This window comes from Streptomyces herbicida (assembly GCF_032656585.1).
Lineage (GTDB): Bacteria > Actinomycetota > Actinomycetes > Streptomycetales > Streptomycetaceae > Streptomyces > Streptomyces herbicida.
This window is the reverse complement of sequence record NZ_JAUYWJ010000022.1, coordinates 1-56,391: the sequence shown is the minus strand read 5'-3', so window position 1 is coordinate 56,391 and position 56,391 is coordinate 1. Positions and strand designations below refer to the sequence as shown.

The window sequence follows — 56,391 nt, the reverse complement described above, 5'->3', positions numbered from 1 at the left end:
GGAGCCGATGTTGGACGTCATGATGATCACGGTGTTGCGGAAGTCGACCGTGCGGCCCTGAGCGTCGGTGATGCGGCCGTCGTCGAGGACCTGCAGCAGGGTGTTGAAGACATCGGTGTGCGCCTTCTCGATCTCGTCGAACAGCACGACCGAGTACGGCTTGCGGCGTACGGCCTCGGTGAGCTGGCCGCCTTCCTCGTAGCCGACGTATCCGGGCGGTGCGCCCATGAGCCGGCTGACGGTGTGCCGCTCCTGGTACTCGCTCATGTCGAGGCGGACCATGTTCTCCTCGGAGTCGAACAGGGCCGCCGCGAGGGTCTTGGCCAGCTCGGTCTTCCCGACGCCGGTGGGGCCGAGGAAGATGAACGAGCCGATGGGGCGGCGTGGGTCGCGGATGCCGGAGCGGGCGCGGATGATGGCGTCGGCGACGAGTTTGACGGCCTCGTCCTGGCCGATGACGCGCTCGCGCAGAATCTCGTCGAGGCGCAGCAGTTTCTCGCGTTCGCCCTCCTGGAGACGGGCGACGGGGATGCCGGTCCAGGCGGCGACGATCTCGGCGATCTCCTCCTCGGTGACGACCTCGCGCAGCAGCCGGCTCTGTCCTTGTTTGGCGGCCAGTTGCTCCTCCTCTGCGGCGAGCCGGCGCTCCAGGTCCTGGAGGCGGCCGTAGCGCAGTTCGGCGGCTCGGTTGAGGTCGTAGGCGCGTTCGGCCTCCTCGGCTTCGTGGCGGACCTGCTCCAGTTCCTGGCGCAGTTCCTGCACGCGGCGGATGGCCTGCCGTTCGGCCTCCCACTGGGCGTGTTTGGCGTCGGCCTCGCCGCGCAGGTCGGCCAGTTCCCTGCGCAGTTCCTCCAGGCGGGCGTTGCTGGCGGGGTCGGTCTCCTTGGACAGGGCCGCCTCCTCGATCTCCAGGCGGGTGACGCGGCGGGTGATCTCGTCGAGTTCGGCGGGCATCGAGTCGATCTCGGTGCGCAGCCGGGCGCACGCCTCGTCGACGAGGTCGATGGCCTTGTCGGGCAGGAACCGGTCGGTGATGTAGCGGTGGCTGAGGGTGGCCGCGGAGACCAGCGCGGTGTCCTGGATCTTCACGCCGTGGAAGACCTCCAGGCGTTCGCGCAGTCCGCGCAGGATGGAGATGGTGTCCTCCACGCTCGGCTCGTCGACCAGGACCTGCTGGAAGCGGCGTTCGAGAGCGGCGTCCTTCTCGATGTGCTTGCGGTACTCGTCGAGGGTGGTGGCGCCGATCATGTGGAGTTCGCCGCGGGCGAGCATCGGCTTGAGCATGTTGCCCGCGTCCATGGCCCCTTCGGCGGCGCCCGCACCTACGACGGTGTGCAGTTCGTCGACGAAGAGCAGGATGCGTCCCTGGGCGGCCTTCACCTCGGACAGCACGGCCTTGAGGCGTTCCTCGAACTCACCGCGGTACTTGGCGCCGGCGACCAGGGAGCCCATGTCGAGGGCGAACACCGTCTTGTCGCGCAGGCCCTCGGGCACGTCGCCGCGAACGATGCGCTGGGCCAGGCCCTCGACGATGGCGGTCTTGCCGACGCCGGGATCGCCGATGAGGACGGGGTTGTTCTTGGTCTTGCGGCTGAGGATCTGGGTGACGCGGCGGATCTCCGCATCACGGCCGATGACCGGGTCCAGCCGCCCGGACCGAGCCTCGAGGACCAGGTCGCGACCATACTTCTCCAGAGCCTCGTAGGCCACTTCGGGGTTGGCAGAGGTGACCCGCTGGTTGCCGCGGACCTGGGTGAGCGCGCTCAGGAACGAATCCCGGGTCACGCCGTGCTCCTTGAGCAGGAGTCCGGCGGCGGTCGCCGAGCCCTCCTCGGCCAGGGCGAGCAGGAGGTGCTCCACGGACACGTACTCATCCTTGAGGCGTTTGGCCTCCCGTTCGGCGGCATCGAGCAGGCGGGCGAGGCGCTGAGTGACGAAGACCTGGCCGGGTGCCGCGCCGGGGCCGGTGACCTTCGGACGGCGGGAGAGTTCCTCGCGCACGGCAGCGCGCAGCTCCTTCGGCTCGGTGCCGGCCTGTTGCAGCAACCGTGGGATCAGACCGTCCTCCTGATCGAGAAGCGCGAGCAGCAGGTGTTCCCCGTCGACCTCGGTCTGCCCCATGCGGACGGCCGCGGTCTGGGCCTCCTGCAGGGCTTCCTGGGACTTCTGGGTGAGACGGTTCATGTCCATGGGGGTGTTTCACTCCTCGTGCCGGCGCGGCGCAGGGCGGCTTCGAGCATGCTGATGCGGTCGAGCAGGTCGAGCACCAGGCCGATGGATGCATAGTTGAGGCAGAGTCCGGTGCGCAGCCGCTGGATACGGGCGAGAACCGCCGGGGCCGTGGGGTCGAACACCAGTTGCCCCGCGGAGTCGCGTTCGGCGTCGACCAGGCCGAGGGCGACGAACCGGCGGATCAGATCGGGGTGGAGGCCCGAGCGACGGGCCGCGGCGGCCAGGGAGAGCCTGGGGACGGGCACGAGGGCGTACCGGACAGCCGTCGAGGCGGTGATGTCGGCGCCCGTTCGTACCGGACGGGCGCCCACGCCGGCCCGGCCGATGCCTCCCGCTCCCGCGGGTCGGTCGTTCATCGCGTCCTCCTGGGGTCGAACGAGGAAGTGGCGGCGAGCTCCTCGAATAGTTCGCGCTCCCGGTCGCCGAGGGCGGGAGGCACCATGACACGGAGTTCGGCGTACAGGTCGCCGTTCGCGCCTCGCGGGTTCGGCATGCCCTCGCCGCGCAGCCGCAGCCGCCGGCCGCTGGACGAGCCCGCGGGCACCGTGACCTTGGCCGTGCCGCCGCCGGGGGTGGGCACCGGCACGGTCGCACCCAGGGCCGCCTCCCACGGGGCGACCGGGACCTGTACGTGCACGTCACGGCCGTCCAGCCGGAACCGGGGGTGGGGCTGGATACGCACCCGCAGGTACAGGTCGCCCGCGGCGGCGTCACCACTGCCCCGGCCGCCCTCGCCCGGCAGCCGGATACGCTGCCCGTCGGTGACACCCGGCGGCACGTCGACCTCGTACCGCCGCGGCTGCCCCGTGGGACCGGCGAGTGTGACGCTGCGACGGCCGCCTCGGTACGCCTCCTCGACAGTGAGCGGCAGTTCCGCCTCCTGGTCCGCTCCGGGGACGCCGGCTCGGGCGGCGCCGGCTCCGAACATGGACCCGAGCAGGTCCTCGATGTCGATGCCCTCCGCTCCGAAGTCGTCGCCGAAGCCGGTGGCGTACCGGACACGGGGGCCGCCCGCGCCCGCGGTCCTCCGAGCGCGGAAGCCGCCGCCCGCTCCGGCCGCGACCTGTTCGTCGAAGTCCTCGGGGATCTTGCGGAAGTCCTCGCCGAAGCGGTCGTAACGGGCCCGGGTCTTCGGGTCCGACAGGACGCTGTATGCCTCGTTGAGGTCCTTGAAGCGTTCCTCCGCCTGCGGATCCTTGTTGACGTCGGGGTGGTACTTGCGGGCGAGCTTGCGATATGCCTGCTGGATCTCGTCCTGGCTCGCGGTCCGCGACACGCCCAGCACCTCGTAGAAGTTCCGTGCCATGACCAGTCACTCCCGCTTCGCGACCGTCACGGTGGCAGGCCTGAGCTGCCGTTCGCCGTCCCCGTAGCCGGGGCGCAGCACCTCGACGACGGTGCCCGGTGGGGCGTCGGGGTCCTGGACGACGCCGACCACCTCGTGCCGGGCCGGGTCGAAGGCGACGCCGGTCTCCGCGTGCCGCGGGTAGCCGAGCAGCTCGAGGACGTTCACCGCCTGGTCGCGGACCGCCCGGACGCCCTCCACGATCGCACCCGGATCGGCGCCGGCATGGGTCAGGGCGAGCTCGAGGTTGTCGAGGACGGGCAGGAAGGCGGCCGCCGTGCGGGAACGCTCGACCGTCCGCTCCCGCTCCAGTTCCCTGGCGTGGCGCTTGCGAAGGTTGTCGAGGTCGGCGAGCGCGCGCCGCCAGCGGTCCTCCAGTTCCTGGATCGCGGTCGTGTACTCGTCCTCGGCAGGCGTGGGGCCGGCGGCGTCGGGTCCCGGTTCGTCGTTCGCCGCTCCCGGCCGGGGCGGCGGGCCAGGTTTCGGCAAATCCCCACGAGGAGGGCGTACGGCGCCTTCCGGGACCGGTTCGACCGGCTCCGACGCGGCCCGGTCGGGTTCCTGGGGGCGGCTGGGCATGGCGCGCCTCAGTCCTTGTCGAACTCGGCATCGATGACGTCGTCGTCACCGCCACCGCCGCCCGGGCCACCGGTCGCGCCGCCCCCGGTGGTGTCCTGGCCGGGACCGCCTGTGGTAGCGGCGCCCTGATGGGCCGCCAGCCCGGCGAGCACCTGCTGGAGTTCGGAGGTCAGGGGCCGCACGCGCTCGACACCCGCCTCTTCCTTGACCGCCGCCCGGGCGTCGGACACGAGCATCTCGGCGCGTGCCTTCTCGTGCGCGGGCGCTGCGTCGCCCAGTTCGGCGAGGTGCTTCTCGACCTGGTAGGCGACGGCGTCGAGCTCGTTGCGGGCGTCGACGGCCTCGCGGAGTGCCTGGTCCTGGCCCCGGTTGTGCTCGGCCTCCTGGACCATGCGTTCGACCTCACTGCGGTCCAGGTTGGAGCTCTCGCTGATGGTGATGCCCTGTTCCTTGCCGGTGTCCCGGTCACGTGCCTTGACGTTGAGGATGCCGTTGGCGTCGATGTCGAAGGTGACCTCGATCTGCGGTTCGCCCCGCGGAGCCGGGCGGATGTCGGTGAGCTGGAACCGGCCGAGCACCCGGTTGTCGGCGGCCCGTTCGCGCTCGCCCTGGAGGACGACGATGTCGACGGCGGGCTGGTTGTCCTCGGCGGTGGAGAAGGTTTCGGTGCGACGGACGGGGATGGTGGTGTTCCGCTCGATGATCTTCGTCATCACGCCACCGCGTGTCTCGACACCCAGCGACAGGGGTGTGACGTCGAGCAGCAGAACGTCCTTGACCTCGCCCTTGAGCACCCCGGCCTGGATCGCGGCGCCCAGGGCGACGACCTCATCGGGGTTGACGCTCATGTTGGGTTCCTTGCCGCCGGTCAGCCGACGCACGAGGGTCTGGACCGCCGGGATACGTGTGGAACCGCCGACGAGGATGACCTCGTCGATGTCGCTCTCGCCGACCTTGGCGTCGGCCATGGCCTGCTGGACCGGTCCCAGGCACCGCTCCACCAGGTCGCTGGTGATCTGCTCGAACGTGGACCGCATGATCGAGTCGGTGAGATGCTTGGGGCCCGAGGCGTCGGCGGTGATGAACGGCAGGCTCACCTGCGTCTGCGTCACCGAACTGAGCTCGGTCTTGGCCTTCTCCGCCGCCTCGAACAGGCGTTGCAGCGCCTGCGGGTCCTTGCGCAGGTCGATGCCGTTCTCCTTCTGGAAGTCGTCCGCGAGGTAATCCACCAGACGCCGGTCGAAGTCGTCGCCGCCCAGGTGGCTGTCGCCGGCGGTGGAGCGCACCTCCACCACGCCGTCGCCGACGTCGAGGATGCTCACGTCGAAGGTGCCGCCGCCCAGGTCGAAGACGAGGACGGTCTCGTGCTGCTTCTTGTCCATGCCGTACGCGAGGGCCGCCGCGGTCGGCTCGTTGATGATCCGCAGCACCTCCAGTCCCGCGATCCGTCCGGCGTCCTTGGTGGCGGTGCGCTGAGCGTCATTGAAGTAGGCGGGCACCGTGATGACCGCCTCCGTGACCCGCTCCCCCAGCTGCTTGGAAGCGTCGTCGGCGAGTTTCCGCAGCACCTGGGCGCTGATCTCCTCAGGCGCGTACAGCTTGTCGCGCACCTTGAAGCGGGCCGCCCCGCCGTCGCCCTCGACGACGTCGTACGCCACCGCCCTGGCCTCGTCGGAGATCTCGTCGAAGTGCCGGCCGATGAACCGCTTGGCCGAGTAGATGGTGCCCTTCGGGTTGAGGATCGCCTGGCGCCGGGCCAGCTGGCCCACCAGGCGCTCGCCAGTATCGGTGAAGGCCACAACGGACGGTGTCGTGCGGTTGCCCTCGCTGTTGGGCACGACGGACGGCTCGCCGCCCTCCCACACGGCGATCACCGAGTTGGTGGTGCCCAGGTCGATGCCCACTGCCTTCGCCATGAGGAACTCCTCCCGGTCCGGCGCCTGCGCCGACTTTCCGGATCATGTTCGTTCAGGTACGGATGGAACCTCCGCCGGTGGTCTGCAGCCCGCCGATCAGCCGTACAGCCTCGTCGGCGACCGCCCCGTCCACCACGACCTCGTACCGGCTCGGCTGCATCGAGCGGAGCGAGGCGAAATCCCGGCGACCGCCCTGCAGGGCCTGCAGGGCCTGCAGGGCCTGCAGGGCCTGCAGGGCCTGCAGGGCCTGCAGGGCCTGCAGGGCCTGCAGCAGCATGCCGAACAGCGCGCCGCCGATCACTCCGAAGATCAGCCCGTACAGGGTGAGGAGCCGGGCGGAGACGACGGGGTCGAGCCAGTTCACAAGGCCGAACCGCCAGCCGATCGGGACACCGGAGAGCGCACCGCTCGTCCGCGGCCCTGCCGTAGTCCACCCGGCCGATCACCTGCTCGGTCATCGCTCAGCCCTTTTCCTGCCGGCGCGCGCAGAGGGTTTCGAACACTCCCCAGGGTGGCGAGCCGAGTGGCTCCACGCCTGCGCCTGGCGAGTCAGAAATGCACGGGTCCGGTCCCCCCACGAGTACGAAAGGAACCATCCGAACATCTCGGAGAAGCCGACCCGTGAGCGGGTACCCGAAACACCGCTCGCCTCCCTTGTAGGGTTGGAGAGAACGGAGTGATCCCATGGTCAGCAGCCGGGCGCACAACCCGTACAGCCGACGCTCCGACCGGGAGGGCAGCCTTCCGCGGGGCAGCGCCGGGCCGCCCCCCAGGGCCGCACGGAAAGAGCCTCGCCCACCCGCTCCAACCCCAGCCGACCATGCCCCCCACGAACTGATGGCGCTCTCCCGCGCCCTGTTCGACACCCCGGATGAAGGCGAGATCCTGCGCTTGGCCATGGGCCACGTAGCCGCCGCAGGGCCATACAGCGCCGAGGCCGGATACCTCAAGGTGGACGGCAACCTGGTCCCCAGCCCGAGGAACGGGGAGATTCATGCCCCGGACGTGGACTGCAGGATACGGGAGCTGGCCGGGCAAGACGGCCCTGTGACCGTACCCGGCCGGCCCTGGGGCCGAGCCCTGGGGCTACGCGGACATGAGAGGCTCCACGGCTACCTCGTGGTGACGTCCCGCTCCCTGCCCACCGAGGCCGAGTACTCCCTGCTCGTCACGCTCGTCCGGCACACCGCCGCTGCCCTGTCAGTCGCCTTCGCACACCGCCGCCAACGCGAGGACGCGCTGGAACTGCACCGGCTGAGGCAGGAACGCACAGCCCTCCAGCGGCAGCTGATCTCGGTCGCGGCTGAGCTGGGGTACCAGCGGGCCGTTCACGCGCTCATGGCCGACGTCGCTGCCTCGGGCGGCGGCGAGGAAGCCGTCACCCGCGCACTGCACGGGCTCACTGGACTCTCCGCACTGGTCGAGGACCGCTTCGGTCGGCTGAGGTCCTGGACCGGGCCCAGCCGCCCCGACCCCTATCCGGAACCGGATCCCGTGCGCCAGGACGAAATGCTGCACGCCGTCGCCCGAGAGGTCGGGCCGGTGCGGATAAAGGACCGGCTGATCACCCTGGTCCGCCCGCACGGCGAGATCCTGGGCGTGCTGGCCCTGGTCGATGCCCGGAACGAGGCCGACGAGCACACCGTGCTAGCCCTGGAACACGCCGCCACGTCACTCGCCCTGGAACTGGCGCACCTGCGCGATCTGGCCGAAGTGGAGCTGAGGCTGCACCGCGAGCTGGCCGACGACCTCCTGGCAGGGGCGGACGAGGCGAGCGCCTATGCCCGGTCCGAGGCAGTCGGACACGACCTGCACCGCAGTCACTACGTCGTCGTGGTGCAGCGGTCGGACCGGACTGCGGACGATTCCTTCGCGCAGACCGTGGGCCGGGCGGCCTCTGGCGTGGGCATGCGCTCGCTGATGACCCGACGTTCCGACCACGTCGTCCTTATCGCCGACGACAGGCCGCACGCCCGCGCGCTGTACGAGGCGCTCGCCCGGGAGACCAGGACACGGTCCGCCACGATCGGGGTGAGCGCCCGTTGCGACTCCCTGAACGACATCCCCCACCGCTACCAGGAGGCGCAGCGCGCCCTGGAAGTGCGCCGCCACTCCCGCGAGCGCTACGGCACGACGTTCTTCGACGAGCTCGGCCTCTACCGCATCCTGGGACCTGGCAACGATTACCGGGAACTGGAGACGTTCGTCCACGAGTGGCTCGGGCAGCTCATCGACTACGACTCCCGGCACCACGCGACCATGGTGGAGACCCTGTCCCGGTACTTCGACTGCGGCGGCAACTACGACGAGACCGCCGAATCCCTCGCGATCCACCGCAGCACGCTGCGCTACCGGCTCCAGCGCATCCGCGACATCAGCGGCAACGACCTCGCGAACGTCGAGGACCGGCTCAACCTCCAGGTGGCGACCCGAGTGTGGAAGATCGTGATGGGCGGACACAGTTGAGGCGTCCACGCACCGCGGGGCGGGCTCCGCTGTCCCCATCACCGCCGGGAGCAGGATGCGCTCCGCGCCCTGGAACTCGAAGCCTCGCCTGGCAGCAACTACCGATCACCACCGACAGCGGCATGAACATTGTCCTCCGGCCCTACGGAACAGGGCACCGTTCGTTGATGCCCGTGATGGTGATCGCTTTACCAGGATGCGGCTACCCTCACTCGTTCTCGGACGGCTCCTCACCCTCGGCCGTGGCAACCTCGGTTTCCTCGGCACTCGCTTCACTCGCTTCGTCTGGGGGCGCTGCGCCCTCAGCCGCAGCCGCCTCGAACTCTGCGCTCTCGCCAGTCGCAGCCTCTGCCTCCTCGGCCTCGGCCGCAGGCTCTTCGCTCGCAGGTGGAGTCGGCTCGGGTTCCTGGGGTGCCTGTTCGGTGTCGCTCATGCGTTCACCTCCTCCCCGTACCGCACAGTTAGGGGGTCCTGCCCGAACCCGCCACCAACGACGAGAATCTGCGCCCGCGCCGTACCCAGGCCGACAGATCGGACAATCCCGGTCGGCGGTGACAGCAAGGGCCCAGAGCAGCGGCACATCAAACTCGGCGCCCAGCGGCTTCGTGGCGCTTCCTGCCCTAAGGCTCGGCATGACGCGTGGACGCATTCCCGTCACCGGCCGGGTGCCTGGCGCGTACGGCAGCTCCGTCGCAACGGATCAGGCTGTCATCGGGTTCTCTTGGCCTGGTCGGCGTGCTCAGTGTCGTGCTGGACCAGGAGGGAGAGCAGATCCGAAACGGTCAGGGCCGCTTCGGCCGGGTGGCGCAGGGGGTTTCCCGGCTGGATGCGGTAGGCGTTGGACCGTCCCTCACGCCGGTGGGTGAGGTAACCGGCCGTCTCCAGGTCAGAAATGATCTTCTGGACGGCGCGTTCGGTGAGGCGGCAGTGTGCGGCGATGTCGCGGACGCGGGTGCGCTGGTTGCTCGCGATGGCGGCGAGCACCCGGGCGTGGTTGGTGAGGAACGTCCACCCCGTGTGTGGCTCGGGTACTTCTCCCATACAGCCAGGGTAGTGCCGAACCGTTCAGGTATCCAAAAGACCGAAACAGATTTCCTGTATTCCTTGACAGGCCACGGCTGGCGGGCACAACCTGGATGCGGAAGGAAGTGGACGCCAACGGAAGAGGCGGCCATGCGGGAGCAGAGGCTTCCCGGCCAGCAGGCCGGGGAGGCGGAGATCATGAGCAGATCACCGATCAGTCACGACGCGGCGCAAGCAGCCCCGCGGGCTCTCCTGATCGGGGTCTCGTCCCGCGGCGGGCGCCTGCTCGTGACGATCCGCGGCGAACTCGACATCAGCACGGAGAAGACTGTGCAGACCGTGCTGCGGGCGGCCGTCGGGCAGAGCAGGTACGGGATCGATCTCGACCTGAGCGGCACAGCGTTCTGTGACGCGTGCGGACTGAACTGTTTTCTCACTGCCCGGCGCCGCGCGCTGGCGGCCGGCAAGACCGTGACCATCCGGGCCGCCAGCCCCCTGGTGCAGCGTCTGCTGAGCGTGACGGGCACGTGGCCCCTGTTCACGCTTCAGCGCTGTTCGGCAGGCCTGTCCAGCTGCGGCCCCGAAGCGAGCGCAGAACGTCAGGAGGATGCCCTGAGCGAGGACGAGAACCTGCGCACCGAGGTCGTCCAACTGCGCCGGGCGATGCAGACGCGCCCCGTCATCGATCAGGCCACAGGGATCCTGATGGCCACGTTCAGCCTCACCGCCGAAGATGCCTGGCAGGTGCTGGTCACCATCTCCCAGAACACCAACACCAAACTCGTCCACGTCGCGGAGAAACTGCTCACCACGGTTCAGGGCAAGCCGCTCCCCGAGGAAGACCAGCAGTACGTGGCCGCAGCCGTCGCCGCCCTCCGCGCCGCAGATACGCCCTCCGGTCCCCCGCAACCAGAACACCCCGTGCCCGAGGAAGAGGCCGGCGGCCGCGGGACGCCACCGTGAAACGGCCCCGCGGCGACCATCCGATCGCCGGGGCCATGCCGGGCCGGGGGTCCCGCCAGAGCCGCTCGGCCCTTGGCGGGCCGGAAGAGACCAGGTCAAGTGCCCAGCTGACCTTCGGTCAGAGTAACGTGGAGGGGTGGCAGACCCCCCGCAGCCACTCCCCTACCTGCGGTGCTGCGGGAGGCGTGAGCCGCAAGGAGCCAGGATGATCCATTCAGCCGATATCCGCGAGTGGCGCAACCGGGACGTGATCGATCCCAAGGGCCGCAAGATCGGAGCCCTGGAAGCGGTCTACGTGGACACGACCACCGACGCGCCGACCATGGCCACCGTCCGTACCGGACTTCCGACCCGGCACCGACTCGTCTTCGTGCCCCTCGACGAGGCAACCCTTGGCCCCGGATACGTGAAGGTCGCGCACTCGAGAGGACTGGTCAAGAAGGCGCCGTCCATGGGCATGGACGACGTCCTGCCGGTCGAGCGGGAAGAAGAGGTCTTCAAACACTACGAAAGCCCTTACGAGCCGGGAGCCGGACGCGGGCGTCGCCTCGCACGCCGCTGAGCAGCGTCCGTCGCCAGAGTGTCGAAGCGCGACCCATCGCTGGTCACCGCGCGGGCGCATCGCCCGCAGCACAGGCCCAAGGATGTGCTCACCACCCAAGGACGTGCTCACCATGGCGCTTTTCCTGTTCCTGATCCTCGTGGCCGTCGTCCTGGGACTCATCGGCACGGTGGCCGAGGGACTGACCTACCTCCTGATCATCGGCATCGTGGTCTTCGTGGCGGACCTGGCCCTGTTCGGCAGACGCTGGTCCCGGCGCTCCCACCGACACCTCCTCCGGTGATGCCACCGCACAGCATCCGGGCGGCACGGCCCGCCGCTGCGGTGCGCGCGAAAAGAGCCGAGGGCGCCGTGACACCGCCCCTTCGGCCTTTCCCGTCTCTCACCTCTTCCTGAGCGCGTTACGTGTTCGGCCCGGCCGCGCTGATGTCGTCAAGCTCCGATCCCCGGTCGCGCTCGACCGCCAGGTCGCCGAGCGAGATGACGCCGACCGGCTCGTCACCCTCGACAACCGGGAGACGGCGAACGGAGTGCTCCCGCAGCAACGCGACAGTTCGGTCGAGGTCCTCGTCCGGGGCGGCGGTGACCAGCTCCTCGCTGCACAGATTCGGCGCGGCCATCGGCGTCTTGCTGAACCACTACACCACAATGCTCGCCCGGCGCATCCGTGCCGACCTGCGCGCGCGTCAGGTCCCCTGGCCGGCGTCGCCCAGGCAGGAGCCGACACCCAGCAGGAGTCGACACCCACGGGTGCCCACTCCCGATCCCCAGCCATCCGGTGCACGGACTCGATCAGCGCTGTCACACGGAACAACCGATGCGCTCGCGCGAGCGCGAGTGTGCCCGGCCCCGCTGTGACTGACCTCGCGAGGAACGGGCCCGATCGGCAGTTGGGAGCCGCCCATGTTCTATTACGTGCTCAAGTACATCCTTCTGGGGCCGTTGCTTCGGCTGCTGTTCCGGCCGCGGGCCGAGGGGCTCGAGCGTGTTCCGGCCAGCGGCGCAGCGATCGTTGCCAGCAATCACCTGTCCTTCGCGGACCCCCTCCTCATGCCCGCGGTCCTGAAACGGCGCATCACGTTCCTGGCCAAGGCGGAGTACTTCACGGCGCCGGGTATCACGGGCCGACTGACCGCGCTCGTTCTCCGCGCTGCCGACCAGATTTCGATCGACAGATCAGGCAGGGCCGCAGGGCAGGCGGCCATCCGGGAGGGGCTGGGGGTACTGGCGCAGGGAGAGCTGCTCGCGATCTATCCGGAGGGCACCCGTTCCCCCGACGGCCGACTGTACAAGGGCAAGGTCGGGGTGGCAGTGATGGCGCTGGCCGCGCAGGTTCCGGTGATTCCGTGCGCGATGGTGGGGACCTTCGAGATCCGGCCCCCAGGGCGTGTCCTGCCCAGGATCCGGCCGGCCGCGATCCATTTCGGGGAACCGCTGGACTTCTCGCGCTTTACGGGGATGGCGGACCACAAGGCGGTGCTGCGGGCCGTCACCGACGAGATCATGTACGCGATCTTTCGGCTTTCCGGCCAGGAGTACGTGGACCGGTACGCGGCCGACGTGAAGGCCGAACAAGCCAAGGGCCGGCGGGGCTGAGGTTGCGCCGCCCTTTGGCTGCGATCCGGTGCTGGACGGCCGTCGGTTACGAACGAGCACCACGGTCACCCTGTCGGCCACCCTGCGGGCCGCCCTTCGCCGTGCTGTGACACTCGGATACGTGCCGTGGATCTGCTGTAACGATTCGTCCGGGCACCCGCAGGGTCTCGACGAGCGCAGCGGGACGCCGCCGTGACCCGGCCCGGCCAGTGCAGGCTGTGTGGGCCTCTGCAGTTCACGTGTACGCCGGCACCCGGCCCCAGCACGACGCGACCGGGACGCTCCGGCGCCGACGATGACCGCTGACGCGCCTCGAGGACGAGCCCGGCCGGGTCGCCGACGCCGCATCAGCCTTCACCGCATCCACACACACCACGGTTGACGCGCCCCGCGGGCTGGGCACCCGGTCAGCACTGGTGTCGAGGAAAGGACGCTACGTTGTGATCGTCGTAGCGGTCTTGGTACTGCCCGTGCTGAGCCTGCTGTTGCTGGTGATGTCCCGTGTCGAGGACTGGCTGAACACGGGCTCCCGCGTCCCGCGGCACGCGCACGCCCGCCGCCATCTGAAGCTGACCTTCCGCGGGGCCTCCGACTCGCGCGGTCGGTCGGCGGCCGGGCCGTCTCCGCAGCGAACACGGGCCGCCTGAGCGTCTGGTGCGGCCGCCGGCCCCAGCCCGACCGGCAGTCGGCAGCATCTCGCGGGCGGGGACGGAATCGTGCAGGAAGCCGGTCGGTGCGCCGGACCTCCCGGTGTGGTCGTCCGCGCCCATCGTGACAGCCTCGCCTGCGCCAGGTCACCGGCCTTGACCGGCGGGCGCGACCGCTGCGCGCGAAAGGACCGAAGGCCCGGTGGCACCCGCACCTTCGGCCTTCCCAGGTTCGCCTCTTTCCTGAGCGCGTTACGTGTTCGGCCCGGCCGCGCTGATGTCGCCGAGCGCCGATCCCCGGTCGCGCTCGACCGCCAGGTCGCCGAGCGAGATGACGCCGACCGGCTCGTCACCTTCGACGACCGGGAGACGGCGAACGGAGTGCTCCCGCATCAACGCGATGGCGCGGTCGAGGTCCTCGTCCGGGGCGATGGTGACCAGTTCCTCGCTGCACACGTCGGCCACGGTCATCTGCTCAGGATCCATTCCCTGCGCGAGGCCGCGCACCACCAGGTCCCGGTCGCTCACCAGCCCGCGCAGGTGGTCCTCTTCCGTGACCAGGACGATGCCGATGTTCTGGTCACGCATCAGCCGCGCCACATCGGTGACCAGTGCTCCGGTCTCCACGGACGCCGGCGTGCCGGTCATGATGTCGCGGACATGCTGCACCATGTCGTGCCCCCTTTCCACAGGTGTCGCGATGCAGTCCACCGCTGTCGGTCCGCCGAGTACCCCGCGGGCGGAACGCGCACGCCGCGACGCAGCCGCGTCGCTCACCGGGGCGGGCTCGTTGTGCTTGCGATACGACGTGCGTGTGCGTCGGCGGCCTCGAGTCCGTTTGTCTCCCCGGCGGCGTCCCATGCGGTGTCCCCGCCGGAAAGCAGCCGGTTGACACAGCCCTGGAGCCCTGGCTCAGACACCAGCCGCAAGATAGCGATCAGGGCTTCGTGACCTTGGTCTGCTTCGGCTGACGGGGGACGGTCTCGGCCTTGTTGGAATGCCCACTGGCTTGACGTGGACCCGACGCCCCACCATGCTTTCACTACTTGATTAGTGAAAGATGGTTATGATGATCGAATACCGGATCGACCGGGGACCGGCGCAGCCACCTACCTGCAGATCGTCCAGCAGGCGAGGCGGGGCATTGCGGCTGGGCTTGCTCGAACCGGGCGACCGGCTGCCCACCGCCCACGAGATTGTCGAGGCACCTGCCATCAACCCGAACACCGCGCTCAAGGCCTCTCGCGAGCTGGAGCGCGAGGGCCCGGTGGAGGCACGACGCGGCCTCGGCACATTTGTGCAGAAGTCGCTGGGGGCGGCAGCGACTCAGTCGCCGCTCGCCGATGAGCCGGCCGACTGGATGAAGCGAGCCCGCACGGCGGGGCTCGCTCGCGAGGACGTCGCCGCACTGTTCAGCTCCGCGCTGGAGCAGGAGTTCACCAAGGGAGAGCAATGAGCAACGAACCAGCTGCGCTTGAGGCGCGCGGGCTCGTGATGCGCTGCGGCCGCCGCCATCCGGTCCTGCGGGACTGCTCCTTCCGGCTGCCCGCCGGTCGGATATGCGCACTGGGCGGCCCGAGCGGCACCGGCAAGTCCACGCTGCCGGCACTGGTAGCTGGAATGCTCCGCCCGGCGCAGGGGAGGCTGCGGGTGCTCGGTGCCGGCCCGGCCGAGTCCCGGCCGCGGATCGGCTACGTGGCGCAGACTCGTCCCCTGGATCCGCAGCTCACCGTGGCGGCCCCGCTCCGGCTGGGCGCCGAGCTCAACCCGGGGCGCTGGGACCAAGAGGCCGCGGAACGCGCCGCGTACGGCGCCGGTCTGGATCCGAAGGCCAGAATCCGCACCCTCTCCGGGGGCCAGCGCACCCGAGTCGCCCTCGCGCCGGCCTTCGGCAAACGCACCGAACTGCTGCCGGACAAACCGGTGGCGGACCTGGATCACCGTCCCTCGCCACCAGCTGGTGGGCGCCCTGCTGGCCGTCGCCGTCGAGCACGGCACCAGCATCCTCATGTCCTCCCATGTCCTTGCCGAACTGCAGGGCGCCTGCGACTACCTCCTGCTGCTCGGTCGCGGGCAGATCAGGCTCGCCGGGGAGAGCGAGGACGTACCGACGGCGCACGCCCGCCTCACCAGCACCTCGCGCGACTTCGCGCCGGCCACCGCCGTGGAGTCCGGCGCGACCGGCCGCGGCCACACCGCGCTGGTGCGCCCGCAGGGTCCAGTCGACGCAGCCTCGTGGCTGGTCGAGCAGCCCTCCGTGCGGGAGCTGATCCTGGCCCATCTGCACAACCCCGGCGCTCCCGCCCTGTTCACCCGGAGCGCCTCGCCCGCACCGAGCCAGGAGGCTGTCGCATGACCACTCTCTCGCACTCCCCGCGCCGCGGCCTGACCTGGGCGGTGCTGCGGCTGCACCGGGTGCCGCTGTGGGTCTGGGCGGTGATGGTCATCGCCGGGGCCGGCGGGCTGATCCGGCTCTATGAGCTGGGGCAGGAGACTGCTCCGTACAGCGGGGCCTGTGACGGCACGGGGATGCTGCAGTGCGCCACAGAGATGCGCTATGGGAGTTCCGAACTCTACTCCGCCCAGCTCCTCGCCTGGCTGCCGTGCTTCCTCGCCGCTTGCGCAGGCGCTGCGCTGATCGGCCGGGAACTGGAACACGGTACCGTCACCTTGGCGTGGGCCCAGTCCGTGTCTCCAGTCCGCTGGCTCGCCGCGAAGCTGGCTGTCCCGGCGGTGGCACTCCTCGGTGGTACGGCGGCGCTGACCCTGATGTTCCGGTGGGTATGGGTGTCCGGTCCCGACGGCGGGATCAACCGGTGGAACAGCGAATACTTCCATGCCGCAGGATCAGTGGGCCCGGCGTACGTTCTGCTCGGACTGGCGCTCGGTGCGCCGGCGGCGTTCCTCACGCGACGCACCCTCCCTGCGATGGGCTTGGCCGTGGTCGGCATCGGGTCGGCATACCACCTGGGCGACGCGGTCCGGTCCTCTCTCTGGCCGGCGAGCGAGGTGCGAGGCCCGTGGGACGCCACCCTCAACCATGTCGATCAGCTCGAGCTCGGGATGATAATGAAGTCCGGGGAGCACGTCAGCGGTCTCGACTGCACCAACCAGGCCGTACCCGGCGACCTTGGTACGTGCCTGTCGGATCACGGGGCAGTCGACTTCTACGCGAAGATCCACCCGACCTCGCACTACTGGCCCATCCAACTGGTCGAGACGGGCATCGTCCTGGCCCTGGCTGCCGCCGCGCTGGCCGCCGCGTTCTGGGTGCTGCGCCGCAGGCTTCCTTGACCGCCTGCTCTGGGCGCAGACTTCCATGACCGTCTGTGCCCAGAGCCTGTCTCAACCCGGTGGACCCAGTCCGCGATGCGTGGGCACCATCCCGTCCGGCCATTTCGGCAGTGCTCGGTCGGCGTCGCTGAGGCAGGAAGCGGGCTGCACCTCCCAAGCGCTCTGCGCAGCCCGGCAGTTGGGGAGGTCGGTCCAGATCAGCCCAACCAGACACCCCGATGCTCGGAACGGGCCGTCTGACGACGTGAAAGCTACCCACCGGATACCTTGCGGCTGGTGTCCGAGCCAGGACTCCGGAGCCGGCACGGGCCGACCAACTGGGCAGCGCTGTCGCGTGACGGCCGACAGTGGGGACGGGGGCGGACACGGCACGTGCGCCTCATGTCTGAGTGGAAGATACTCAGCGACGACGTACGCCCCAAAGTGACCGAATGCGGCCTGCCTTGGATCATGAGAACCCCGGCAGCCGAAGCCGAGCAGGCCGCGAGGTTGCTCCTCCACGAGGACCGACGGAACCCCTGGAGAATGCCTGCGGACTCAAACGAAACCGCCTCAATCATCGCCATGAGGCGCTTCCTGCGCGACCTCCACATGCTCTGCACGACAGCCGAAAATCCGGGCTCCTGCTACCTGTCGCCACACGCACGCCCTTGTGGAGGTAGTGGTCGACAGGCAAGTTCGGCTTCACCACCGATCCTTCGTTCCAGGCCGGCCGCCTCACCGCCACCGTCTTGCCGGTGACCTCCCACCAAGTGCGGCAGGGCCTGGCGGCCACCACAGTCGCGGGACGCTGGGCCGGGTCGGCCTCCGCGGACGGCATGACACCTCGTAGAACCTCACCGGGGGGAGCGACCGCAGCACGCTGCCGGCGGAGCGGCGTCGACCTGTCGTGCCGCCGCATCGATCCTCAACTCCGTGTTCCTGCTTGTATGTTCGAAGCGATCATTGAGCGACATCGCGGAGCACGAGGAGACGCATGGACACGGCCACTGTCACGGCACGTCTGGGCGCAGCTGGTATCGCCGATGTCAGAACGCGAGACCGTGTCTGCGACGAGGTGGCCGCGGAATGCCTGGCGACCGGTACTCCACCTGCGTTCGAGGTACGCTCCGACGATCTGCGTTTCGACCCCTATTTCATGTGCGCCGACCGATACTGGCGCCAACGGTTTCTGGAACGACCCAGTGCTCAGACGGCGATTGAGTGCGCCGCATGGATATCGGACCACGTGACGGTTGAGAAGTGGGGGGAGGTTGCGGAGCAGTGGGCCCTCGGCAACGGGTTCATCAACCGCGGGAACCTGGAGTCCGCAGAAGAGTTGGCAAATGCGCTGGGAGAGGCAAGCACCAGAGCCGATGCGGAGCACATCGCCTACTTCCTCACCCTCTTCCACGCGGGCAAGCTGCGAGGAAACTTCTGCTTCGACGAACTGCACGCCTTCCTCGCATCTGTGCCCTCGCCCGTGACAGCCGGCTCCTTTCGACAGGAACCAGCCTTCATCGCGCTCCAGTCGTTCGCCGCGTTCGGCAGCCGGACACTGACCATTGCCTACGCGACCGCGCTGCTGAAACAGGCCTGGTCCGCCCCCAACCGGACTCGCAACACCGTGGACGTCTGCCTCAACGGGCTCATGTTCGCCCCACCCTTCGACGGTCAGGGAGAACTACTGCGCACGCACGCGGAGGAGGCAGTGCAAGCGCATCCCGACAACCACACCTTCCACTACCGGCTGGCCGCCGGACTGCACCTGTGCGGACGGCATGACGAGGCGCTGGACAGCATCGATACCGCCCTCGCCCTGCTCGCGGCAAGCCCCACCGCCAGCCTCAACGTCCTGCAGAACCAGTACCTGACCAAACGAGACGCGATCCAGGAAGGGCGCCTACGAGCCCGCCGGCATGAAGAGCAGCAGCGTCGCTGGGACCAACAGGCAGAAGCCAACGCACAGTTGGAGCGCTCGCTGCACACCTCTTCGGTCCGCGCCGTCGAAGTCGTCGCAGTATTCACGGCCGCGATCGCCTTTGCCGTCGGATCTCTCCAGATCACGTTGACCGGCAAACTTTCCCTGACCGACCGCTTGTGGCTCCTGGCCGCGCAGGGCGCGGGTCTGGCGATCTTCGCCCTGTTGATAGTTGGCGGAACGTGGCTGATCACCCGAAGCCACCACCAGGTGGACCGTGGGAGCGAGTGACAGCGGCCTTGCGCGCCGTGTCCGGGCCTTCCGAGGTCCCTCGACACCACCCGACACCGACCGACCATGACCACTCACCGTCGCGCGTGCACCGCGCACGCCCCCACCACGGCGCGCTACACGCGTTGACCACGTGGGACAACTCCCCCACCACTCCTCCACCCGACGGTCCGGCCCCCACAACGCCGGCCACCGGGCCGACAGCGACTCTCAATGAGGAAGCACGGCCGAAGCGAGCAACGACGTCGGCTGCGGCGATGGCGGCGGCCCCCCGACTCCCCATACGTGGTCCAGGGCGGAAGGCTGTGGACCACACCGGTCATCGGCCCCGGCCGTTCGGGGGACGCACGGGCCGCCTACAGCGCGGCTCCGCCCCGCCGACCGCCCACGGGGGCATCCCTTGTTCCACGCGTGGGCGCCTACGCCGCCCTCACCCAAGCGCGACAGCACGGCAGGGCCGCCGGCCCTGCCGTGCCACAGAGACAGAGGAGCTGAATGCGCATGCGAGCGGCCCGGGCAATGTGGCGTCGGCGGGTGCCGGCGGCGACGGTGATGATGATGATGGCGGGGGCAGGCTGCCTGGTCGGGGCGGGCCCGGCCGGGGCCGCCCAGGACACCGTGGTGCACTGCCGCACCCAGAACCTGCAGGACGCAATCGACGCGGCCCCCTCAGGGGCAACCCTGCGGGTGGCGGGAACCTGCGTAGGCAACTTCACCATCAGCAAGGACCTGACCATGACGGGACTGAAAGACGCGGTCCTGGACGGCAACCAGGCTGACTCCACCGTGACGGTCACAACAGCCGTCCAGGTACGGCTGGACAAGCTGACCATCACCAACGGCAACGGCTTCCTCGGCGGCGGCATCGACAACGGCGGCGGCGAGGTGGCGCTGACCGACTCCACGGTACGCAACAGCAGCGCCGGCTACTTCGGCGGTGGCATCTACAACGGTACCGGCGGCACGGTGACGCTGGACCACTCCACGGTGACCAACAATACCGCCGGCGTCGGCGGCGGCATCTACAACCTCACTGGTGGCACGGTGACGCTGAGGAGTTCCGCGGTGCGTGACAACGACGGCGACAACGACGGTGGCGGTGTTGAGAACGAGGGCACGGTGACACTGTACGACTCCACAGTGAGCAGCAACGCTGCCAATTTCGGCGGCGGCATCCGCAGCACCGGCGGCGGCAGATTGAAGCTGGTCCGTTCCACACTGGAGCGCAACATCGCCTCGGGCACCGGCGGCGGCATCGACAACAGCGGCACGCTCACGCTGGACCACTCCAAGGTGCGCAACAACACTGCCAACATCTGGGGCGGCGGCATCTACAACAACACCGGGACGACAACGCTGAAGAGCTCCACGGTGGAGCGCAACAGCGCGAACGGCGGTCCGGGCAGTGGCGGCGGTATCTACAACACCGGCGGCGGCACGGTGACGCTGGACCACTCCACAGTACGCAAGAACCACCCGGACAACTGCGCCGGACCAGACCCCGTCCCCGGCTGCACCGGCTGACCTCTCCACGCCCGCCGGCGGGCCCGGCCAGAACACCGCACTGCACCAGCAGCCCGCCAGGGCCCGAGAGCCGCAGGCGCATTGCTACCTGACTGTCCGTCAAACCTCAGTGTCTGTCGCCCCGAACCGGGGATCGCAGTAGTCGACCCCCCGCACGAGCTACCGCGAGTAGGCCGGAAAGGTGAGGGCGCTGCTGCATCCGACGCGTCCACTCGTGGCGGACAGAGCTGCCCGCCATCCGCGATGCGGATGATGTCGCCCACATCGGCCGGGCGGCCCGTGCGGGGAAACCGAACCGGGCGCCATGGCCGACGCCTGAACGCATCAACCCGCGTATTCAAAGCGATGAAGGAGCGTCATGCGGCCTGTGCACATTGTGCGGTTGCTCCTGGGAGCAGTGCTCCTGGTCCTGAGCCTGGCAGCCGTTCCCGAGGGTGCCCAGGCCCGCATCCCGGACCACCAAGGCCGACAGCCACAGGCCCCCGGACCGACAGGCGATCGCGGACGAAGGGAGCCGAACTACAAGCGCGTGTGCGCACCCTCACCCGGTCCCGATCAGGCCTCCTGTCTGGCCCTGCTACGCACCGACATGCCCCCGCTGCACTACGCGAAGGACGAAAGCCAGATCCCCGGCTACCACCCCAAAGACATCCAAAGCGCCTACGACCTGCCCCGCCACGGCGGCGACGGACGCACCGTCGCCATCGTCAACGCCTTCGACAACCCCAACGCCGAAAGCGACCTGGCGCTCTACCGCCGCACCTTCCACCTGCCACCATGCACCACCGCCAACGGCTGCTTCCGCAAAATCAACCAGAACGGCGGCACCACACCACCCCCACCATCCCCACCCACCTTCCCCAACTGGGCGCTGGAGACCTCCTTGGACCTCGACGCCGTGAGTGCAGCCTGCCCCGAATGCAAACTCCTGCTCGTCGAAGCCAACAACAACCTCATTGCCTCCAGCCTGCTCCCGGCGGTCGACCAAGCCGTGGCGCAGGGAGCGAAATTCGTCTCCATGAGCTGGGCCGCCCCAGAGCAACCCGCCGAGACGACCATCGGCGACGCCCACTTCCCCCCGGGCATCGCCTTCGTAGCCGCCAGCGGCGACAGCGGCTACCCCGACCAGTTCTGGCCCGCCGCCTCCCGCTACGTCACGGCCGCCGGAGGCACCACCCTGCACCGGATCCCGACACAGCACGGCCACCGCTGGTCCGAGACCGCGTGGTCCGAAGGCGGCTCGGCCTGTTCCCTCTACGAGCCCAAACCGTCGTTCCAGCACGACCCGGGCTGCCCACGCCGCACCACCGTCGACATCTCCGCGGACAGCGACCCCAACACCGGGCTGGCGATCTACGACTCATTCTTCACGGGCGGATGGGGGGTGGGAGGCGGCACCAGCGAGTCCAGCCCGCTGATCGCCGCCATGTACGCCATCGCCGGCACACCCGGCCCCACCGACCGGCCCAACTCCTACCCCTACGTCCGCCCCCGGGCGTTCTACGACGTGGTCTCGGGATTCAACGGAAGCTGCGCCCCCGCCTACCTCTGCGTCGCCCGCCCCGGCTACGACGGCCCCACCGGCCTCGGCGCCCCCCGCGGCGTCCAAGGCCTGCGCCCCTGACACCCCCAAGACTTCGTCGGTAGCCGGGGGCGTTCAGCGTCGCCTGGCCGTGTGCCAGATCCGCCGGGATGTGGCGATGGGGTCGTCGATGTCGAATGGCGTGGTGTTCCAGACCCTGGTCTGCCTGCGTGATGTCGTGGCGGGGCCGGGCCGGATCTCCCGTGGCGACGCATGTATCCCAGTGAGGCGGCCGCGGTGATACATACCGCAGGCAGGTGGTGCAGTACGACGACTGCGTTTGCCTGTTTCAGTCGAGTTTCGGTCGTCCCGAGGCCGGGTGCAATCTCTGCGAGGGTGCAGGGCTTGCTACGCAACACCCCCATTACGTCGCTGGCGGAGAAGATGCAGGCGGCAAGCAGGATCCCTGAAGCGGTGCAGGCAGAGCGCAGGCAAGCAGCTGTGAGACAGACGGCGGCAATGATTACGGACGTGACGATGGCCTGCGCGGCCCAGTGCGCAGGTTCGTGGGGAGGGAGCAGCACGGCCCGCATGTGAGCGACTGGTGGTTCCGTCCGTGGCTGTCGCGGTGAATACCTGCTTCTGCCAAGGGAGCCATGTGCCGACGATCCAGGCCACCGTGCGGAGCAGGGCTATGACTGCCCGTAGAGATCTCGTCTTGGTCGGGGCGAGTCGCATGTCTCCGCTGCGGCGTAGTGCGGTGGCAGCAAAGACGGCGGCCGCGGTGGGACTGGTCACGGTGTGCGATCGACTCTGTCAGTGTCCGGGCGGTCAAAGGGGGCCCTTGAACCGGCCCGAATCCGACCGATCGCGGCAAGCTCGGGTCGAAGATCCATGATCCGCTCCCGCGACGGGCCAAGGCGCCGCCGCCCGGCCAAACTGCACGCGGACAAGGGCTACGACTTCGACCACCTGCGCAACTGGCTGCGACGCCGGCAGATCGTGCCGCGTATCGCCCGCCGAGGCGTCGAAACGTCCAGTCGCCTCGGCAACCGCTGGGTCGTCAAGCGAACATTGCCCTGGCTGAACGGCTGCCGCCGGCTACATCGCCGCTACGCGCGCAAGGCCGAGCACTTCCTGGCCTTCGTCGGCTTGGGCAGTGCCCTGATCCGCTACCGACGCTTGCCCCGATCAGGACATTCTTGGAGTCCTCAAGGAATGGCCAGGGAGCGGGATGCACGTCGGCGGTGCAGGGATGAGCGTGACATGGGCGGCGACGGCACTGGAATCGGGACGGTTCTCTGCAGTCGAGAGATGTTCGGACGTCAGGGAACTAGCGGATCACTTCAAGGAACTGCGCTCCCGTGGCCAGGGGTACCTTGAAGTCCGGCTGCCAGGCAGTGAGTTTCCCCTGCTGGCGAACGCCGTCGTCGAGGTCCCCCTCATGGATGACCTGGCTGCGTTCAGTGGCGACTTCGTGTTGAATGTCGATCGCGCATGGGCCCTTGTGCACAACTTCATCCAGATGGGGGCGCCTGGCGAACTGGGTTGTAACCCCGGCACGATCGCCAATTGAGCCACGCGCTCAGCGGACGCCGCCACCCAACGCATTAGGCCCGTGTTCCCCGCCTTGAACGGCTGGGAACACAACGGACATGCTCTCGGCCGAACCCGACGAACCACCCGGTGGCCACGTCTCGCGCCGGACGGCCCGCGTTCACTGCGGGCATGCTTGGTGCAGTCGCGTCAGGTTGTCGAACTGACGAATAAGAAAGCAGCTCAGGAGAAGGGAAACACCCAGTGACCAGCCACCATCCGCCCGAGACGGCTCGACTGCTCGATATGACGGCACACCCGGAAGGCGGCTGGTACAAGGAGACCTGGCGCAGTGAGACCATCGTTCACCCGGAGAACTACCCCGGCAGTCGGCCCATCTGCACGGCCATCTACTTCCTGTTGCCTCCCGACGAGGAGTCCCGCTGGCACGTGGTGCGCTCGCCGGAGCTGTGGCTGTGGCACCGCGGAGGTCCGCTGCATCTCCGGTTGGGAGGCACAGGGGAGAAGCCGAACGAGCATCCTTCGACCGTGATCCTGGGCCCTGACATCGCGAATGGCCAGCACCCGCAGGTTCTGGTCCCGGCGGGGTGCTGGCAGGCCGCCAGCCCAGCGAGTGACGAAGAGGTGCTGGTGAGCTGTGTGGTCTCGCCAGGCTTCCAATTCGAAGACTTCCGCCTGCTGCCCAATGACTAGCATTCCGGTGCCCGACGCCGTCACCGCGGCTGGCCGTGCCCTCTGGTGTGACTGAGAAGCAGTCGCTGTCGGCACCCCGCCCGCGCTGTCGGCTATGGCGCCCGGCGGGCTGCATTGCCCGGGAGAGGCGAAGACCGTCGCTGTGGTGGAGCTGTTCATAGGACCCCGTTAGGGCTTGTCTTGATCATGGCGCCGTGGGAGTACTGCTGGGCAGTCAATGACGGTATTGGGCCGCGGTAGGCCAGAGTGCGTGGAACCATCTCGGCATGCGCCTGATAGCTGACGGAGCCACGCCGATCTCGCGGTCGGTGCTGGTGGAGGACCTCGAGGCCGACAACGGCTACGCCTTCGAGTTGGCGCGCCCGCTCTTGCTCACCGCTGGTGATCGAATCGGGTTCGAGGGCGGCAGGCTCGTCGTTGTGAAGCCCTGCGGAGAGCGGCTGACACCGGCTGGCAGCTGGTCCACTCGTTGCGGACTCAGAGCTGGACGTCGTCGGTAGAAGACGCTCAAGCTGTTCCGCATGGTTGGCCTCGAACGTCGGCCGACGTGATCACCCGGATGGGAATTCGCCGGACGAGAAGGTGGCCTGCGGCTGATCCTGTGCTCCGACCAAGGCGCACTCGACCAGCAGCCGTGGGGATGAGTCTGCTGCAAAGCGAGCCGATCAAGGGCATCCCTTGTGTGCGGGTAGTCCTTGGCCTGCGTGCACCAGAAGGCGTGATGGGCAGTCCCTCTGGGCCGCCTGCGTGGCACTCTGCTGAGCACTTGTCCTGGCTTCAACGCGGCCTCGAGGTCCGGCAGTCCGGTACCGGTCGTGACGCTGGGCCGAGTCCCGCTCAGCCGGGGTCCAGGGCCGCCCCCGTCTCCCCCTCCACGCGCAGGAGCCCCGTGCTGCCGGTGCGGAAACTCGGCGTAGACGCGCTCGCCCGCCGTGGTGAGGCTCGTGCGCACCGTCTGGCTCATGCCGGGGACCCGGTGGCCATCCACCCGCAGCCGGTGGGCCCGGCCCTCACCGGTGTGCGCCGTCTGCAGCCATCCCGCGTTGCCCTGCGCGTACAGCCAGTTGTCCGCCACGGCGAAGGCCCCGTCCCGATCGGCCGGGCGGCGCGGCAGCCCGTGCACCTCGGGCCGGTCGGGATCCCCGAAAGGCCGCATCCGGCGGACCAGGAAGCCGCTCCGGTGGCCGAGCCACACCGTCTCCCCGAACTCGGCGACCTCCAGGAAACACCCATGGAAGCCCCAGCGGTACCGGGCCGTGTCGAGCTTCTCACCGGTCACCGGAGACAGCCGGTGCAGCCGGCTGCTCCTGTCGGTGAGCGCGAAGACCAGCCCAGGTCCGCCGCCCTCGGTGGGCCGGGGGCTACCAGGGTCGCCACCCCGAGGCAGCGGCGCCACAGCCGGTTCCCGGTCAGCAGGTCGAAGGCAGTCATCCGGTGGCAGCCGGTCCTCTCCTGGTCGAAGTGGGCGACCACGAGAGTCCGGCTGTCGCTGATGAGACCGGTGAACTCGTCGTAGCAGTGGTGTGCAAGGCGGTGCCGGACTCCCCCTCCAGCACGGCCAGCCGCGCCGAGCGGCGGAAGGACCTGCTCACCGACAGCGCCAGAAGGAACCCACCCGCCGCAGTGAGCGTCGGCGGGGACCACCCCATCGTCCCGGGTCAGCGGCACTCCTCGCTTCTTTGATCACGACCTGGGCAGCCCAGCCCGTGAAAGCGCGAGGTTCAGCGTCCCGTGTCATGGCGGCAGTCACGAACGTCTTATTTGTGGCCGAACGCCCACTGCCTGGCCGATCGCAGCTGATGTACAAGTGAAGGCCGTGCAACATCCGGTCGGCCCGTGCCTGGGGAGGGCACAGCGGTCTGCCGAACCGTACTCGCTTCGATCGATCGTTTCAGGGGGCATCATGCGCATACGTTTACGTGCCTGGATTCTGGTGGGCGCGGGCCTGCTCGCCGTGGGGGCCGGTCCGGCGTACGGGGCTGACACGTCGTCGGCCGAGTCGGCGGCGAGGTCCGTGAAATACACCGTGCAGGACCTCGGCACCCTGGGCGGTACCCGCAGCAAGGCGACCGCCATCGACGGCAACACGGTCGTCGGGAGCTCACTGACGAGCGGCGACGCCACCGAACACGCCTTCGCATACGACCTTCGCAGCCACACCATGACCGATCTCGGCACGCTGGGGGACTCCAGCCGGGCGACCGGCGTGGAGGGGCATTACGTCGTCGGGGAGTCAGACCTCTCCACCGACGGCCCGACTCATGGATTCGCCTACAACCTCCGGACCCGCCGGCTCGTCGACATCGGCACTCTCGGCGGCAGCAGAACGCACATCACCGGCCTCAACGGCGACACCGTGGTGGGGACGTCGTCGCTGTCCGGCGACGTGGTCACCCACGCGTTCGCGTACAGCCTGCGCACCCGGACGATGACCGACCTCGGCAGCCTCGCCGGCCCGTCGGGCGACAGCACCGCGGCGGCCGTCAGCGGGGCGATCGTCGTGGGCAGCTCCTCCCTGCCGAAAACGCCTGCCACCACAAAGCACGGGTTCGCGTACAACCTGCGCACCCGGACGATGACCGATCTCGGCACCCTCGGCGGAAGCTCCAGCACAGCCAACGACATCAGCGGTTCAACCGTGGTCGGTCAGTCTCGAACGGCCGACAACCGCCTCACCGGATACGCCTACGACCTCCGCACCGGCATCCGCACGGACCTGGGGTCCCACCTCCTGACCGCGCAGCTGATCAGCGGGAGCACTGTGGTCGGCAGCGACGGCCTGCTCTCCAGCTCGTTCGACCTCACGACACACACGAGTGCCATGATCGGCACCGGGCGTGGTGTCACCGAGGTCAAGCAGATCGCCGGGAACGTCATCGTCGGTGACAACTTCGCCCCCAACTCGTTCGCCTTCGTCGCCCGCGTCGACAACGGCGACTTCACCTACCTGGCCTCCCTCGGCGGCCTCAACTCCTCCGCGACACAGGTCAACCGCCACGGCGTCCTCGCAGGCAGCGCAGCACTTCCGCCCGCTGACCCGTCCACTGCCAACGGCCCCTTCCACGCCGCCGTATGGGTGCCGCACACAGTGGCGTAAGGGAGCGAAACCGCGCGTGCAGGCGTGCGGCCGCGGCAGGCCTTCTGTGCGGACCTGACGGTCCGCCGAAAAGCCGGGGCCAGGACCCGAGGGGCGACAGGATGATGGGATGCCCGAGCTGATCGACCCGACTGCCGGGCTACGGACGCCGTTCCTGGCCGCGGTTTCCGAGTTCCGCCAAGTCGGCGATTACCCGGTTCCGCGGTTCGTCACCGCCGTCATCCACCGGGCCCTGACCGACGCCGTGGTAGCCGGGTCGCCCGGCAAAGAGCCCATTGCCCGAGCGGGTTGGCAAGGTCCAACCGCCCGGCTTCTCCCGCCCTTGGCAGTTCGAGTGCCAGGGGCGGGGCGTTGCCACGGGTGGTGTGCCGAGGCTCGTGGTCGGCGGTTTCGGGCGGGATGCCGAGGAAGTGCCGTCGCGGCTCCACGCTCGCCGAGGGCGACCTGCTGTCGGTCCTGGACCACCAGGGCGAGCACGACCGTCGAACCGATCCGCCGCAGCGAGACCCACAGCCTGCAGCCGGGCACCTCTGCCTGGTCAGGATTCGGCTCGGCCTGAGTCCTCCTGGTCCTCGACCAGGCCGCAGGCGAAGGGGAAAGTCTCCAAGAACACCCCCCGACCCGGGTCCGTCTCATCCGGGCAACCTATCCGACCCCCACGACAGCAACACCTGGCATCAACGGCCCGAAGGTGGCCCCCGCGTCCGGTCTTGGGTGGTCCCAGCGGGGGAAGGCGCGGGAGCGTGCTCCGGCTTGAGCCGGCCCAGGGTTCCGGCGTGAACCGGCCCGGATGCTCACGAACGGGTTCGGACGGCTACTTCTTCGTCCAGCGCTGGGACGCCTTCCCGGACGCGCAGTCGTACGCCGTCACGCTGCTGCCCGAGGCCAGATCGAGACACTGGCCGCTCTGCACGCTGCGCAGGGTCGCGCCGGAGCCCCTGGTCCAGAACATCGAGGACTGGCCGTATGCCTCACACGAGCCGACCGAGGCGTCGTTGCCGAAGGCGGGGGTGACCAGGCATTGGCTGCTGCCCTGGTTGACGACCTTGAACGAGCCGTCCGACGTGCTCAGGAAGGCCCAGGAGCTGTTCGCGTCGTCCGTGCAGCTCCCGTGGATCAGCCCGTTGCCGTAGGCCGTCAGGGTCAGGCAGCTGCCGTTGTCCCCGTTCACGAGGTGGAAGTAGCTGCCCGCCGTGGCGTCCTCGCCCGGTGCGCCCGTCGACGTACTACCGGAACCGCCCGAGCCGCCTGAGCCGCTGCGTCCGCCCGAGCCGTCCGAGGTGCCGGAGCCGCGAGAGCCGTGCTTCGCGTCCGTGCCCGTACCGGTGCCGGTGCCCAAGCTCCCGCTGTTCGTCTGCGCGCCGCTCGTGCCCTTGCCGTTGCCCTTGCCCGACGGGGACTTCCGCGGAGTCTCCGTGCCCGAGGCGGACTGGGTGGGGGGCAACGCCGAGACCGTGACCGACGGCGTGGCGCGGGTGTCGGCCTGTGGTGCGGAGGTGTTCGGCAGGAGCTGGATCGCAAGGGTCGTACCGGTGACCACGACCACGATGGGGACGGCGGCGAACAGGATCCGGGTACGGCGGCGGCGCTCGCGCGGCTCAGGGCGGGGCGTGGACTCCGGCTTCGGCTCGGGCTTCGCCTTTGACTCCGGCTCGGGGGACGGCAGGGTCGGGACAGGGACGGACGGCTCCTCGATCTCCGGGACTGGTGTCGCGGCGAAGGCGGCCCGTTCGGACAGTCGCTCGGTGATGGCCTCCGGCCACAGGGGGGCGGTGAACGGCCCGTGCTGTTCCGCGAGTTCGACGAGTTCGGCGGCGGTCGGGCGGGCGCCGGGGTCCTTGGCGAGGCAAGCCGCGACGACCTCGGCGAATTCCGGGGCCAGTTGGCGCACCGGGTCGAGGTCGGGCTCCTCGTGGACGATGCGGTACAGCACCCCGTGCCCGGACTCGTCGCCGAAGGGCGGGCGCCCGCAGGACGCGTACGCGAGCACCGAGCCGAGGGCGAACACGTCGACGGCCCCGGTCAACTTCCTTGCCCCCGCGGCCTGTTCGGGTGACATGTAGGCGGGCGTGCCCACCACCATGCCGGACAGGGTCAGCTGGCTCTGTTCCGCGGCCTTGGCGACGCCGAAGTCGATGACGGTGACGCCGTCGAGGGTCAGCATGACGTTGGACGGCTTGACGTCGCGGTGCACCATGTCCAGCGCGTGCACCTCCGCCAGTCCCGAGGCCGCCTCCCGCAGCAGCAGCCACAGCGCGTCGGCGGGCAGCGGAGCGCCGTTCAGCTCGACCGCTTCGCGCAGGGTGAGTCCGGGCACGTACGCGGTGGCGAACCACGGCGGCTGTGCGGTGCGGTCGCTGACAAGCAGTGGCGCGGTGGCTCGCGCGGGCAGCTTGGCGAGGTTGTCCAGTTCGTGCCCGAAGCGGCGCAGGAAGGCCTTGTCCTCGGCGACGACGGAGGACAGCACCTGCTTGACGGCGGCGTAACGGCCTTCGTGGACGCCGAGATACACGCGACCCATGCCGCCCGCCCCGAGCCGGCCGATCAGGGGGATGCCCCCGATCCACCGCGGATCCTCGTCCTCCAGCGGCTCGGCACCGCTTCCGCGCAGCTCTGACACGTCGTCCCCGTCTCCCCGTTCGCGGCCGTCGCGGGAGCGGACGAGTGTCCGCCCGCTCCCCCCACGGCCGGGCGGCCACTCGCGTCCCGCACAGGCAAGTCTGGGCCAGCGGGCAGTAGAATTGGAAGAACTTTCTAGAAAAACACTCTAGATCTCTCTAAACGGAACCAACGGAATCGGCGGCACCACATGACTCCCAAGCAGCAACGCGGCGAGGCGACCGTGGACCGCCTCCTCGACGCCGTGCTGCGCGTCTACGCGGAGTCGGGCGAACAGGGCCTCACCGTCAGCGCCGTAACCAAGGCCAGCGGAGTCAGCCTGGGCAGCCTCTATCACCACTTCGGCAGCATCGACGGCCTGGTCATCGCGGCGGAGCGGCGCTGGGTGGGCAGGCTGCTCGACGAGTTGCTCACCGCACTCGAGGCCGCGCCGACCTCGCGTGACGGCATCGAGGCCGTCGTACGCGCCTATTTCGCGTTCGTCCGGGAACACCCGGACGCCGCGCGGCTCGTGCACTCCCCATACGGCGACCGCCAGCCGACGCGGAGCGGCCAAGAGCAGCGCGACGCCCAGCGGGCGAGGTTGTCGGCCCTCGCCCGCTGGATCCAACCCCGCGTGGAATCAGGCGAGTTGGCCCCGCTCTCCCAGCCCCTCATCGAGTCCCTCGTGCTGGGCCCGGTCGTCGCCATGGCCCGCCGCTGGCTCTCCGGCATCCACGACGTCGACCTCGACGAGGCGGCGGGGATCCTGGCGGAGCGGATCTGGTTGTCGGTCAGCGCAGAGCCGAGGTAAAACGCAGCGCAATGCTGGGCTACGAGATCACACCCCGCGTTCCTTCTACGACCGCAATTCCCGGATCACGCGGAGGCACGAACATGCCCGAGATCACCCTTGCCGAACCGCTGCCGGCAGGACGACGTTGTCACGTTGTTGGGTGTGTGGTGTCTGACGGTGCGTCGGGGCATGGTGGAGCTGGGTACCGGTTGTGTTTGCAGTCCATGGTGGACCGGTCGACGAAGCCGGTGTTGTGGTCCGAGATGGCGAAGCGCATGGTCATCTCGGCTCGGTAGTGGGGTGCGGTCATGAGGTGGCGCTAGGCCGGAAGTGGAGTGAGATGCCGCTGCATGCGGACAGGAACCGCCCGGAGCCGTCCACGACAGACCTCCGGTGCCGGAAGGCCTGCCGCAGGACAACCACGTGGCTCAGCCCACGGCGCAACACTGTCTGGTCCAGTGCCCCTTACTCACTGGTAACGGGCTGAATCGCAGTGTAATCTCGCTGCCAGATGTCGTGGTTCGCAGTACCTGCCCGCGCTGTGGCGCGGGCGCTTTGCTGTGCAGTGCCCGAGGACCAGGACGACCACCTCCGGGTCCGCGCGGTGCGGACCCGCCATCGAATGGAAGGCACAGACATGGCCAGCGGCACCGTCAAGTGGTTCAACGCCGAAAAGGGCTTCGGCTTCATCGCGCAGGACGGAGGCGGCCCCGACGTCTTCGCGCACTACTCCAACATCAACGCCAGCGGCTTCCGTGAGCTCCAGGAAGGCCAGGCCGTCACCTTCGACATCACCCAGGGCCAGAAGGGCCCGCAGGCGGAGAACATCACCCCCGCCTGACCCGACGCCACAAAGCGACGCACGGTGCCCTCTAGCGCTCGCGCCAAGGCACCGTGCATCGCCGCACCGCAGCCGACCGGCTTCAGCCGAGTCCAAGGCTGCTTGTTGACCCCGCCGCCCATCCTGTGGCCCGGGTCCGGCGGCTCCACCCACGGGTTGCGGGGGTCATTGGGGTCTCCGCCGAGCCGCAGGCTGATCAGGTGGCCGTACTCGGCATCTGCCATCCGGCAGGTGTAGCCGTAGGAGATGGCGTTCAGCTCCTTCACCCTGTCGGTGACATAGGCGCGGCCGACGCCCGCCGACGCAGTACCGGCGAGGGCGGGCTGCCCCGTCCCGCATGGGGAGGAGCACCCCGGCCTCGTGTCGTTGCGGGCGAACGGCCGCCGCTGCCCGGAGTGGCGAGACGTGCCGGTCGCCCGCGGTTGGCCCAGTGACCGGGTCCGGTCAGCCGGTGAACGTGCCGGTGGTCTCGGCCTTCCAGGCACCGCCCTTGACCTTGTAGACGGTGAGTTGCTTGTTGGTGGCGTCGCCGTACTCGTCGAAGGAGACCTTGCCCATGACCCCGTCGAAGGAGACCTTCTGCAGGGCCTCGGTGACCTTGGCGCGGGCGTCGGAGGGCAGCTTCCCGTCCTTGGCCACGGCCTTCACTGCCTGGATGATCGCCCAGGCGGAGTCGTAGGAGAAGCCGCCGTAGGCTCCGTACGCCTCCTTGTACCCGGCCGCCTTGTAGTCCGCGATGAACTTCTTCGCGGAGGTCAGGCTCTCGACGGGCGCACCGACCGAGGTAGCCAGGTCGCCGTCGCCGCGCGGGCCGGTGAGCTTGAGGTACTCGTCGCTGTAGATCGCGTCGCCGCCGATGAGCGGGATCGCGGCGCCCGCCTTCTTGACCTGTGCGCTGAGCGGGCCGGCCGCCGGGTACTCACCGCCGTAGTAGACGACGTCCGCCCCCGAGTTCTTGATCTTGGTGGCGACGGCCGAGAAGTCCTTGGCGTCGGGGTTGACGTGGTCGTTGCCGACCACCGTGCCGCCGAGCTTCTTGAAGTGGGCGGAGAAGGTCGCGGCCAGGCCGGCGCCGTAGGTCTTCTTGTCGTCGACGACGAAGACCTTCTTCTTCTTGGCGGTGTTGTACAGGTACTCGGCGGCGTACGGGCCCTGGATGGCGTCCGTGGTCGCGGTGCGGAAGTACGTCTTGAACGGCCGGACCTTCACACCCGTGTTCCACTTGTCACCCTGGGTGAGGGCGGGGTTGGTGTTCACCGAGACCTCTGACACCTGGGCGGCGTCGAAGACCTGCTGCATGGACTGGGCCACGGAGGAGTTCAGCGGGCCGACGACACCGAGCACGCTCTTTTCGGCGACGAGCTTGGTGGCGTTCTGCTGGCCGGAGGACGGCTGGGCCTGGTCGTCGAGCGCCACGACCTTGAAGGTGACGCCCGGCACCTCCTTGTTCTTGTTGGCCTGGTTGACGGCGAGGTCGACCGAGTTCTTCATGCCGAGGCCGAGAGCCGACAGGTCCCCGGTCAGAGGGGCATCGAAACCGATGGTGACGACCGTGGAACCGCCGGAGGTGTCGTCGGCTGATCCTGCGTCACGGGAACCGCACGCTGTGAGCGAGAGAGCTCCAGCGGCGAACGCGGCGGTGACAGCTATGAGAGAACGCTTGCGCACGATCGGTCCTTTCCCTTCGAGGCGCATGCCGCGTTGCCGGGGTCCTCCGGCGCAGCGGCTGGCGTGACCTTAGATGCCGTCCGCTGAAACCAGCACAAGGGGCGAGCCGATGTGATTCTCTTGTTATGGGCTGGTCAGGTGGAGGGGCTCCGCTACGCGAGCGCGACGACCGTCGCAGCACGGTACTGCAGCGGAGCGACCCAGGTGTGGCGATGGCCGCCTGGCGATGCCTGTGGCGCCGCGGCGGTCGGCGCGGCCATCGGAGCGGCGTGGCCGCGATGGGCGCCACCCACATCGACGAGACGAACAAATGCCTCACCCTGCGCGCCAAGCGCTGAAGAAGATCTTCAGGACGTTAGACGTTCAAAGGCTGTGGCGGAAACGGCAGTCCGCGAGCTACTCGCGATGCAAGCCCGTGCCCGCCGACTGCTCACCAACCACGCCGAGCAGCCCTCACCCGAACTGGCGGCGCCGGCGGTGCTGCTCCGCGGTCCCATCCGTCAGCTCTGACGCGGCCGGCACAGGCAGGTCCGCAACGGTGGAAGGGCCGTCAGACGCCTTGTGGCGCGTGCGAGCAAGAACCGCTTGATGGCCGTCCCTGACTCATCCTTTCAGAATGAGGGCATGGACAGCGGAGACAGATGAGGCTGCATGCCAGTTCGAGCAGGCCGTGGACGCCCAGGTCCTAACGCAGGGCGGCCGCGGCCAAGCCTTCGAGGGCCTCGCGCGGTACTTCGCCGCCGCTCACCAGTCGGTCGAAGACCAGTCCGTCGATGCGGGTCAGCAGGGTGTGAGTGCGATTCTCGACGTCCGTCACGCCATGCGCGGTGAGGAACAGCCGGACGGCCTCGCGGCCGACGTTCTCGCGGGGCACGAGGATCTCGCGCAGGTCAGGGTCACGTGCGCTCTCGACGGCGCAGGCGTAGCGGGCGAGCGAGCGAGCGAGCGAGCGGCGGCCACGGCCCGATCCCCGCCCTGCTCGACGCGACCCGGCCCACCGCCGTGCTGCACCACGCCGTCAGCGAACTCCGTAAGCCGGTCCACTCGTACACGGTCGGCCCGATAGCACTGCTCGGCGACGCGGCACACGCGATGACCCCCAACCTCGGACAGTGCGCCTGCCAGGCGCTCGAGGACGCGGTCACACTGGCCGCCGCGCTAGCCACCGAGCCCACCGTCGAAGCCGCGCTCGCCCACTACGACGCCGAGCGCCGACCGCGCAGCCAGGCCGTCGCGCGGGCCGCCCGGCAAGCCGGGCGGATGGGCCAGCAGCTCTCCCACCCCCTGGCCGTCGCCCTGCGGAACACGGCGATGCGGCTGGCACCTCCCGCGCCACACCGCGCATGATCCTTCGGCACCACGCCTGGGTCCCAGCACAGCTGAACTGATCCGATTCGCGCCCGGCCCGACGTGTTCCAGCCGGACCCGGCCTTCCGGTCCACCGGAGGGCCGGGCCCGCGCCCTACGCCCGTCCTGAACTCCGGGCCCGCTCTCCGCAAGCGCCGCGCGGGTGAGCCGGCGTGGGCGGTCAGAGGCCGCTCTTACACTCTGGCCAGGGCTCGACAGAGCTGGATGATGCCGGTCGCGGTGTGGCTCGCCGAGCCGGCGAAACTGCCGTCAGCCCTCTGATGCCTCTTCCTCCCCGGCCGTGTCGCCGATGGCAACACGCAGGTCATGCATGCACTGCATGATGTCGATGAGGGCTTCCTCCGCCCCACCCAGGGCCCGCCGGGTTCCCTCCACATCACCGCGATCGGCGTGCAGCTGGGCGCTGAGGGTGTACAACGCCGTCATCGAGGCAGCGAAGGACGCCTCACGGCCCGGAGGCGGTTCCTCCGCCCCGGATTCCGAGACCTGCATGGCAGTGCGCTGCAGTCTGTTCGTCAGAACGTTGACCGCAAGGCCAGGATCAGGACCTAGCTGATCTGTCCAACCGAGCATCGTGGCGAGGACGTCCTCGATCTCCCCGTCCTCAGACAGACGCGTCGCGGCGGTGATCTCCAGCTCTGCCTTGGCCAGCAGATTGCCCAGCAGCCGCAGGCGGTCCGCTTCCTCCGGTCCCTCGGACCGCTCCTCCGCATCCGCCACCGGTTCAGCCCCTAGGGCGACCAATGCTGCGTTGATCTGTTCAGCACTCACCGGACGCTCGCTTCTAATACTCACGCTCTCAGCTTCGCTCCACGGAGGCGCGATCGCCCGCCCACACACACCGGCAGAACACTGCTGGTTCAAGAACACCCTGTCAGCGGCCGACCGGCGGCCGGTACGCACCGGGCGCGGACGCGCACCGAGTGCACCGCCCCGGATGCCGTGCACAGTGCAGTGCACCAGGTGCGGTGCCTTGCCTCGTCACCACAGCCATGCATCGGAGTGCCGCATCCGGGACAGGGCGCGCGGGCGGCGGCGCTGCGGATGCGGCTCTGCCGGGGACGGGGCCGACGGGAGGTCCCTGCGGCGAAGCCGCGTTGCCCTGCCTTCTGCGGCCGGATCCGCTGCATGTGCAGCACCACCTCCTCCTTCTTCGAGATCTCGCCCACCCTGGTCTTCTTTCGGAGCGGGCTGCGGGCGCGAACCGTAGGCGGCTGCCCGCTCGCGCATTCCCTCCTGGATCCGGGCGGCGAAGATCTCGATCTTCTGGTCGTCCGTTCCGGTGATGCGGCTTTCCTGTTTGGCTCCCCCGATCCGGCGCGGACTGCGGGGGCGACTGCTGCGGGATGTTCGGGGTCTTCGGGTCCGGAACGGGCTGGGCGCGCAGGCGGAACGCAGCCGCGCGCTCCCGGACGCCGTCCTGGCCCCCAGGCGGCGCACGTCTCAATGAAACGCCGGTTGCTCCGGGCCGTGGCAAGGCCGGTCGTCTGCTGCCGCTCCTGGCCGGGCTCGCGGCCCTCCTGGGGCGGGCGGGCCTGGCCGTGCGCCTGTAGCACCCGTTGCGGCGAGACCAGGACCCCGGCCGCGACGGGACCTTCTTGCGGCGCGGAGCGGGTGACCAGACGGCGCGAGCGGACAGCGGCGAGCGCCCCTCATCCGGGCGGCGAGAGCGTCGCCGGCAAGACGGGCGCTCGTAGTGGGAAGCTGCGCGGCGGAGGGTCACCGGTCGTACGGCCGAGGAGCCGTTGATGTCCTTCGGGTACAGGAAGCGGAACTCGTCGGTGAGCGCCCGTTTGATCCAGCGGGTGTAGCCGTCGACGGCGGCCTGCAGGAGCCGGTCGAAGACGTCGACGCCCACTGCGCGGATCGCGGAGGCCCGCCACGGGGCCCGCAGCTCGGACAGCGGCCGCGGACTTCCCTTGGGCCGCCGGGTCCGGTCGGCTGCGATCAGCCCCAGCTTGTAGGCGGCCCACTCCCCCGGCTCGCGCTCGTGATCGTCGCGGTACTTCTGACCTTGGTTCCCACAGGCGTCCTCGGTCTGCCGTCGGCGGGTGGACTGCCACGTGGCACGCAGCGGCTTCCCAGCCGGGCACTGGCCGTCGCCGACCATGACCCCGCGGAAGTAGTAGCGTCGGCTAGCCCCGGCGTGAATCGTCGCGATGCTCAGGATCCGGCCATGAGACACGACCTGTGACCCGCGGAAAAGCATGATCTCTCGGGGCGGGAGACTTCAGCGGAGGTGCACGGCCGGTCCCGCCCGACGGGCGTGGGCGGCGCCCTCCTAATCGGTTTATCCGAACACATGCAGGTACATCTAGCAGATCCCTTGCCAGCAATGCGGCGATCCCAGCCGCGGCAGCGAGGCCACTGGGCCGCTCTTCCCAAGTAGCCCCCCGCTCGTCACAGAAGCTCGGCACAGATGCTCCGGAAAGGGGAAGCCAGTACGCAGCCCTTCCGACCGGGACCGGTGACGGCTGTCGTAGCCCCTGCGGCCCTGCTGTGACTCGGATGTCGGCGAAACGCCGGCGGCGGGCGTTGGTTTCGGGCGGTCGGGCCGCGTGCGCCGTATGGGCCCGGAGTGCGCCCCAGCGGCGGGACGGTCTCTGCGATGCCGGGGCTGCTGCCGGCCGCCGGGCCCGGGCCGCGCGCCCAAGGGATGGGCTATCGGTCTGCTCCGTAGCGGAGCCCGTCGAGGAGCAGGTCGAGGAGGCGGCCGGCCCGTTCGCGTTGGGCCGGAGCGCTGGCGATCAGTGCGACGCCGCTGAGGCTGAGGCCGACGTCGATGGGCTCGATGTCCGAGCGCAGGAGGCCGGCTTCGGTGCCGGCGTGCAGCAAGGTGCCGATCGCGCTGCCGAGCTTGTCGAGGGTTTCGGCGAAGGGGTCCGCGCCGGAAGCGATCGCGGCCCGCAGGGCGTCCGCCATGCCCTGCTTGGCTGCCAGGTAGTCGATGAACCTGTCCATCCACAGGCGCATCGCCCGGTCCGGCGGGAAGTCGGCCAGCAATTCGGCGGCGCTGTCGCAGACCCGGGCCAGCTCGTTGCGGTAGGCCGCCTCGACCAGTGCCTCGCGCGTGGGGAAGTGGCGGTAGAGCGTGGCCGAGCCGACGCCCGCTGCCTTGGCGATCGTGTCGATCGGAACGTCCGCGCCTTTCTCGGAGAAGGCGCGCACGGCCGCTTCGAGGATGCGCTCCCGGTTGCGGCGGGCATCGGCGCGCAACGGGCTCGGCTGGCTGGTCAAGGCTGCTCCCTTCGTCAGGAGATCAGTCTACCTGGACAACCGGGGAGTTCCCCGGTTACTGTTGCAACTAACCGGGGAGTTCCCCGGTTATTGGCTGACACCAGTTGTTCCTGACGAGGAGACCCCTTGATGACCAGCGAAAAGACGGTCCTGATCACCGGCACGTCCTCCGGCATCGGCCTGGCCACCGCCATTGGCGCCGCCCGAGCCGGCTGGGCGACCATCGCCACCATGCGCGACACGGGCAAGGCCGAGGCCCTCCTCAACGCCGCCACCGAGAACGACGTCGCCGACCGCATCCAGGTCAAGCGCCTGGACGTGGTCGACCCCGAGAGCATCGCCGCCTGTGTGGAGGAGGTGATCGCCGAGCACGGTCGCCTCGACGCACTGGTCAACAACGCCGGCGCCGCCCAGGTCGGCACCATCGAACAGAGCAGCCTCGACGAGGTCCGCGCCGCCATGGAGGTCAACTTCTTCGGCGTGGTGGCCACCACCCGCGCCGCCATGCCCCACCTGCGCGCCGCCCAGGGCCGCGTGATCACCGTCACCAGCGTCGGCGGCGTCGTCGGCCAGCCCTTCAACGAGGCCTACTGCGCGGCCAAGTTCGCCGTCGAGGGCTTCATGGAGTCCCTCGCTCCCGTCGCCACCACCGTCGGCGTCGACGTCACCGTAGTCGAACCGGGCGCGGTCGCGAGCGAATTCGTCGCCAACCTCAGCCTGGACGTTCCCGCCCTGCTCGCCGCGGCCGGGCCCTACGCCCCGGCCCTTGAGGCGTACATCGCCCGCACCCGGCAGTCCTTCGGCAACGCCCAGACCCCCACCGAGGCCGCCGCCCCGATCATCGACGCTCTGATCGGCGACCGCCCGCCCTTCCGCATCCAGACCTCGCAGTGGGCCCGCGACTTCGTCTCCACCACACTCGCCGACCTCGACGGCTCCGCCGTCCAGGCCCTCACCCGCGCCTGGGTCCGCTGAACCACCGCAGATCAGGAACACCGCTCATACCCGAGCCCACCGCACTCGACACGCTCCGCGCCGCCCTCACCGCCGGCTCCTACGAGCACCGCGCCCTCACCCTGGTGAACCGCTGGTACGCCGGCTACGAGACCGAGCACCGCAACCTCGAGCACCACGGCGAACTCGTCACCGAGGACTTCGTCCTCCACCGCCCGCCGGAAGGCCAACTGCCCGACGTCCAGAGCCGCCAGGCCTACCTGGACGGCCTCGCCACCGCCTTCCCGAGCCAGTCCAACGCCCACCACCTGTGCAGCCTCACCCTCGAGCAGACCGGCCCGGACACCGCCCAGGTCACGGTCACCCACGACTTCGAGACCGCCGGCCCAAGCCTGAACGGCGCCGCCCTGCTGCGCTACGACCTCCAGCTCCTCCAGCATGCCGCCGAGCACCTGCCCAGGATCACCGCCCTCGTCGAACAGATCCTGTCCTACCGGGACGCTCCGTTCACCGACGCGCTCACCGAGAACCGGGTCCTCGCATTCGTCATACTGGCTCTCCCTCCTAGAGCAGCCCGCAGACAGCGCCGACGCGCTGCGGGAACTGCTGCACCCCGAGCTGGCCATGACCCTCTCCGACGGCCGGGTCCTGCACACCTTCGACGAGGTCGCCGCCTGGCATGCACAGGCGGGCGAACTGGTCGACCTCAGCACCCACCACCTGATCGAACCGGTGATCACCCACGGCGAGGACGGTGGCCACCGCATCACCGTCAACTTCACCTGGGAAGGCATCACCCGCACCGGCCAGCCGATGACCGCCCGCACCCGCCACGACTGGACCCTCACCGACACCGGCGAGCGCTACCTGCGTCTGAAGCACTTCCACGTCGCTGTCCTGGATCCCTTCACCCCGGTGACCGCCGAAGAGGCGCTCGCTCACCACGACGCCGCCCAAGGGCCCAGCTGAGCCGCCCCATCCCCCATCCCCGAGGCCCGCCCTTGGGACCACGGCGGTCGGAGGTCGAGCCCGGTCTTGGCGATGATGCCTTCGATGAGGCGGGGACGGTACTGCATCCGCCTCACCCGCGTCTTCACCAACACGGTGAGCTGGTCGAGGCTGTGTTTCGTGAGGTTGGCCAGTGACGTCTTCAGATGCGACGACACGCCTTGACGGGGTTGAACTCGGGAGCGTAGGGCGGCAGCTGGTAGGCGGTCAGCCATGATCGGGCGGGGCCGCTGCGTGGTGGCGAGGGTCAGCGGCGAGATGGGCTACCTGACCGGTCCGGTGCTCCGTGCGCGGTTCAAGAAACTGATCGCCCGGTCCGGCGAGGCGCTGACCCGGACGGCGGTGTCAGTCCGACTCATCGTGGGACAACTCCGCCACCACTCCTACACGACGGTCACCGCCCGCACGGCACTGGTCAGCTCACCGGGCAGGCAAGCAACCGAAGCGACCCAGCCGCGGGTAGAGGAGTGCCGACCGGCAAGGCCGAGCCGACGACGGCCTGGTCTGCAGGGCGGTGCCCCCTCCCCGTCAAAGCTGGACGGCTTCGGGTGATGCCGGCCTGTAGCCCTGTCCTTGCAATCGACCACGAACGGGTTGTAGTCCGCGGGCATCTTGCGCTTGTCCCACTGCAACAAGACTCTCGGACATCGCTTCCGACGGGGCTCTGCTCGATCTCGACGGCAAAAGTCTCCTTCTCCTGAGCGTCGGTGATGCCCCAAGCGGAGTTGACGGCGCTGGACCGCTGGTGGGACGAGACCAAGGTCAACTACCCGGGGCGGGGGACTGTCCGCTGTCCGTGCCGCACGGCTCAGCCCGCGGCGCAACACTGTCTGGTCCAGTGCCCCTTACTCACTGGTAACGGGCTGAATCGCAGTGTAATCTCGCTGCCGGATGTCGTGGTTCGCAGTACCTGCCCGCGCTGTGGCGCGGGCGCTTTGCTGTGCAGTGCCCGAGGACCAGGACGACCACCTCCGGGTCCGCGCGGTGCGGACCCGCCATCGAATGGAAGGCACAGACATGGCCAGCGGCACCGTCAAGTGGTTCAACGCCGAAAAGGGCTTCGGCTTCATCGCGCAGGACGGAGGCGGCCCCGACGTCTTCGCGCACTACTCCAACATCAACGCCAGCGGCTTCCGTGAGCTCCAGGAAGGCCAGGCCGTCACCTTCGACATCACCCAGGGCCAGAAGGGCCCGCAGGCGGAGAACATCACCCCCGCCTGACCCGACGCCACAAAGCGACGCACGGTGCCCTCTAGCGCTCGCGCCAAGGCACCGTGCATCGCCGCACCGCAACCGACCGCCTTCAGCCGAATCCAAGGCTGCTCAGCTGGAGCTGTTAACAAGGAATTAGGGCCTTCCGGACAGCTTGTTGGCGTAGACACCCTTCGAGCTACCAAGAGGCCCTGCTCTCAGGCCCGGCTGTCGCCACAGTCACCCGATCGAGACCCTGTTCGACCAGCACCCTTGTCGGTTCGACTGGCCGTGAACGATGACACGGCGCCTACGGTGGTCACGAGCCTTCCTTCCCGGCGCGACCGGTGCCGGCCCGGATCGGTTGCCACCGTATCGACCTTGCCCCGCATGCCGCCGGCCGGCCGAGTTCCACCGCGGCACCCGATCTACTGCCGTCTGCGGCACCAGCCCCGAACTGCTGAAGCGGCACCCGTTCGGTGCCCACTGTCAGCGGTAGGAGTCCAGATAGCTCCGGCTCGGGCTACCGACACCGGTGGCGGTGTCGAACCCGTGGACTGCCTGAAGGCTGTTGTCATGGCCGAGGACGTGGATGGTGAGCGGTGAGCCGGGCCGAGGCCGGTCGACCATGGTGATCTCGGTACCCGCGCCGAAGGGGTGGTCGGTCACGTCGTGGTAGGCGGCGGTGCCGTAGCGAGCGTAGATCCGGGGGTTGGCGAAGCCGATCGGTATGCCCCGTCGGGCCTGCTGCGCCAGTACCTGCAGTCCGGCTACCAGCGGGGCGGACAGGCTGGTTCCACCGTTCTTGTAGGGGGCGTACGCGATCCGGCCAGGTGAGACCTGGTAGGTCAGGCCCACGGTGAAACCGATGTCCCAGTCCCCGAACGCGGCGATGTCCGGCACCACCCGCTTGGCCGCCGAGGCCCCGGTGGGCTTGCTGAGCGCGTCGGGCACCACGCCGACCTGGTAGAACGGCTGCGCGAAGGCGGCGCTGGCGCCGCCGGCCGACCCCCACGCGGCCTCGTCGACGACCTGCCAGCTCCGGCCGTCGGCCGAGAGTGTCCCGTTCCGGTCTCCCCAGGACGTCTCGAAGGCGTAGCGGCCGTGCGAGTTGATGCCGAGGCTGGTGGCCCCGACCGCCGTGACCCAGGGATCGGAGGCGGGGAACTCCACCGTGGTGTGACAGGAGTCGGCCGGGGCCGACGTGGCCGCGGTTGCGGGCCGTCGCGCGAACCCGCCCACTTCTCCCGGACAGGACGGCTCGTCGCTCTCGTCGCCTGAGGCAACGTAGAACCCGATGCCTTCGACCGCGCCCAGTTCGAATTGCTGGTCGAAGGCTGCGAGGGTGGCGGCAGGAAGTTCGTCATCGGCGTAGAGGGTCCAGGAGTTGCTGACGATGCTCGCCAGGTGCCGGTCGACCACCCGGGTCACCGCGTCCAGCAACGCGGTGGAGGAGTAGTCGGCGGCTGCGACGTACTTCAGGCGGGCGTCGGGGGCCATGCCGTGGAGGGCCTCCAGGTCCATGGTCTCCTCGAAGGACCAGCCGGCGTCGGGGGTGGTGCCGCCGGCAGGCAGGTCCTGGGTCAACTGCCCCGCTGCCAGGGGCGGTATTCCGACGTCGGTCGACCACCGGTTCAGGTCGGACTCGATGGTGGGCGAGGCATGGGCGGCGATGACGGCGACCGTCTCACCCTTGCCTGTGAGGCCGCTGCCGGTGACGCCGTAGACATCCCGGATCTGGGCGAGGCTGTAGCCGCACGGGGCGTAGCTGGCCGGGTGCCCGAACAGGGACGGGAGATCGGTTGCCTTCTTCTCCCCGAAGTACGCCGAGCACGGGGAAGCAGGCGTGGAGTGCGGCGTGGGGGGCGGCGGGGCGGACGTCGGCGTGGCGGACGGATGCGTGGCGGGCGTCCGCGGGGCGGACGACTGCCGAGCGGCGGTGCCGGGCGTGCGGACCTTGACAGGGCGATCATCCAGGCCGATGACGCCCAGCACGGCGGCCCGCACCGCCGTGGGGACGCTGAGGGACGTGCTCGGCGCCCGGTAGGTTCCGTCGCTGCTGGCGTACAAGTGCAGTGACGTACCGAACGCCACGTTCATCTCGGCGACCGTGCCGTGCACAGCGAGGTAGTGGGTGGTGGACTCGGTCACGGTCAGGGCCGAGCGGCTCAGCCAGTTCCGCACCGCCGAGATCTGCGACGCGGTGGCTCCGAACCGCTCGGCCGCCTGCTGGGGCGTCAGGAACTTCCCGTGCGTGGGACTGTGCGGATCCGACACGGCACGGGCGTAGGCAGTGAGCGCGGCGGGATCGCGCCCGGCAAGGTAGACGCGTGCGTCCACCGGAGCGGTGGCGGCCAGGGCGCCCCTGTCATGCCCGGCGGCGGTCCAGGTCGGCCGGGACGCGGTGAGTTCCTGGCGTTGCGGAGAGGCTGCCGCAGCCGTGGCGGACGGTAACAGGCCGGCCGCAACCACAGCGGCGAGCGCCGAGACCGCGGTGAGGGGCAGGAGCGAGCGTCCTCGCGTTCGGTGTCCTTGGAGGCGTGTCACGACGAATCCTTTGCTGAGGGGAAGCCTCAGATGTGAGGCAGTTCGACTACTTACGTCTGGCCACGAGCATGGGTTGCGCGCTCCGCCGTGATCTACGCCACACAGTGCGGGAACAGAATGTGCTTCAGAACCGTGGACCGGCGTTGCGGTGTCGCACCGCCGTGGCCCTACACGCGCTCCAGGATCCTCGTCCGCGGGCTTCCGGCCCGGGCCGGGGAGGTCGCACATGCTCCCGTCCACGCCTCCGTGGCGATCAGCGTCACTGCCCAGGGGCCGAGCAGGAGTGCCATCGGCGATGTGGAGAGCTTCGACGAGTGTGGCCAGCAGCCGTTCACTCACTCGGCTGCTCCTTCGTCTCCTCGTTCTCCAGGATGTCGGGGTCGACGAGGCAGAGCAGGAATGGAATCCTCGTAGTGGCGGTCCATGACGAACTCAAGCAAGGACGGGAGCATGCATGCCGTGGCGTCACGCGCGAGAGCACTTCAGGCAGCTTCTGGCCAGGAGCCTCTGACTGGGGCAAAGCCCCTCTGGCCGACGCGCGCCTTTCCGTCGGCGCCAGGCCAGTTGCCAAACGCTGCCAGGCCTGCCTTCACCGAAGCCCACCTCGGCAACGACCTCGGCAGTGTGCCCATACACTCGGATGAGCGGGCTGCCACGCGGCCTGACGGGGAGGAGATCAGGGGATCTGTCGCCTTCGCTGCGCAAGAGCCCCTTCCACCACGCCTCAGGATCAAGCACTTCGCCGTTGAAAGCCCGCAGCCTCATCACCGTGCCTCTCCTCAACCCGACCCTCCTGTCAGGTCGGACAAGAGCATCGCTGAACTCAGCGAGTTCCAGGACCAGAACACTTCGCTCACCTCCTTCACGAAAACCGCCGCGGGCGTCAGCATTGTGGTCGAAGCGAACGGTGTGTCCCCCACGACGGAACACCCCGACGGCTTCAAGTTCACCCAGACAATCGACACCACCGCCCCGCTCGGTGGCGCAGCCTCACCGTATGTGGATCCGCATCCCAACGACGATGCCAAGCCGTTCTACTGGACCGATGCGGAGCAGGCGGCCAATCCCACGACGTTCCGCGACTCTCCAGCGCGGCCCGCGCCTGCAGCCGGCACGACTGACTGGGACGCCACACTCACGCTCAATGGCGTCAACGAAACGACCAAGACGGTCACCGCCTATGACGCTCTGACATACGGTTTCTCGCGAGACAGCGCGGGCTCTGTGACGACGCGGAATCCACAGTCCACGAGTACGGCGGCACATCGGAGCATCCTGGCGTCGGAGTTCCCGGGCTGGACCTTCAATTGGGGCCTTACCAAAGGAGAGAAAGCAGTCATTGGCGTGCTTGGCGGAGCAGGAGCCGGGGCGGTGGTTGGGGGTCTGGCTGGTGGCCCGCTTGGGGCCATTGTCGGCGCGGGTATCGGTGCGCTGGTGGGAGGGCTGGGCTCACTCCTCTTCTAGTGCCTTGGTCTTCTCGAATACTTCCCGCTGACCGGGCCATGCGGATCTGATCACGCCGGCGGGGAGAAGGATGACGTCTTGAACAATGCTGGAACCGGTGCCAGTTGAGACCACTGGGTCCCGAGGCCCGCGGGAAATAGCCGGTTACGGGTTGCTCGCCAGGTTCGGCGCGGGCCGCATGGGCTCCGTCTACCTCTCTTGTACGCGCGGCAACCAGCCGGTCGCTCTGAAGGTGATCCGCCGGGAGAACGCCCAGGACGTGGGGCTCCGCCGGCGCTTCGACCATGGTGGGCGCGCCCATGCACACGCTTTACCCCGGCTTTGTGTCAGTGCAGTTGGGGTACCCCCAGCAGCATGTCGAGGTCACACACCTGTGCCCGCCGGTGGCCCCCCTTCGCATCGTTCAGCTGCACACGAGAGCCGTAGTCGTGCGCCGTGGGGTGCGGGGGCCGTACGTCGACGCGAGGGTTGTATTCGGCCATGACCTCACAGGACCCGGACGGCGCGCCGATCGCGTCGTAGAAGACCGGGATCGCGATGCTGTGGCCCGGCTTCAGCACCAGATGGACCGGCGTGGACTCCTTCGGCTTGGAGTCGGCCGACGGCCCCTTGCCGACGTACACGCTGAGAGCCGGGTATCCGTCGAAGGCGCAAGGCTTGGAGCCCTTGTGCACGGCGCTGAGCGTCGCCGTCGGTGTGTTGTGGGACTTACCCGGGAGCAGGGTCATCTTCCAGCTCAGCTGGGGCGTTCCGCATGCGGCAATCCGGGTTCCCGAGACGCTGCCGCTCTGGCCGCAGGCGACGGCACCCAGCAGCATCACCAGGCCGACCGTGCAGAGCACCGCTGTCCCCCGTGACATGAGTTCTCCCCTGGATGACGCCACTCCCGCGGGGCCGAGTGCCGCCGCTCCTGCCTCACCGGACAACCAGATGCGGGCAGGCGCGCCGAGGTTCCACAACGACCGGCGAGATGATCAGCTCCCTCGCGCGATCTCGCGCAGCCTCACCAGACGCTCCCTCGTCCCATGAGCACGGACCAGGTCCACCCCACATCACCCGCCAGCAGCACCCAGAGATCGGCAGCGCCCCTTCCCCTGCCGCTCTCGGCCACCAGGGCGTGTATCGAAAGTTGATCTTACGGCTTTGGGAGCGATTGAGTTCGGGACGTGTTGGCCTGGCTGGTCGGCTGGTGCAGCGGCGGGCGGCAGCCCCATCCGCAGGTGCACCAGCGTGACGAGGAGCCGGTCGACGAAGACCAGGCGTTGCTTGGGCCCGCCACCAACAGCCGTCCTGCGGTCCCCGCCACCCGGATAGGGCAGGGTGGGAACGGGCCGCACGGGCCCAGGCTTGCGTCACAACCTGCCCAACACGTACGGACCTTCGCCTGTGACGGCCAGGGCGCCTGCCATGATCGTCATCATGGGGATACACATCGCACCGGCCGCGGTGGCCGACTTCCACCAGGTCCTGACTGATCACTCCCGTTACTGGGGCGAACGCGACCTTCGGTCGCTGCACCTTCTGGCCCTGGTGCAGGAGTTCGGTTCCACCTGCTTGGTTGCCCGGGCCGAGGACGGAATCCGCGGGTACATCTTCGGGTTCGTCACCCCAGACGGCACCGGGTACGTGCATCTGATCGCCACGCGGGATGATGCCCGTGGCACCGGTCTCGGGCGTCGTCTGTACATGGCGTTCGCCGAGGCAGCGGAACGTCACGGTGCACGGAAGTTGAAGGCGATCACGTCAGTTGAGAACACCGGCTCGATCGCCTTTCATCGCAGCCTCGGCTTCGACACGAAGATCGTCGACGACTACAACGGCCCCGGCCGGGCTATGGCCGTCTTCCACCGAGATCTGTCGCTCAACGTCTCGCGGCCCTGACCCACCAACCGTCACCGGTAATCGCTCCCAGGTCGTGAGTCGTGGGATGATCTTGGTTCGTGGCACGTGGAGATCTGACGGACGAGCAATGGGCGGTGCTGGAGCCGTTGTTGCCGAGGGGCAAGAAGCCCGGCCGCCCGCTGACGTGGGCCCGGCGACAGCTGATCGACGGCATACGGTTCCGGGTCCGCACCGGTGTCCCGTGGCGGGACATGCCCGCCGAGTACGGACTCTGGGTCGCGTGTACGACCCGTTCCGTCGACGGCAGCGGAACGGCACCTGGCATCGGACCTTCACCGCGTTGCAGGCCCGGGCGGATGCCAAGGAGCTGATCACCTGGGACCAAAACGTAGACTCCACGATCGTGCGCGCCCACCAGCACGCCGCCGGTGCGTGTAAGAAGGGGAGTTCCGACAGGAACCGCCTGGCGGTGTCGCCCGCGTGCCGGACGACCACGGGCTAGAACGCTCCCGCGGCGGTCTCACCACCAAGCTGCACCTGGCCGTCGAACAGAGGCAGAGGCCCATATCCATCGTGATCACGGCCGGGCAGCGCGAGGATTCTCCGCAGTTCGAGGTCGTGCTGGGCCGCATCCGGGTGCCCCGACTGGGGTGCGGCAGGCCCCGCGTGCGCCCGCGACGGGTGCGGGCGGACAAGGCGTGCGTCCCGCAAGAACCGCGCCTACCTGCGGCGTCGCGGTATCCGCTGCACCATTCCGGACAAGACCGACCACGTCCGCAACCGCAAGAAGCGCGGGTCCAGCGGTGGTCGGCCACCGAAATTCGACCCAGAGAACTACAAGGCCCGGCAAGCGGTCGAGTGCGGCATCAATCACCTCAGGAGACATCGAGCCGTGGCCACCAGGTGCGACAAACTCGCGGTCCGCTACGAGGCCACCGTCCTCGGTGCCGCCATCAACGAGTGGTTGTGACGTACTGGTCCGACGACAACTCGAACACCCGTACTTGCCGACCGCAGGTGGGATTCACGGTCTCACGGACCGGATGCATCCCCAGTTTGGTCATGATCCGTTCGGAGGCGTCGTTGCCCACTTGAGCGATGCTGACGATCCGCTCCAGCCCTCGCTCTTCGAATCCGAACCGTACAGCGGCCGCAGCGGCCTCGGTGGCCAAGCCCTGCCCCCAGTGTGAACGCCCCAGCCGCCAGCCGACCTCAACGGCCGGCAGTACCTCCGGCAAGAAGGCGGGTACCGAAAGGCCGGTGAACCCGGCCAGCTCGCCAGTGGACCGGATCTCCACGGCGAACAGACCGAAGCCCTGTGACTCCCACTCGCTTTCCCATGCCTGGACCCCGCCGCGAGTCTGCTGTTCGTCACGGACGCTGCCGTCACGGATCCACCGCATGACCTCGGGGTCGGCATTGATGGCAGCCATGGGCGCAACGTCTTCCTCGTGCCAGCGACGCAGGATCAGACGGGGTGTCTCAAGCATGACCATCCGATCATTCTGGATTACACATGGGCTCTCCGCCATCCTCACCAGGCACTTTCGATACACGCCCCAGTACGAGAGGACGATGCCGGGCTTGCCGTAGCTGCGGCCGCTGCGCGCGCCCCGGTCAGCCGGCGGCATCGACGATGACGCCGAAAGGCAGGACGTGCGAGCCGTGGACGGCGATCGGCCTCCGCGACGAGGCGGTGGCGCTCGGAGCCCTGTAGCCGCCCACCGGGGCCCTGGCAAGAGGAACTGGCCGATGCGTGGAACCATGTCCTACGGCATCATCATCAACGGTCCGCTGCGCATCGGCGGCTACGCCTCCCACGAGTGCACGGAAACCGACCCTGTCGTCGACGGACGGGAGGGCTCGACCCTGCACTGGGTGATCCCACGACAGGACCTGGCCGAGCGACGATTCGACCGCGTGCACGTTTCGTTCTTCTGGAACCCGTGAGCCGATTCGTCCCCGCCGTGCCGGAACTGAGGCCGCCGGTCCCGGGCGGCGGCGAGACCCGTCCAATATGCCGAGGTGCCGGCCGGGATGCGGGGGACGCGCGCCGCGAACCACTGGTCCCATCGTGCCGCAGGCGTAGGCGGTGGCACGGCCGGGTGCGAGCAGAAGCTGCGGTGGGGGCGGTGAGCGACACGCCGTACCAGGACCACCCGGGTATGACGCTCACCCTATTGCTGGATTGCAGTGGTTGTGGCGTGCCCGTGATCGGACGCTGACCCTGGAGACGCACCATGCGCCACATCAACCGTCTGGGTCTGAGCGCGGCCACCGGCCTGGCCGCCGCTCTCTGCTGCGCCCCCCTGGCGTCGGCCGCCGTATCCGCCACCGACCCCCAGCCGACCGGCGACAAGGAAGAGGTCATTCGCCTGACGGCGGTGGCGACGCAGGCCACCTCCCTCGATTTCCCCGCTGCCGGGCCCAGTCAGGGAGACGAACTCATCGTCGCGGGAAGCGTCCTGCAAAACAGCACCACGGTGGGCACATACGACGAGACCTGCACGACGACCCGTACCGGCAGCGGCGATTCGAGCACCGTGCAGTGCGTGGTCACCCTCACGCTTCCCAAGGGGAAGATCACCGTGCAGGGAGCTTTCCCCATCACCAGTACCGGCCCCGGCGACATCACCCTGGCGATCACGGGAGGCACGGGTGTGTATCGCACCGCACGGGGCTACGTCCAGGCCGTGAACACGAGCTCCACCGAGACTCAGGTCACCCTCCACGTCATCCACTGACCCACCGGCGCCGTTCCCGTGCCGAGCTGAACCTGTCGGGCTCGCCCACAACCGTACGGACGTGGGCGAGCCCCCGCTCACCCACAGAGAGCTGAGGGGGCCAGCCCCTCAGTTGTTCAGGAAGCGCCAGCGCCACCAGCCACACGCCCCCCACGAACTTGCCGGCGTCAGGTGGGGACTCAGGGGAGCCATCCGGCGGTCGAATTCGGCATCGAGCCTGGCCACGAGCCTGCCCAGATCGATACGAGCACCGCGGGGAAGCCACAACAACACGTCCTCCAGCCGGTCTCGCGCCACGAGTGGATCACAGCATTCGCAGGCCATCACCGGATCCGGCAGCACGCGCCCTGGCTGCCCCAGATACCACTGGCACTCAGCCAGGGCAGCGGCAACAGCCCCCGGCCACAACCGGTCCTCTTCCAACTTGCGGATCGAAGCGCGAGTCGCCGCGGACACACCGGCGATCCGGCGAACTGGAACACCTCTTCTGGGCCGCCAACGCTTCGCACGCAGCCCCTTCGGACGCCTACGCGGCATCGGCCTTTCGGATCAACATGCCGCCATCCTGCCACGGACCCGACTGCCTGCGCGCACAGCCACCATGGGCCCCGCACCGCTTCAGGTGCTCTCATTTCTCATCGCCCTTCCCGCGCCCATCGGACGACGAGCAATGGACGAGACGTTGGGGCTGTCAGCCCAGGAAATCCATCAGCCGGGCGTTCAACTGCTTCGGCGCGGTGAGTGGCAGGGAGTGGTGGGTGGCTCCGGGCAGCACTGCCACCTCGCCCTGCGAGAGCATCCGGCGGGCCCTGTCGGCGACCTTGACGGCGTGGTGGGCGCGGCTGTGCTCCGCGAGCAGGACCAGCACCGGCATGCGGAGTGCGGCGGCCCGGGGGCGGCCGCCGGCGACGAGCTTGCGGCCGGGAACAGTGGTGGCGAGCGCGTAGAGGCGCTGCCAGGTCTCGTCCGGGTGGACATCTGCAGTCTCCCAGGCCAGGAAGGCGCGGGCACGGCCCTCGCTCGGGCGGATCAAGGTGGGCAGCGCGCGCAGCAGGTAGCCGGGGCGGAACCCGGCGAAGACCTGGGTGGGATCGACGAGGGCGAGGCGATCGACCCGCTTCGGTGCATGCAGTGCGTACCTGACGGCCAGCCAGGCGCCATACGAGTGACCGCACAGGTGAGTGCGGTCGAGCCCGAGCCCGTCGAGCAGCGCGTCCAGCCAGGCCGTCAGATCGTCTGCGCTTTTCAACGGTGTGCCCCGGCGTTCGGTGCGGCCTGCGTCGCCCACCAGGTCAACCGCATGGACCCGGTACCGCTCACCGAGAGCCGATGCGTTGGCGAACCAGACCAGGCCGGTGGCCGAGCCGCCGGGCAGCAGCACCAGCGGGCTGCCGTCCGCCGGACCGTACACATGGACCCGGGTGTGCCCGTACGGCGTGGCGACGTCGCGCTCCTCGGTGGACTCGGGCCAGCGGGCGCGGAGTTCGTCGTAGACAAGGTCGAAAGCGGACAGGGACACGGAGTATTCCTCTCGCTCAGCGATAATCTCGATCAGCGAGATACTATCCAGGAGTCCAAGGGAGTGTGCATGGACGATCAGAGCCCGGTGATGGGGCTGGTTCACCTGCTGCGCGCGGTGACCGTGGAGTTCGACCTGCTCGGCGCCGAGTTCGCGGCGCGCCACAGGCTGCATCCCACCGATGTGCGCGCGCTGATCCACCTGCTGGACGCGGCGCGGGCCGGTACCCGTGCCACGCCCGGGTGGCTCGGCGAGCAACTGCGCCTGAACTCGGCCGGAACCACCGCCCTGGTGGATCGGCTGGAGCGGCTCGGACTGGTCCGGCGCAGCAGGGACACGACCGATCGGCGACGCGTGCTGCTCGAGGTGGAGGAGAAGGCCATGGAACTCGGGTGGACCTTCTTCGGGCCGGTGATCGGCGAGGTAGTGGTGGCCGCGGAAGGTTTCGAGGCGGGCGAGTTGGAGACGGTGCGTCGCTTTCTGACCTCGGTGTTGGAGTCCGCCGGGCGGGCGCGTTCAGTCTGACAGGGCTTCGGCGCGGCGAGTGCCTCCTGCTTCGCACCGGAGGATGCAGCGGCTGCAAGCTCTCCTACACCGCTGAGGAGCGGCCCATGGCGGCCCATGGCGGGCCACGGTGGCACCTCGGGCGTGCGCTGACGCTGCGCCTCGTCGGCGGCACACTGGAGACGAGGGGGCTTGCCGCCGACCCGGAAGCCCTAGCCATCTCCGCTCCTGCCGTACTGATTCGCCACCGGCCGACCGGCAGCAGACAAGAAGCATCTTCGGCGTGCGCCACGGCATTTACCACGCCTCCGGCGCGCACCGAAGGTGCGCCGGATCGCTGTGGCTCCGGTGGCTCGATGGGCTGGTGCCGGTGCGGCGGCGTACCCGGCACGGGCGGGTGCCGTCCCTCGACGCCGAACCGGGCAACGGGCTGCCGGTGCACGACCTGGTCGCCGCCGACGTCGACCATCTGAGGCGAGCGGACTTCAGCCAGCTCCCACAGCGCCGACGGCTGCGCCAGGTCACCGCCGCCCAGCCGGCACAGCAGCTGTGCCGCTTTCGCCCCCGGCGGCAGTCCGTTCCCGCTCAAACAGCGCTGCCAGACCCACGGGACCATTCCTCTCATGGCCGCACGTGGGGGTCCACCAATCGCTTCCTCGTACGCGTTTGCCTGGTCAGCGGGGCATTCGCCGCCCCAGCTCCAGCGCCTTCTCACGCAGTCCCGCAGCCCAGGCCTCACCTTCCGCCAAGGCGGACATCCCCGTAATGGCGGAAACCTGCACATCTTCGAGCTGCCCTTCCGGGGCGGCTCCGAGCAGTGCCCAATCCACTCTGATGCCGGCACGCTCCGCAAGAACCAGCGCTGTGGCGGTGAAGCCTTCGGAAAGTGCGATCACTATGGCGTGGTTCGCTCGTCGGTGCTGCGCCAGCAGCGCATTGACGAAGGACTCGAAGGTGACCGGGTTGATCTGGCACTCGTCGTTCTCCATCGGCCCGATGCCCGACGAAAGTCCCAGCTCCGCCTCGAAAACCGCTACTTGGCGTCGGAACATACGGGAGGCCCCATTGGATGGGTTCCAGAGGGTCACGTCGCCCATGTCGAAGTACTGGCTCATCGCAGCGCCTTTCACCTGATCATGGCAGGTCAGCGTATCCGGCCGAATCATCGCAGTCATGGGCGCCATGTCCGGGCCAGACGCCGGTGCGCTGGCCAGCAGCCGGAGGTCGCTTCCGCAGGGACGTCACGGGCGACATTCTGACTCGGTGAAGGCGCTGAAGTGCAGGCTGACCTGACGGTATATATGCAGGTCAGCCAGTGCGCTCCTCGCACAGGTGGAGATGGACCCCATCCAGGCGTCTCCGCAGGACGACCGGGCGAGAGCGCCATGTTCTTTTAACCCCGTCGGAGTCTCTGAGGGGGTGGGTGTTACGCCGATCGACAGTTGGCCCTCTCGAGCCGCAGTTGACCATCGCCCCGTTTCGACTGCCCAAGACAGGACCAAGCGCCTGTCGGAGACTGGGCCGCTCGTCTTGGTTCGGTGACCCGCGTCACACCCGGCTCCTGTCAGCAATCGGGGCTCCATCTCGTTCAAGGGGCACGCGAACGAGACAGGAGCAACGCCATGAAGCACCGCATCGTCGTACTCGGCGCTGGATACGCCGGGGCCTTCGCCGCCGGAAACCTGGCCCGGCGGCTCTCTCCCGCCGACACCGTGATCACCGTCGTCAACGCCGCGCCCGACTTCGTTGAGCGGATGCGGCTCCACCAGTTCGCAATCGGCCAGGACCTCGCGTTCCACAGGCTCGCCGACGTATTCGCGGGCACCGGGGTGCGGCTGCGCCTGGCGCTCGTCACCGGCGTCGACCCCGAGCGCAGGACCGTCGCCGTGACCGGCGAGGACGGCGACGGCGAGCTCGCGTACGACACGCTTCTCTATACGCTCGGCAGCTCCATAGCCCACCATGGAGTCCCCGGCGTGGCCGAGTACGCCTTCGATGTGACCGGCCGGTCCTCGGCGCTGTGTCTGCGCGAGCGCCTGGCCGGTCTGGGCGAGGGCGACAGCGTGCTGGTCGTGGGTGAGGGACTGACCGGCATCGAGACCGCCACCGAGTTCGCCGAGTCCCGGCCCGACCTCTCGGTCGCGCTCGCCGCCCGCGGCGAGCTGGGCGCCTGGCTCTCCGCGAAGGCCCGCCGTCACCTGCACCAGGCCTTCGACCGGCTCGGCATCACCGTCCACGAGCACACCTCCATCGAAGCCGTCGAGCCGACACGGGCGATCGCCGCCGACGGCACAACCCTCCCGGCCGACGTGACCGTGTGGTCGGCCGGCTTCGCCGTGCCCTCCCTCGCGGCCGAGAGCGGCCTGGAGGTCGCCGAGACCGGCCAGATCATCGTCGACCGCACCATGCGCTCGGTCTCGCACCCGGACGTCTACGCCGCCGGTGACTGCGCCTACGCGATCGGCGAGAACGGTCGGCCGCTGCCGATGTCCTGCGCCTCGGCCGGCTTGACCAACATGCAGGCGACCGCCGCGATCATCGCGCGCCTGACGGGCAGCGAGGTCCCGAGCATCGGGCTGAAGTACCACGGCAACCACATCAGCCTCGGTCGGCGGGACGCGATCTTCCAGATGGTGGACGGGAACGTCCGGTCGAAGTCCTGGTACCTGGGCGGCCGGACCGCCGCGCGGCTCAAGTCGGCGGTGCTCAAGGGGGCCAGGTGGGGCATCGCCCACCCGACATTCGGCATGCCGAAGCGCAAGCGCCGCCTGGCCACCGCACCTGACCGGGGCGGTGTGAGGGTCGCCGCATAGGCTCTTCCACATGGACAGCGCAGCCATCGATCGGTTCGAGGCCAGCCGCGGCCGGCTGGCCTCGCTCGCGTACCGTCTGCTCGGCTCGGCTGCCGACGCCGAGGACGCCGTGCAGGACGCATTCCTGCGCTGGCAGGCCGCGGACCGGGAACGTATCGAGTTGCCGAATGCGTGGCTGACCAAGGTCGTCACCAATCTCTGCCTCGACCGGCTCCGCTCGGCGCAGGCACGCCAAGAGCGCGCAGTCGGCGACTGGCTGCCCGAGCCGCTCCTCGAGGGCGACCCGATGCTCGGCCCCGCCGAGACCTTCGAGCAGCGCGAATCGGTGTCCTTGGCCGTACTGACCCTCATGGAACGCCTCTCGCCGGTCGAGCGGGCCGCTTACGTCCTGCGCGAGGCCTTCTCGTACCCCCACACCGAGATCGCCGGGATCCTCGACATCACCGAGTCCGCGAGTCAGCAGCACGTCCACCGGGCCCGACGCCGGGTCGTCGCCGAGCGTCGCGGCGGCGAGGTGGACCCGGCGTCCGCGCGCCGGATCGTCGAGGAGTTCCTCGCCGCCGCCGCGTCGGGGCGCACCGAACGGCTGGTGGCGATGCTCACCGCCGACGCGACCGCGGTCTCGGACGGCGCCGGACTGGCCAGGCGGCTGCTGCGGTGCACGACACGCGAGCGCGTCGCCTCCTACGTGCGGGCCGGCTTCAAGCCCACTCCGGCGAAGCGGCGGCTGGCCGGCGGCTCCCCCACGTTCCACATCGCGCTGGTCAACGGCTCCCCGGCCGTCCTCGCCGTGGTCGACGACCGGGTCGTCGGCACCGTGGCGTTCGAAGTCAGCGACGGCAAGGTCGCGTCCCTGCGTGGCATCGCCGCCGCGGACCGGCTCACGCGCCTCAATGAGATCTGGCGCCAGCACACACCCGACGCGGCAGTCATCAACGCATGGTGACCAGAGCCATCGGAATCCAGTGACCTGAGTCGGAAGGAGGACGGCGCCCCTTCGGCCCCCGCGTTGCACAGCAGCACGGGGCCGCAGCAGGTCCGTCTCTCGAATCAGACTCGGCCATGCAGTTCGGATCCCCGATGGCCGGCTATCGGTCGACGCAGTGGCCAACTACGAATCGTCAGGGACGGATGGCCAGGGCGGATCCGAGCGCCCCCGGCCACCTGTCACTCGAAGTCACAGCGGGTGTGACGTTCAGCGGTAGATGGCCCTCGGCAAGGCATGGCCAGTTGCCCTTGAGCGTCACCCACTGGTCAGAAGGGTTGCAGCCATGTGTGGCCACCTCTCGCTGGGAGTCACAGTGGGTCGTCGGCCCGAAGGCATGACCCGCTAACGACGGTGGGCCCCCTGTCCGCCACGAGCGCCCGTGCCGGGATGAGACGGCGCTACAGACGCGCGACACCCTGAGCGTTGACGTGCTCCCTGGCCTAAAGTCCAGGGATTCCGGCCTGGGTCGGCTGACCCTTCCGGGGGCTTCCTGCTTCACCGCGCTGTGCCGGGACTTTCGTCCTGGTCTTACCGGCGCTCCACGAGGCGTTTAGCGTCTCCACCCGTCCGGCGGCGACTTTTCGGCGTCCTTCGAAGAGGACGTTACGTGCTGCGTTGTGGTCGCGGTCGTGCACGGTGCCGCATTCGCCGCATGTCCACTCGCGGACGTGCAGGGGCTTGGGGCCGTCCCGGAATCCGCAGGCCGAGCAGACCTGCGAGGACGGAAAAGCGCGGTCCACCTTGGCGAAGACGCGGCCGTGCAGAGCCGCCTTGTACTCCAGCATGCCGATGAACGCGGACCATCCTGCGTCGTGCACGGACTTGGCGAGCCGGGTGCGCCCGAGGCCGGACACCGCGAGGTCTTCCACGTACACCGCTTGGTTGTCGCGGATGATCTGTGTGGAAGCCTTGTGGTGCCAGTCCCGGCGCCGGTCCGCCGCCTTGGCGTGCTGGCGTGCGACCTTGATGCGGGCCTTGGCCCGGTTCTTCGATCCCTTGGCCTTGCGGGACAGCTCCCGCTGAAGGCGCTTGAGTTTCTTCTCGGCCCGGCGTAGGAAGCGGGGGCTGACGATCTTGCTGCCGTCGGACAGGACGGCGAATG

47 protein-coding genes and 7 pseudogenes (1 of these 54 only partly in view) are annotated in these 56,391 nt (G+C 69.0%); 31 read left to right on the top strand and 23 right to left on the bottom strand.

Going from position 1 to position 56,391, the window contains the following annotated elements; translation table 11 throughout:
• The 6 genes in view from clpB to Q8A52_RS36385 are tightly spaced (at most 52 nt apart) and all read right to left on the bottom strand, a layout consistent with a single transcriptional unit that may run on beyond the window.
• Window positions 1-2,190 carry the 5' portion of an ATP-dependent chaperone ClpB gene (clpB, locus tag Q8A52_RS36410; RefSeq protein WP_316759470.1) on the bottom strand. 450 nt of this gene lie to the left of the window's left edge, so 2,190 of the gene's 2,640 nt are visible here — the first part of the coding sequence; it begins with the start codon at window positions 2,188-2,190; its stop codon lies beyond the left edge, outside the window.
• Window positions 2,181-2,588 carry a chaperone modulator CbpM gene (locus tag Q8A52_RS36405; RefSeq protein ID WP_316759467.1) on the bottom strand — a complete coding sequence of 136 codons (408 nt, stop codon included), beginning with the start codon at window positions 2,586-2,588 and terminating at the stop codon, window positions 2,181-2,183. The genes clpB and Q8A52_RS36405 overlap by 10 nt, the downstream gene beginning before the upstream one ends.
• On the bottom strand, window positions 2,585-3,538 hold the full coding sequence (locus tag Q8A52_RS36400; RefSeq protein ID WP_316759465.1) for a J domain-containing protein: 954 nt from the start codon (window positions 3,536-3,538) through the stop codon (window positions 2,585-2,587). Before Q8A52_RS36400 ends, Q8A52_RS36405 begins: the two co-directional genes overlap by 4 nt.
• Before the next feature lie 6 nt (window positions 3,539-3,544).
• Entirely contained in the window at window positions 3,545-4,156 is a 612-nt protein-coding gene (locus Q8A52_RS36395; RefSeq protein WP_316759463.1) for a nucleotide exchange factor GrpE, read from the bottom strand.
• A gap of 8 nt (window positions 4,157-4,164) precedes the next feature.
• On the bottom strand, window positions 4,165-6,072 hold the full coding sequence (gene dnaK / locus Q8A52_RS36390; RefSeq protein WP_316759461.1) for a molecular chaperone DnaK: 1,908 nt from the start codon (window positions 6,070-6,072) through the stop codon (window positions 4,165-4,167).
• A gap of 52 nt (window positions 6,073-6,124) precedes the next feature.
• Window positions 6,125-6,436: a hypothetical protein gene (locus Q8A52_RS36385; protein ID WP_316759459.1), complete on the bottom strand. Its 312-nt coding sequence runs from the start codon at window positions 6,434-6,436 to the stop codon at window positions 6,125-6,127.
• A gap of 320 nt (window positions 6,437-6,756) precedes the next feature.
• Here Q8A52_RS36385 and Q8A52_RS36380 point away from each other — a divergent pair, with 320 nt between their 5' ends.
• Window positions 6,757-8,538 carry a PucR family transcriptional regulator gene (locus tag Q8A52_RS36380; protein ID WP_316759456.1) on the top strand — a complete coding sequence of 594 codons (1,782 nt, stop codon included), beginning with the start codon at window positions 6,757-6,759 and terminating at the stop codon, window positions 8,536-8,538.
• A 208-nt stretch (window positions 8,539-8,746) separates the two neighbouring features.
• Here Q8A52_RS36380 and Q8A52_RS36375 read toward each other — a convergent pair whose 3' ends face one another.
• Window positions 8,747-8,971 (bottom strand): hypothetical protein, encoded by a 225-nt coding sequence (locus Q8A52_RS36375; RefSeq protein ID WP_316759455.1) that lies wholly within the window; start codon window positions 8,969-8,971, stop codon window positions 8,747-8,749.
• Window positions 8,972-9,246: 275 nt separating this feature from the next.
• A complete protein-coding gene (locus tag Q8A52_RS36370) occupies window positions 9,247-9,579 on the bottom strand; it encodes a helix-turn-helix transcriptional regulator (RefSeq protein WP_316759453.1) in 333 nt (110 codons plus the stop codon).
• A gap of 12 nt (window positions 9,580-9,591) precedes the next feature.
• Here Q8A52_RS36370 and Q8A52_RS36365 point away from each other — a divergent pair, with 12 nt between their 5' ends.
• The 3 genes from Q8A52_RS36365 to Q8A52_RS36355 all read left to right on the top strand — a co-directional run bounded on the left by Q8A52_RS36365 (window position 9,592) and on the right by Q8A52_RS36355 (window position 11,369).
• Window positions 9,592-10,524 carry an ANTAR domain-containing protein gene (locus Q8A52_RS36365; protein ID WP_316759452.1) on the top strand — a complete coding sequence of 311 codons (933 nt, stop codon included), beginning with the start codon at window positions 9,592-9,594 and terminating at the stop codon, window positions 10,522-10,524.
• Between the two features lie 205 nt (window positions 10,525-10,729).
• Window positions 10,730-11,086 (top strand): PRC-barrel domain-containing protein, encoded by a 357-nt coding sequence (locus tag Q8A52_RS36360; protein WP_316759451.1) that lies wholly within the window; start codon window positions 10,730-10,732, stop codon window positions 11,084-11,086.
• A gap of 112 nt (window positions 11,087-11,198) precedes the next feature.
• The gene (locus tag Q8A52_RS36355; RefSeq protein ID WP_316759450.1) at window positions 11,199-11,369 is read left to right on the top strand and encodes a hypothetical protein; all 171 of its coding nucleotides are present in this window, start codon (window positions 11,199-11,201) and stop codon (window positions 11,367-11,369) included.
• 118 nt (window positions 11,370-11,487) lie between these two features.
• Here the strand turns inward: Q8A52_RS36355 and Q8A52_RS36350 are convergent, their stop codons facing one another.
• The gene (locus Q8A52_RS36350) at window positions 11,488-11,706 is read right to left on the bottom strand and encodes a CBS domain-containing protein (protein ID WP_316759448.1); all 219 of its coding nucleotides are present in this window, start codon (window positions 11,704-11,706) and stop codon (window positions 11,488-11,490) included.
• A 283-nt stretch (window positions 11,707-11,989) separates the two neighbouring features.
• On the opposite strand from Q8A52_RS36350, the gene Q8A52_RS36340 reads away from it, so the two are divergent.
• Both Q8A52_RS36340 and Q8A52_RS36335 read left to right on the top strand, forming a co-directional pair.
• Window positions 11,990-12,682: a lysophospholipid acyltransferase family protein gene (locus Q8A52_RS36340; protein ID WP_316759446.1), complete on the top strand. Its 693-nt coding sequence runs from the start codon at window positions 11,990-11,992 to the stop codon at window positions 12,680-12,682.
• A 440-nt stretch (window positions 12,683-13,122) separates the two neighbouring features.
• Window positions 13,123-13,329 carry a hypothetical protein gene (locus tag Q8A52_RS36335; RefSeq protein ID WP_316759444.1) on the top strand — a complete coding sequence of 69 codons (207 nt, stop codon included), beginning with the start codon at window positions 13,123-13,125 and terminating at the stop codon, window positions 13,327-13,329.
• Between the two features lie 252 nt (window positions 13,330-13,581).
• On the opposite strand, the gene Q8A52_RS36330 is transcribed toward Q8A52_RS36335, so the two are convergent.
• The gene (locus Q8A52_RS36330) at window positions 13,582-14,001 is read right to left on the bottom strand and encodes a CBS domain-containing protein (protein WP_316759442.1); all 420 of its coding nucleotides are present in this window, start codon (window positions 13,999-14,001) and stop codon (window positions 13,582-13,584) included.
• A 397-nt stretch (window positions 14,002-14,398) separates the two neighbouring features.
• Between Q8A52_RS36330 and Q8A52_RS36325 the strand changes: the two are divergent.
• The 10 genes and pseudogenes from Q8A52_RS36325 (at window position 14,399) to Q8A52_RS36280 (ending at window position 27,207) form a co-directional block, all read left to right on the top strand.
• A pseudogene (locus tag Q8A52_RS36325) lies at window positions 14,399-14,785 on the top strand (GntR family transcriptional regulator).
• Window positions 14,782-15,685: pseudogene (locus tag Q8A52_RS36320) on the top strand (ATP-binding cassette domain-containing protein). The pseudogenes Q8A52_RS36325 and Q8A52_RS36320 overlap by 4 nt, the downstream one beginning before the upstream one ends.
• Window positions 15,682-16,623 carry a DUF2339 domain-containing protein gene (locus Q8A52_RS36315; RefSeq protein ID WP_316759441.1) on the top strand — a complete coding sequence of 314 codons (942 nt, stop codon included), beginning with the start codon at window positions 15,682-15,684 and terminating at the stop codon, window positions 16,621-16,623. Before Q8A52_RS36320 ends, Q8A52_RS36315 begins: the two are co-directional and overlap by 4 nt.
• Before the next feature lie 976 nt (window positions 16,624-17,599).
• Entirely contained in the window at window positions 17,600-18,814 is a 1,215-nt protein-coding gene (locus tag Q8A52_RS36310) for a hypothetical protein (protein WP_316759440.1), read from the top strand.
• Window positions 18,815-19,309: 495 nt separating this feature from the next.
• Window positions 19,310-20,338 carry a hypothetical protein gene (locus Q8A52_RS36305; RefSeq protein ID WP_316759439.1) on the top strand — a complete coding sequence of 343 codons (1,029 nt, stop codon included), beginning with the start codon at window positions 19,310-19,312 and terminating at the stop codon, window positions 20,336-20,338.
• A gap of 529 nt (window positions 20,339-20,867) precedes the next feature.
• Window positions 20,868-21,962 carry a S53 family peptidase gene (locus Q8A52_RS36300; protein ID WP_316759437.1) on the top strand — a complete coding sequence of 365 codons (1,095 nt, stop codon included), beginning with the start codon at window positions 20,868-20,870 and terminating at the stop codon, window positions 21,960-21,962.
• 686 nt (window positions 21,963-22,648) lie between these two features.
• Window positions 22,649-23,030 (top strand): annotated as a pseudogene (locus Q8A52_RS36295) (IS5/IS1182 family transposase); the annotation flags it as partial.
• A 64-nt stretch (window positions 23,031-23,094) separates the two neighbouring features.
• Window positions 23,095-23,436, top strand: a complete 342-nt coding sequence (locus Q8A52_RS36290; protein ID WP_316759435.1) for a hypothetical protein — start codon at window positions 23,095-23,097, stop codon at window positions 23,434-23,436.
• 224 nt (window positions 23,437-23,660) lie between these two features.
• On the top strand, window positions 23,661-24,110 hold the full coding sequence (locus tag Q8A52_RS36285) for a cupin domain-containing protein (RefSeq protein WP_316759431.1): 450 nt from the start codon (window positions 23,661-23,663) through the stop codon (window positions 24,108-24,110).
• 1,903 nt (window positions 24,111-26,013) lie between these two features.
• Window positions 26,014-27,207, top strand: coding sequence for a hypothetical protein (locus tag Q8A52_RS36280; protein ID WP_316759427.1), 1,194 nt, complete (start codon window positions 26,014-26,016; stop codon window positions 27,205-27,207).
• An 814-nt stretch (window positions 27,208-28,021) separates the two neighbouring features.
• Here Q8A52_RS36280 and Q8A52_RS36275 read toward each other — a convergent pair.
• Window positions 28,022-29,827, bottom strand: a complete 1,806-nt coding sequence (locus Q8A52_RS36275) for a protein kinase domain-containing protein (protein ID WP_316759422.1) — start codon at window positions 29,825-29,827, stop codon at window positions 28,022-28,024.
• Between the two features lie 189 nt (window positions 29,828-30,016).
• On the opposite strand from Q8A52_RS36275, the gene Q8A52_RS36270 reads away from it, so the two are divergent.
• Window positions 30,017-30,619 carry a TetR/AcrR family transcriptional regulator gene (locus Q8A52_RS36270; protein ID WP_316759419.1) on the top strand — a complete coding sequence of 201 codons (603 nt, stop codon included), beginning with the start codon at window positions 30,017-30,019 and terminating at the stop codon, window positions 30,617-30,619.
• Window positions 30,620-31,238: 619 nt separating this feature from the next.
• Window positions 31,239-31,442 carry a cold-shock protein gene (locus Q8A52_RS36260; RefSeq protein WP_037751662.1) on the top strand — a complete coding sequence of 68 codons (204 nt, stop codon included), beginning with the start codon at window positions 31,239-31,241 and terminating at the stop codon, window positions 31,440-31,442.
• A gap of 444 nt (window positions 31,443-31,886) precedes the next feature.
• Here Q8A52_RS36260 and Q8A52_RS36255 read toward each other — a convergent pair whose 3' ends face one another.
• Window positions 31,887-33,110, bottom strand: coding sequence for a branched-chain amino acid ABC transporter substrate-binding protein (locus Q8A52_RS36255; RefSeq protein WP_316759417.1), 1,224 nt, complete (start codon window positions 33,108-33,110; stop codon window positions 31,887-31,889).
• A 212-nt stretch (window positions 33,111-33,322) separates the two neighbouring features.
• Between Q8A52_RS36255 and Q8A52_RS36250 the strand changes: the two genes are divergently transcribed.
• The gene (locus tag Q8A52_RS36250) at window positions 33,323-33,448 is read left to right on the top strand and encodes a hypothetical protein (protein ID WP_316759413.1); all 126 of its coding nucleotides are present in this window, start codon (window positions 33,323-33,325) and stop codon (window positions 33,446-33,448) included.
• A 347-nt stretch (window positions 33,449-33,795) separates the two neighbouring features.
• Here Q8A52_RS36250 and Q8A52_RS36245 read toward each other — a convergent pair.
• Window positions 33,796-34,083 (bottom strand): annotated as a pseudogene (locus Q8A52_RS36245) (TetR family transcriptional regulator); the annotation flags it as partial.
• On the opposite strand from Q8A52_RS36245, the pseudogene Q8A52_RS36240 reads away from it, so the two are divergent.
• Window positions 34,068-34,498: pseudogene (locus Q8A52_RS36240) on the top strand (FAD-dependent monooxygenase); the annotation flags it as partial. The pseudogenes Q8A52_RS36245 and Q8A52_RS36240 overlap by 16 nt on opposite strands.
• A gap of 229 nt (window positions 34,499-34,727) precedes the next feature.
• Here Q8A52_RS36240 and Q8A52_RS36235 read toward each other — a convergent pair.
• Complete coding sequence (locus Q8A52_RS36235; RefSeq protein WP_316759410.1) at window positions 34,728-35,249, bottom strand: hypothetical protein; 522 nt, start codon at window positions 35,247-35,249, stop codon at window positions 34,728-34,730.
• A gap of 1,890 nt (window positions 35,250-37,139) precedes the next feature.
• The gene (locus Q8A52_RS36230; protein WP_316759408.1) at window positions 37,140-37,715 is read right to left on the bottom strand and encodes a TetR/AcrR family transcriptional regulator; all 576 of its coding nucleotides are present in this window, start codon (window positions 37,713-37,715) and stop codon (window positions 37,140-37,142) included.
• Between the two features lie 129 nt (window positions 37,716-37,844).
• Between Q8A52_RS36230 and Q8A52_RS36225 the strand changes: the two genes are divergently transcribed.
• Complete coding sequence (locus tag Q8A52_RS36225) at window positions 37,845-38,690, top strand: SDR family oxidoreductase (RefSeq protein ID WP_316759405.1); 846 nt, start codon at window positions 37,845-37,847, stop codon at window positions 38,688-38,690.
• Window positions 38,691-38,701: 11 nt separating this feature from the next.
• Here the strand turns inward: Q8A52_RS36225 and Q8A52_RS36220 are convergent, their stop codons facing one another.
• Entirely contained in the window at window positions 38,702-39,295 is a 594-nt protein-coding gene (locus Q8A52_RS36220; RefSeq protein ID WP_316759403.1) for a hypothetical protein, read from the bottom strand.
• Here Q8A52_RS36220 and Q8A52_RS36215 point away from each other — a divergent pair.
• Window positions 39,294-39,638, top strand: coding sequence for a hypothetical protein (locus Q8A52_RS36215; RefSeq protein WP_316759400.1), 345 nt, complete (start codon window positions 39,294-39,296; stop codon window positions 39,636-39,638). The genes Q8A52_RS36220 and Q8A52_RS36215 overlap by 2 nt on opposite strands.
• A 41-nt stretch (window positions 39,639-39,679) precedes the next feature.
• Here the strand turns inward: Q8A52_RS36215 and Q8A52_RS49475 are convergent.
• Window positions 39,680-39,900 (bottom strand): annotated as a pseudogene (locus tag Q8A52_RS49475) (IS630 family transposase); the annotation flags it as partial.
• 794 nt (window positions 39,901-40,694) lie between these two features.
• Between Q8A52_RS49475 and Q8A52_RS36210 the strand changes: the two are divergent.
• A complete protein-coding gene (locus tag Q8A52_RS36210; RefSeq protein WP_037751662.1) occupies window positions 40,695-40,898 on the top strand; it encodes a cold-shock protein in 204 nt (67 codons plus the stop codon).
• Between the two features lie 459 nt (window positions 40,899-41,357).
• Here the strand turns inward: Q8A52_RS36210 and Q8A52_RS36205 are convergent, their stop codons facing one another.
• Complete coding sequence (locus Q8A52_RS36205) at window positions 41,358-43,415, bottom strand: S53 family peptidase (RefSeq protein ID WP_316759393.1); 2,058 nt, start codon at window positions 43,413-43,415, stop codon at window positions 41,358-41,360.
• A 624-nt stretch (window positions 43,416-44,039) separates the two neighbouring features.
• On the opposite strand from Q8A52_RS36205, the gene Q8A52_RS36200 reads away from it, so the two are divergent.
• On the top strand, window positions 44,040-44,879 hold the full coding sequence (locus tag Q8A52_RS36200) for a hypothetical protein (RefSeq protein WP_316759390.1): 840 nt from the start codon (window positions 44,040-44,042) through the stop codon (window positions 44,877-44,879).
• 326 nt (window positions 44,880-45,205) lie between these two features.
• On the opposite strand, the gene Q8A52_RS36190 is transcribed toward Q8A52_RS36200, so the two are convergent.
• Window positions 45,206-45,739 carry a DUF4232 domain-containing protein gene (locus tag Q8A52_RS36190; RefSeq protein WP_316759387.1) on the bottom strand — a complete coding sequence of 178 codons (534 nt, stop codon included), beginning with the start codon at window positions 45,737-45,739 and terminating at the stop codon, window positions 45,206-45,208.
• 547 nt (window positions 45,740-46,286) lie between these two features.
• Here Q8A52_RS36190 and Q8A52_RS36185 point away from each other — a divergent pair.
• Both Q8A52_RS36185 and Q8A52_RS36180 read left to right on the top strand, forming a co-directional pair.
• Entirely contained in the window at window positions 46,287-46,760 is a 474-nt protein-coding gene (locus Q8A52_RS36185) for a GNAT family N-acetyltransferase (protein ID WP_316759386.1), read from the top strand.
• 59 nt (window positions 46,761-46,819) lie between these two features.
• Window positions 46,820-47,691: pseudogene (locus Q8A52_RS36180) on the top strand (IS5 family transposase).
• Here Q8A52_RS36180 and Q8A52_RS36175 read toward each other — a convergent pair.
• Window positions 47,675-48,211, bottom strand: a complete 537-nt coding sequence (locus Q8A52_RS36175; RefSeq protein ID WP_408649317.1) for a GNAT family N-acetyltransferase — start codon at window positions 48,209-48,211, stop codon at window positions 47,675-47,677. The pseudogene Q8A52_RS36180 and the gene Q8A52_RS36175 sit on opposite strands and share 17 nt — an antisense overlap.
• A gap of 262 nt (window positions 48,212-48,473) precedes the next feature.
• Here Q8A52_RS36175 and Q8A52_RS36170 point away from each other — a divergent pair, with 262 nt between their 5' ends.
• Together Q8A52_RS36170 and Q8A52_RS36165 are read left to right on the top strand one after the other, a co-directional pair.
• Window positions 48,474-48,671, top strand: a complete 198-nt coding sequence (locus Q8A52_RS36170) for a hypothetical protein (RefSeq protein ID WP_316759382.1) — start codon at window positions 48,474-48,476, stop codon at window positions 48,669-48,671.
• Window positions 48,672-48,961: 290 nt separating this feature from the next.
• Complete coding sequence (locus tag Q8A52_RS36165; protein WP_316759379.1) at window positions 48,962-49,465, top strand: dirigent protein; 504 nt, start codon at window positions 48,962-48,964, stop codon at window positions 49,463-49,465.
• A gap of 691 nt (window positions 49,466-50,156) precedes the next feature.
• Here Q8A52_RS36165 and Q8A52_RS36160 read toward each other — a convergent pair.
• The gene (locus Q8A52_RS36160; RefSeq protein ID WP_316759375.1) at window positions 50,157-50,984 is read right to left on the bottom strand and encodes an alpha/beta fold hydrolase; all 828 of its coding nucleotides are present in this window, start codon (window positions 50,982-50,984) and stop codon (window positions 50,157-50,159) included.
• A 69-nt stretch (window positions 50,985-51,053) separates the two neighbouring features.
• Here Q8A52_RS36160 and Q8A52_RS36155 point away from each other — a divergent pair, with 69 nt between their 5' ends.
• Complete coding sequence (locus Q8A52_RS36155; RefSeq protein WP_316759371.1) at window positions 51,054-51,509, top strand: MarR family transcriptional regulator; 456 nt, start codon at window positions 51,054-51,056, stop codon at window positions 51,507-51,509.
• Between the two features lie 653 nt (window positions 51,510-52,162).
• On the opposite strand, the gene Q8A52_RS36150 is transcribed toward Q8A52_RS36155, so the two are convergent.
• Complete coding sequence (locus Q8A52_RS36150; RefSeq protein ID WP_408649316.1) at window positions 52,163-52,654, bottom strand: DUF6086 family protein; 492 nt, start codon at window positions 52,652-52,654, stop codon at window positions 52,163-52,165.
• Window positions 52,655-53,110: 456 nt separating this feature from the next.
• Here Q8A52_RS36150 and Q8A52_RS36145 point away from each other — a divergent pair, with 456 nt between their 5' ends.
• A complete protein-coding gene (locus Q8A52_RS36145) occupies window positions 53,111-54,301 on the top strand; it encodes an NAD(P)/FAD-dependent oxidoreductase (protein ID WP_316759368.1) in 1,191 nt (396 codons plus the stop codon).
• 10 nt (window positions 54,302-54,311) lie between these two features.
• Window positions 54,312-55,247, top strand: coding sequence for a sigma-70 family RNA polymerase sigma factor (locus tag Q8A52_RS36140; protein WP_316759365.1), 936 nt, complete (start codon window positions 54,312-54,314; stop codon window positions 55,245-55,247).
• A gap of 482 nt (window positions 55,248-55,729) precedes the next feature.
• Here Q8A52_RS36140 and Q8A52_RS36135 read toward each other — a convergent pair.
• Window positions 55,730-56,391, bottom strand: a 662-nt coding sequence (locus Q8A52_RS36135) for an RNA-guided endonuclease TnpB family protein (protein WP_316759363.1), incomplete at its 5' end; no start/stop codon positions are given.

Excerpts from the sequence above, each read along its gene's own strand:
- Q8A52_RS36405 (WP_316759467.1), bottom strand. The coding sequence starts at position 2,588 with ATGAACGACCGACCCGCGGGAGCGGGAGGCATCGGCCGGGCCGGCGTG.
- Q8A52_RS36400 (WP_316759465.1), bottom strand. The coding sequence starts at position 3,538 with ATGGCACGGAACTTCTACGAGGTGCTGGGCGTGTCGCGGACCGCGAGC.
- Q8A52_RS36395 (WP_316759463.1), bottom strand. The coding sequence starts at position 4,156 with ATGCCCAGCCGCCCCCAGGAACCCGACCGGGCCGCGTCGGAGCCGGTC.
- dnaK (WP_316759461.1), bottom strand. The coding sequence starts at position 6,072 with ATGGCGAAGGCAGTGGGCATCGACCTGGGCACCACCAACTCGGTGATC.
- Q8A52_RS36380 (WP_316759456.1), top strand. The coding sequence starts at position 6,757 with ATGGTCAGCAGCCGGGCGCACAACCCGTACAGCCGACGCTCCGACCGG.
- Q8A52_RS36375 (WP_316759455.1), bottom strand. The coding sequence starts at position 8,971 with ATGAGCGACACCGAACAGGCACCCCAGGAACCCGAGCCGACTCCACCT.
- Q8A52_RS36370 (WP_316759453.1), bottom strand. The coding sequence starts at position 9,579 with ATGGGAGAAGTACCCGAGCCACACACGGGGTGGACGTTCCTCACCAAC.
- Q8A52_RS36360 (WP_316759451.1), top strand. The coding sequence starts at position 10,730 with ATGATCCATTCAGCCGATATCCGCGAGTGGCGCAACCGGGACGTGATC.
- Q8A52_RS36355 (WP_316759450.1), top strand. The coding sequence starts at position 11,199 with ATGGCGCTTTTCCTGTTCCTGATCCTCGTGGCCGTCGTCCTGGGACTC.
- Q8A52_RS36350 (WP_316759448.1), bottom strand. The coding sequence starts at position 11,706 with ATGGCCGCGCCGAATCTGTGCAGCGAGGAGCTGGTCACCGCCGCCCCG.
- Q8A52_RS36340 (WP_316759446.1), top strand. The coding sequence starts at position 11,990 with ATGTTCTATTACGTGCTCAAGTACATCCTTCTGGGGCCGTTGCTTCGG.
- Q8A52_RS36330 (WP_316759442.1), bottom strand. The coding sequence starts at position 14,001 with ATGGTGCAGCATGTCCGCGACATCATGACCGGCACGCCGGCGTCCGTG.
- Q8A52_RS36315 (WP_316759441.1), top strand. The coding sequence starts at position 15,682 with ATGACCACTCTCTCGCACTCCCCGCGCCGCGGCCTGACCTGGGCGGTG.
- Q8A52_RS36310 (WP_316759440.1), top strand. The coding sequence starts at position 17,600 with ATGGACACGGCCACTGTCACGGCACGTCTGGGCGCAGCTGGTATCGCC.
- Q8A52_RS36305 (WP_316759439.1), top strand. The coding sequence starts at position 19,310 with ATGCGCATGCGAGCGGCCCGGGCAATGTGGCGTCGGCGGGTGCCGGCG.
- Q8A52_RS36290 (WP_316759435.1), top strand. The coding sequence starts at position 23,095 with ATGCACGTCGGCGGTGCAGGGATGAGCGTGACATGGGCGGCGACGGCA.
- Q8A52_RS36280 (WP_316759427.1), top strand. The coding sequence starts at position 26,014 with ATGCGCATACGTTTACGTGCCTGGATTCTGGTGGGCGCGGGCCTGCTC.
- Q8A52_RS36270 (WP_316759419.1), top strand. The coding sequence starts at position 30,017 with ATGACTCCCAAGCAGCAACGCGGCGAGGCGACCGTGGACCGCCTCCTC.
- Q8A52_RS36260 (WP_037751662.1), top strand. The coding sequence starts at position 31,239 with ATGGCCAGCGGCACCGTCAAGTGGTTCAACGCCGAAAAGGGCTTCGGC.
- Q8A52_RS36250 (WP_316759413.1), top strand. The coding sequence starts at position 33,323 with ATGGCCGCCTGGCGATGCCTGTGGCGCCGCGGCGGTCGGCGCGGCCAT.
- Q8A52_RS36225 (WP_316759405.1), top strand. The coding sequence starts at position 37,845 with ATGACCAGCGAAAAGACGGTCCTGATCACCGGCACGTCCTCCGGCATC.
- Q8A52_RS36215 (WP_316759400.1), top strand. The coding sequence starts at position 39,294 with ATGACCCTCTCCGACGGCCGGGTCCTGCACACCTTCGACGAGGTCGCC.
- Q8A52_RS36220 (WP_316759403.1), bottom strand. The coding sequence starts at position 39,295 with ATGGCCAGCTCGGGGTGCAGCAGTTCCCGCAGCGCGTCGGCGCTGTCT.
- Q8A52_RS36210 (WP_037751662.1), top strand. The coding sequence starts at position 40,695 with ATGGCCAGCGGCACCGTCAAGTGGTTCAACGCCGAAAAGGGCTTCGGC.
- Q8A52_RS36190 (WP_316759387.1), bottom strand. The coding sequence starts at position 45,739 with ATGTCACGGGGGACAGCGGTGCTCTGCACGGTCGGCCTGGTGATGCTG.
- Q8A52_RS36185 (WP_316759386.1), top strand. The coding sequence starts at position 46,287 with ATGATCGTCATCATGGGGATACACATCGCACCGGCCGCGGTGGCCGAC.
- Q8A52_RS36175 (WP_408649317.1), bottom strand. The coding sequence starts at position 48,211 with ATGCTTGAGACACCCCGTCTGATCCTGCGTCGCTGGCACGAGGAAGAC.
- Q8A52_RS36170 (WP_316759382.1), top strand. The coding sequence starts at position 48,474 with ATGCGTGGAACCATGTCCTACGGCATCATCATCAACGGTCCGCTGCGC.
- Q8A52_RS36165 (WP_316759379.1), top strand. The coding sequence starts at position 48,962 with ATGCGCCACATCAACCGTCTGGGTCTGAGCGCGGCCACCGGCCTGGCC.
- Q8A52_RS36155 (WP_316759371.1), top strand. The coding sequence starts at position 51,054 with ATGGACGATCAGAGCCCGGTGATGGGGCTGGTTCACCTGCTGCGCGCG.
- Q8A52_RS36150 (WP_408649316.1), bottom strand. The coding sequence starts at position 52,654 with ATGATTCGGCCGGATACGCTGACCTGCCATGATCAGGTGAAAGGCGCT.
- Q8A52_RS36145 (WP_316759368.1), top strand. The coding sequence starts at position 53,111 with ATGAAGCACCGCATCGTCGTACTCGGCGCTGGATACGCCGGGGCCTTC.
- Q8A52_RS36140 (WP_316759365.1), top strand. The coding sequence starts at position 54,312 with ATGGACAGCGCAGCCATCGATCGGTTCGAGGCCAGCCGCGGCCGGCTG.